The sequence below is a fragment of the Curtobacterium sp. RIT-PI-V genome (assembly GCF_025642935.1).
In the GTDB taxonomy this organism is placed as follows: Bacteria; Actinomycetota; Actinomycetes; order Actinomycetales; family Microbacteriaceae; genus Curtobacterium.
In genome coordinates this window covers 1-57,480 of record NZ_JANZKM010000023.1, presented here as the reverse complement: position 1 = coordinate 57,480, position 57,480 = coordinate 1, and the positions used below count along the sequence as shown (strand labels likewise).

Here is a 57,480-nt window from a genome sequence, read left to right as displayed (position 1 = left end):
GGCTGTTGCTCCTCAGCGCGATCAGCCTGACGGTCTGGAAGGGCCTCGGGTACTACATGATCATCTTCCTCGCGGCGCTCGGGAACGTCGGCAAGGACCTGCACGAAGCGGCCGCCCTCGACGGCGCCGGATCGGTGCGACGGTTCTGGTCGGTCACCATGCCGGGGGTCCGCGGCACCATGACGCTCGTCGGGATCCTGGTGTGCGTCTCCGCGCTCCGGGTGTTCAGCGAGCTCTACATCCTCACCAACGGCACCGGTGGGCCCGGCGGGCAGGACAACTCGCTCGTCATGCTCATCCAGCAGTACGCCCGCGGCTTCACCGGCAACCTCGGCTACGCGTCCGCCCTGAGCCTCCTGCTCTTCGTCGTGACGCTGATCCCGATGCTCGCCCTCGCGCGGATGAACAGCAAGGCGGACAAGTGACGAACACGACGACCACCGAACCTGCCCTGGGCGGGGCGCGCGGTGCAGCCAGCCCGACGCCGGACGTGACCGGCCAGGCGGACGGGGGACGGGCCTCCCGGCCTCCCCGCAAGCGCCGTCGCGCGGTCTGGGGCGTGATGTCGACCCGCGAGAAGGTCGTGCGCTACGTCCTGCTCATCGTGGTGCTCTTCATCACGATCGGCCCGTTCCTGTGGCAGCTGTCCACCTCGCTCAAGGGTGCCGGCGAGGACATCTACACCGCGAACCCGTCGTTCATCCCGACCGAGCCGACCATCGAGAACTACCTGAAGGTGGCCGCCGCGATCCCGGTGTGGCGCTACATCGGCAACTCGCTGCTCGTCGCCGCGATCGACGTGTTCGGCAACATCGTCTTCGCGACCCTCGCCGGCTTCGCCCTGGCTCGGCTGCAGTGGCGGCACCGCAAGCTCGTGCTCGGGCTGTTCCTCGCGACCCTCGTCCTGCCCGGCGAGGCGACGATCATCTCGCAGTTCGTCACCGTCAAGGACCTCGGCCTCGCCGACAACCTGGTCGGCGTCGCCCTGCCCGGCATGATCGCCGCACTCAACGTCCTGCTCATGTTCAACGCGTTCCGGCAGATCCCCGAGGAGATCGACCAGGCCGCGGTGATGGACGGTGCGAACGCGATGCAGCGGCTGCGGTACATCTCGCTGCCCGCCGTGCAGGGGACGATCGCCGTCATCGCGATCTTCTCGTTCATCGGGGCGTGGGACGACTTCCTGTGGCCGCTCATCGTGCTGCAGTCGCCGGAGAACCTCACCCTGACCGTCGGGTTGCAGTACCTGCAGGGTACGTTCGCAACCGACCAGCGCATGATCGCCGCCGGCACCATGATCGCGTTCATCCCGATCGCCGTGATCTTCGCCGTCCTGCAACGCTTCTTCTTCAAGGGCGTCGAAGAGGGCGGTGTGAAGGGCTGATGCGCTTCGGGGTCAACTACACGCCCTCGGTCGGCTGGTTCCACTCGTGGCTCGACTTCTCACCGTCCGACACCGCCAGGGACCTCGAGGCGATCGCCTCGCTCGGCGCCGACCACGTGCGGATCTTCCCGCTCTGGCCGGTGGTGCAGCCCAACCGCACCCTCATCCGGGCGTCGGCACTGCAGGACGTCGCGACGGTCGTGGACATCGCCGGCTCGTTCGGGCTCGACGTCAACGTCGACGCCCTGCAGGGGCACCTGTCGAGCTTCGACTTCGTGCCGTCGTGGCTGGACAGCTGGCACCGTCGGAACATGTTCACCGACCCGGACGTCGTCGCGTCGACCGCGGCGTACGTCCGGGCGCTCGCCGCGGCGGTCGCGGACAAGCCCAACCTGCTCGGCATCACCATCGGCAACGAGGTGAACCAGTTCGCACACGCGCCGCACCCCGCTCCGCACGACATCACGGCGGAGCAGGGGCACGCGTGGGCGGCGGCGATGGTCGCCGCGGCACGTTCCGGGCTCGCGTCCGGTTCGGCCGGTTCGTCCGGTTCGTCCGGCCGGGAGGCCCGGGTCGACTCCTCCGCGTCGGCCCCGTCCGGCGGCCGGGCGCGTCCACGGCCGCTGGTCACCGTCGCGCAGTACGACGCGGCCTGGTACGACGACGCGCAGCCGTTCGGACCGGAGCACGCGGCGGACCACGGTGACGCCACCGTCACGCACTCGTGGGTGTTCAACGGCTCGGCGGCGCTGCACGGCGCACTCGGGTCCGGCTCGGTGCGGCACGGGGAGTACCTGCTCCAGCTCGCCGCAGCCTGGAACCGCGACCCCGCACGGCCGAACTGGCTGCAAGAAGTGGGAGCGCCCACCAACGTCGTCGCCCCGGAGGACGCCGCCTCGTTCACCGAGCAGACCATCCGGCACGTGCTCGGGGCGCAGCAGGTGCTCGGCGTCACCTGGTGGTGCTCGCACGACGTCGCCAGGTCGCTCGCCGACTTCCCGGAGCTCGAGTACGACCTCGGGCTCTTCACCAACGACGGCCGGGTCAAGCCGGCGGGGGAGGCCTTCGCCGCCGTCGCACGGTCCGGTGCCACCGGCACCGCCGCTGCACCGCCGGCCACGGCGCTCGTGCTCGACGACGTGCTGCCCGACGGCGCGGACCGGCACGGGATGCGTGCCGACTGTGCCCCCGGCGGGCGCTTCGCCGCCGCCTGGCTCGCGGTCGCGTCGGCGGAACCCGACGGTCGCGGTCCACAGGTGGTCCTGCGTTCCCGGCTCGACGACACCGAGATGCTCGCCGCCCGTGGCATCGACCGATGCGTCGACGTGCCCGCCGAGCTCGGCTCCACCTCCATCCGCGTCGCACACCCCGCGACCACGCACTGACCGGCGACCACGCCCCGACCCTGGAAGGCTCCATGCACGACGACATCCCCCTCACGACCGGACGGGCCCGCCGGGTCCTCGACGAGCGCATCACGCCGGCGGTGCACGCCACCGCCGTGCCGCTGGAGACCGCGTGGCACGAGCTGCCGGGGGAGCCGATCCCGCCGGCGCAGGGACTCGCGCTCGAGTTCACGCCGTACGAGGTCGGCACACCTTGGGGCGCCGCGTGGGGGACGACGTGGTTCCGGCTGACCGGGACGGTCCCGAGCGCATGGGCCGGACGTCGGGTCGAGGCCGTGGTCGACCTCGGGTTCGACAAGAACATGCCGGGGTTCCAGTGCGAGGGCCTCGTGTACCTGGCCGACGGCACGCCGGTGAAGTCGATCAACCCGCGCAACCAGTGGGTGCTGCTGACGGAACGGGCCGAGGGCGGCGAGACCATCGATCTCTTCGTCGAGGCGGCGTCGAACCCCGTCCTGCTCGACTACCACCCCTTCCTCGTCACGCACGAGGGCGACATCCAGACCTCGTCGTCGAAGCGGCTGTACACCTCGCGCCGGATGGACCTCGCCGTGTTCGAGTCCGAGGTGCACGAGCTCGCGCTCGACATCGACGTCCTGCTCGAACTGCAGGCCGAGCTGCCCGAGGGACCGCGACGGATGCGGATCCTGCAGGCCCTCGACGACGCGCTGGACCGGCTCGACCTGCAGCACATCGCAGCGACAGCGGGTGACGCCCGAGCGGCGCTCGCCGACGTGCTCGCCGCCCCTGCCGAATCGTCCGCACACACGATCTCGGCGATCGGCCACGCCCACATCGACTCCGCGTGGCTCTGGCCCGTCCGCGAGACGATCCGCAAGGTCGCACGCACCACCTCGACGATGACCGAGCTCATCGACCAGACCGACGACTTCCTGTACGGCATGTCGAGCGCCCAGCAGTACGCCTGGATCAAGGAGCACCGACCCGAGGTGTACGCCCGGGTCACGGCCGCCGTGCAGGCCGGCCGGTTCCTGCCGATCGGCGGCATGTGGGTCGAGTCCGACACCGTGATGCCCACCGGCGAGAGCATCGTCCGCCAGTTCTCGCAGGGGCAGCGGTTCTTCGAGCGCGAGTTCGGCATCCGGCCCAGGGGCGTCTGGCTGCCGGACAGCTTCGGGTACTCGCCGGCGCTGCCGCAGCTCATGCGCCGTGCTGGCTTCGAGTGGTTCTTCACGCAGAAGATCTCGTGGAACCAGGTCAACAAGTTCCCGCACCACACGTTCCTGTGGGAAGGCATCGACGGCTCACGGGTGTTCTCGCACTTCCCGTCGATGGACACCTACAACTCGCGGCTGTCCGGCAGCGAGGTCGCGAAGGCCTCCCGCCAGTTCCGTGAGAACCGGCTCGCCACCGGGTCGATCGCCCCGGTCGGCTGGGGCGACGGCGGCGGTGGCACCACCCGCGAGATGACCGGCACGGCTGCGCGGCTCGCCGACCTCGAGGGCAGCGCGAAGGTGCGCTGGGAGCACCCCGACACGTTCTTCGACCGTGCAAAGTCTGAGCTGCCCGACCCGCCGGTGTGGGTGGGGGAGCTGTACCTCGAGCTGCACCGCGCCACCCTGACCAGCCAGCACGGCACGAAGCAGGGCAACCGCCGGTGCGAACAGCTCCTCATCGAGGCCGAGCTCTGGGCCGCGACCGCCGCCGCACGCAGCGACTTCGCCTACCCGTACGACGAGCTCGACGCCCTGTGGCAGCAGGTGCTGCTCCAGCAGTTCCACGACATCCTGCCGGGCACCTCGATCGCCTGGGTGCACCGCGAGGCTGAGGCGAGGTACGCCGAGACGGCCGCGGCGCTGACCGCGATCATCGAGCAGGCGCTCTCGGCGCTCGCCGGTGCCGGAGACGCGGCCGTCGTCGTGAACCCGGCCCCGTTCCTCCAGGCCGGCGCACCCGCCCAGGGCGCCGTCCTGGCGACCGACGTGGCGGAACCGACCGCTGTAACGCTGACGGAGCAGGACGGCGGGTACGTACTGGCGAACGAGCTGGTACGCGTGACCGTCACCGACCAGGGACTCGTCACGAGCGCCGTCGACCTGGCCAGTGGGCGCGAGGCGATCGCCGCCGGGCAGGCCGCGAACCTGCTGCAACTGCACCAGGACTTCCCGAACATGTGGGACGCGTGGGACGTCGACCGGTACTACCGGAACCGGGTCGAGGACCTGGTGGACGTCTCGTCGCTCGAGGCCTCGGTCGACGACGCCGGTGTCGCCCGGGTCGTCGTGTCGCGGGCCTTCGGCGACTCGACCGTGCGGCAGGAGATCGTCCTCGCACCGGACTCCCGCATGCTGGAGTTCGACCAGACGACCGACTGGCACGAGACCGAGAAGTTCCTCAAGGTCGCGTTCCCGCTCGACGTCCGCGCTGAGCACACCGTCGCCGAGACGCAGTTCGGGGCGCAGAAGCGGGTGACGCACACGAACACTTCGTGGGAGGCCGCGAAGTTCGAGACCTCGATGCACCGCTACGTGCTCGTGTCCGAGCCGGGGTTCGGCGTCGCGCTGGTGAACGACTCGATCCACGGCTTCGACACCACCCGCGACGCCGTCGACGGGCACGTCACCACCACCGTGCGGCTGTCCCTGCTGCGGGCACCGCGGTTCCCCGACCCCGAGACCGACCAGGGCGTGCAGACGCACCGGTACGGCATCGTCATCGGGACGGACCAGCTCGGGGCCACCGCGGCGGGCGTCCGGATGAACGCCGGCGCGCGGACCGTCACCGGGGCGCACGGGTTCGCGCCGCTCGTGCGGGTGTCCGGCGGGGTCGTGCTGTCGAGCGTCAAGCTCGCCGACGACCGCTCCGGCGACCTGGTCGTCCGGGTGTACGAGCCGGTGGGTCGGCGGGGGACCGGTCGGATCTCGGTCGAGGGGCCGTTCGGTCCTGCTGCCGAAGTCACCTTGCTCGAGGAGCCGTTGTCCGCCACGGATGCCTCAGCTTTCGCCGTCGACGCGTACGAGGTGCGGACCTTCCGGTACCCACGGAACTGACCAACCTGTTCACGACCAACCCATTCAAGGAGGAATGACATGAAGAAGTCCACGAAGTTCGGGATCGTGGCGGCCATCGCCGCGTTGGTGGCGGCGCCACTGGTGCCGTCAGCCGCGACCGCAGCCCCGACCACTGCTGCAGCCGCCGGCACTGCCGCCGCCACCAAGTCCGGGCCGACGAGCATCGCCTACGTCGAGGTCAACAACGACCAGCTCGCGAACGTCGGCCGCTACACGCTGTCCGGCGGTGCGAACGCCTTCGACGTCGCGATCATCTTCGCGGCGAACATCAACTGGAACGGCTCCAAGGCTGTTCTGGTCAACAACGACAAGGTGCAGGCGACCCTCGACAACGCCGCCACGCAGATCAAGCCGCTGCAGGCGAAGGGCATCAAGGTGTCGCTGTCGGTCCTCGGCAACCACCAGGGTGCGGGCATCGCCAACTTCCCGACCCAGGCGGCCGCGTCGGACTTCGCGTCCCAGATCGCTGCCACCGTGTCGAAGTACGGACTCGACGGCGTCGACCTCGACGACGAGTACTCCGACTACGGCGTGAACGGCACCCCGCAGCCGAACCAGCAGTCGATCGGTTGGCTCATCACCGCGCTGCGTGCCCAGATGCCCGGCAAGCTCATCTCGTTCTACGACATCGGCCCGGCCTCGTCCTCGCTGTCGTCGTCGAGCAGCACCATCGGTTCGAAGCTCGACTACGCCTGGAACCCCTACTACGGCACGTACTCGGCGCCGTCGATCCCGGGGCTCGGCAAGGACCGGCTGTCCGCTGCCGCGGTCGACATCCAGAACACCGCGCAGTCGACGGCGGTGTCGCTCGCGCAGCGCACGAAAGCGGACGGGTACGGCGTCTTCATGACGTACAACCTGCCGGGAGGCGACAAGTCCGCCTACGTGTCCGCCCTGACGCAGCAGCTCTACGGGCAGGCTGCGACGTACCGCTGACGCTTCCGCCCTGACGGCGGCGGCTGGGGGCTCGGCCTGGTGCGAGGTTCCGCACTCGGTGCGAGCCCCCGGCCGTCGCACCGAGTGTGGAACCTCGCACGGTGTTCGGCCGACCTCGCACCGTGCGAGGGGTGCGGCCGTACGATCGCCGCATGGAGCTCGAGTTCCGCGGCGAGGTCATCGAGTGGCGCGGCCCCTCGCCGTTCTTCTTCGCCGCTGTGCCGCCGGACGCCGCCGAGGTCATCGCCGACCTCGCGCCGATGCTCACGTACGGGTGGGGTGTGATCCCGGCCCGGGTGACGATCGACGCCGTGACCTGGACGACCTCGTTGTTCCCGAAGGACGGCGGGTACCTCGTGCCGCTCCGGGCGGCCGAGCGTCGCCGTGCTCAGGTCGAGGTTGGCGACGACCCGCGGATCACGCTCGAACTCGGCGGCCCCTGACACTCCTCCACAGCGCTGTCGATCGCGGAGCGTCTCCACACCGCTCGCTGTCGGCCCCGCTGTCGCTCCTGCCTTCCTTACCGTCGACGGTGTGGAGGGGAGGTGGCGATGGTCGAACGACCACGGCATCCCAAGAAGGACATCGAACAGGTCATGCGTGCGGCCGAAGCGCGTGGATGGCGTTTCACGAAGGGGAGAAAGTACTACAAGGCGTACTGCCCGTGCGGGGAGCACCTTCACACGGTCCACCTGACGCCGTCCGACCCCTGGTACGTTGTGCATCTGAAGTATCGGCTCGCGAGAACGGGCTGCTGGGACAGGAGGACCCCATGACGAACTACCTCGTGCGCGTCGAGTGCGCAGCGCAGCTCGAGGCAGCGGACGACCTCCGCGCCGACCTCACGGCGGACTTCGACGTCATCGCGGACGCGCTCTTCGATCTCGACGACCTCCACGATCAGGACCTGAACGCCGACCTCGCGACCGGCATCCTCACGTTCTCGATCGGGGTCGTCTCGGACGACGAGTTCGGTGCGCTCGACCGCGCGCTCGGGGCAGTCCGGACTGCATTGCACGCCGCGGGGCGCGGCACCCCTGGTTGGGAGCGGCAGTACCGGATGCTGCGACAGGAAGTCGAAGAAGAGCCGATCGGAGCGTCCTGACAACGGTGCGGTGGGGTGCCTGCTCCTCGCCGCCGAGGGTCAGAGCCAGACGGCGACACCACCGTGTGAGGAGCACGTGCCTCGCCGGGACTGGCTGAAGCTGTACGTGCCGTCACCGCACTTCGCCGTGGCTCCAGCTGGCGCGCTCGACGCAACCTCTGGACGGCACACGGTGGCACCCGCGGTGTTGACGTGGGTGCCGTTCGTGCACGACGGAGCAGCGGGCGCAACGGGCGCGACGTACGTTCCGACGGTGGTGACCTGTGTCACCGGTGGCGTCGTCACACGCTCGCTCTGCAGGACTCGTCGAGTCTCGACGCCGTCCGTGTAGGTGACCGAGTACGTCTTCGTGGTGACGCCGTCCGTGCCCGAGGTGGTCACGGACGAGGTGCCCTGCGCGGCGGTGGGGCTCTGCACCGTCGTCACACCGAACGGGATCCGAGCGGTCTCGACGACTTCCTCGGAGGTGATCACCGGGGTCGGGGTCGGCGTCGGCGTCGCGTTGCGCGTCGGCCGCGGGGTGCGAGTCGGCGTCGGGGTCGGTCTCGCACTCGATGTCGTCACCGCGGCGTCCGCGACGGGGACGGGTCGCTCGGGCAACGGGTGTGTTGCTCCGTAGGCGGAGCTCGAGCCGATCACTACCGCCAACGCGATTCCGGCACCGATCGCAGCAGTGCCACGCTTCCGGGGGATGCGGAGCCAGGTCGACCGACGGAACGCGACGCCGTAGAGCATCGTGGGCAGGAGGATGAGCGCGATCATCAGCAGCATCCCCCAGAGCCCCGTCGATGCAAGGCCGGTAAGTGCGAGGGCGGCGGTTCCAACGATGCCGACCCACGTGGTGATCGGTACCCGGCGACGGGGACGTGGGGTGCGCGGGCTTGCGGACTTGCGGGTGTTCGGCACGGAGCTCCTTGGTATGGCGAGAACCGCTCAAGTGTCCTGGAAGCAGCTCCGCCGCCCCATCCCCAGTTCTGGGCGGCGCCGAGCGCACGGTGCGCGCGTGTTCGCTCCGTGCGAGGTTGCTTGCTCGGTGTGCCGGAACAACCTTGCACCGAGCGTGCAACCCCGCACTAGTCCATGAAGCGCCGGGTATCGCTCGCAAACAAGAGACTGAACCGGGTGGCCAGAAGCTCGCCGGGCTCTCGCAGTGGCAGCGAACCGCTCCTATTTGCAGAGCTTCAGGCCCGCGTCAATCACGGGGGCGATGTCGATCTTCAACCCGTCGACGTCGGGGTTAGGTGCCCAGATGGGATCGATTTCTGGGTAGGCGGTGTGCGCTTGTGCGGTGCCGTTGACCGCGTAGCGGGTGCCATCAGGGGCCTTGAGTGTTACGACGTTGAGGTCCATCCCACCCACGGTGATGTTCTTGCAGCGCACGACCACGTAAGGCACTGTCAGAGGCCACTCGTCCCCGAACTTGGTGCTGACCAGGAGGCCCTTTTTCTTCTTCAGTTTCTTCGGTACGTGCACCTTCGGGGTCGAGGTTGCAGCTGGAGGCGCGTAGTCGGCACACACGCCGTCCTGCGGGTCGCCGAGCTCGATCCTGCCGCTCTTCTTCTTCGGAAACTTCACGACGACGTACCCGGCGCGGCCGCCCTTGTCGTCGGGCCCGCCGCCGGGAGCCCAATTACGGTCCACGCAGATCACGCGCTTGCTGACCTTGACGCCGTTGACCGTCAGCCCTTCCCAGATCGGTGCATCGGGTAGTTCGGCAAGAACGAGCCTCTCTGCTTTCTTGATCCGCTTCGACTTCTTCGCGGTCGCCGTGGGCGTCGACTCACCGGCCGCGGTGGTCTGGGTGGGGGCAGCGGATGCCGTGCCCGACGGCAGCGCTGCCGTGCTCGCGACGATGCTGACTGCCGCGAGCGCCGTAACGATGAAGGAGAGGTGCTTGTTCACACGGAGCAGAGTATGACTCAGAGCCGGCTCTCGATAGCCTTCGTCGTGCCGCTGGCTGCGTGGTCTGTTCTAGCTCGGGTGCTTGTCCGGCTTCGCGTTGCTGCTTGACAGGCTGTCGCTGCGCGTGGGCCGCTTGATCAGACGACGGATGCGGTCGCGGGTGCTCCTCGAGCTGGTCTGCCCGTCCGCTCGAACGCCGAAGGCGCGATCCGCGGCTTCCTTCTGCGCACACGTAGACCACCAGTTGGACTGCACCCCTGTCGACCTGAAGCTGGCCGCCGAGCAGTACTCGAAGCTGCCGACCTTCGGCAAACGGCGCATGTCGACCATCACTTTGGAAGAGGTGGAGGCCTGGCCGTTTTCCTGACCGCTGTACAGGTGGAGCAGGTCGCCACGGAGCTAGACGAGTACGAGCCGCACGGGATTCTGATCCGCTTCGCCGCGGGCACAAGGCTGCGCGACGCCGAGCTGCAAGGGCTACGCATCCGCGACCTCAACCTCGCGGCCGGGCACGTGGAAGTTCGGCAGTCCATCCGGCGCGTGAACGGCGAGTGGCAGGTCGCTACCCCGAAGAGCGCCCGCTCCACCCGAAACGTGCCACTGCTATCGCGCCCGCTCATCGCTGACCTGCGCGAGTACCTGCTGGCGCACCTGCACAGCGGCGACCCCGACGCCCTGTCCTAGCCTGCGCGCAGCAACGGCTCTCGCCGGCTCGACTGGTCCCGGAACATCGATTGCGGGGGAGTGCGCGCGTACAACCTCGTTCCCGCTGCCCTGCGCGCAGGCGTTGTGCAGCACATGCGCCTCCACGACCTGCGCCACACGTACGCTTCGCTCATGCTCGCCGCGGGCTTCAAGCCGTACGAGGTCAGCCGCTGGATGGGGCACGCGTCCGTCTCCACGACCGACACCATCTACGGCCACCTCTACCCGACCGACTACCACGACCAGATCGCGCGGTTCGAGGCGTTCGTCGCCGAGGGCTAGCCAAACCAGCGACGACGACGGTCTCGAAGGGCCACGTGTCTTGGTCGAGTACGGTCAAAAGTTTGTGTGGCGTAACCGCCTAGCATTGCGCTAGATTCGAACCAGCCAACACGGTTGGTTAGGCTAGGTGTCGAGCTTTAACGCATCAAGCGGTTGAGACTGATTCTGCCAAAGAATCGGTTGTGGGAACGTACTTTCACCTCGGCCCAGCCGCCCTCCGACTCTAGGATGCGCATGAAGATCAGTGCTGCCGACCTGATTGCCGAGAGCGACAAACTCATTCGGAAGCATCAGCGGTATATGCGTCAGATGCGTATCGATGACGAACGTCGACGTCGGCGGGGCTCCGTTCCCGCTAGGGCGAATTTATTGAGACCGACCTATTGGTCCGTCGATCGAGGCTTCGACCCCTACCACGTCCGGAGGAACGCTCGCGCGATTGCAAGGGCGATCAATATCGCTCTCAAGGCTGGTTCGTATTCGCCGAAGTCTCCCGTGGCGCACTCAATCGCAAAGCCGAGCGGTGGTGAGCGCGAGCTCTCAATCTTCCAAATTGCCGACTCAGTCGTCTCGCGTACAGTCTACCGATCGCTATTGGTGAAGAACGGAGCGTTGCTCAGCGCGCGGTCGTATGCGTATCGAGATGACTTGTCCACCCACGATGCCATCCAATACATCGCAAGCGAGTTCGCGACGGATGAGCGCATTTTCATCGCTGAGTACGACTTCAGTGCTTACTTCGATTCCATTGACCAGTCCTACGTGCTTTCCACGCTCGAGGACAACGGTTTCTTAGTCACGGCCGCAGAGCTCCGCGTTCTCAAAGCGTTCATGGGGCTGGGCGCGAAGGCCGAGGGGTCTTACAACGATCCAGCAATCTCGGGAAAGCGCACGGTAGGGATCCCGCAAGGGACTTCTGTATCCCTATTCCTTGCAAACGTTGCCGCATGGCGTACTGACCGAGAGCTCGAGCGAATTGGAGTCGGCTTCGCTCGGTACGCAGACGACACACTGATCTGGTCGAAAGATTACCAGCAAATTACCAGGGGGGTGAATCTCGTGAAGGCTGAGGCCGCCTCGATCGGCGCGCAGTTGAACAAGAAGAAATCCCAAGGCATTCGGCTCTTCGTCGAACAGGGCGAGAAGACTGAGATCAGTAGCACCAGTGAAGTGGAATTTGTCGGGTATAGGTTCAAGCGAGGAGCTATCGGGCTAAAGCAGTCAGTCATTGAGCGCATGAAAGGTCGCGTTCAATACTTGATTTGGTCGAACCTGCTAGAACCTCTGCAGTCCGGAACCGGGAGCCCCGGAAGAGTGCTACCGCCCGTCGACCGAGATTACGTCGTCACGCTTCTGCAAATTCGAAGGTACCTGTATGGCAATTTCTCCGAAGCAAAGTTGCGTGAGCTGGAACGGGGCGCCGCTCGTCGCATTCGTTTCCCTGGGGTATTGGCTTACTTTCCTTTAGCGTCTGACCTCGACCAGTTGAAAGCTTTCGATGGTTGGTTGCTCTCGACACTAGAACAGGCTTTGCGCAAGCGGGCCGTGCTTCTCCACCGAAGCACGTCGGCGCTACCAGTGCCTTTCGGGTTGCAAGGTCAGGCGCTTGCGTCGGCATGGGGGAAAACAAGTGCTGGCGATCGTATCGACCTGAGAGTGCCATCGGTGGCGCGTTTCATGTCCGTTCTCCGGCGTGCAGCAACAGTTTACGGTGCAAATTTTGTTAGTCGCGGCACAGGCGCAGAAGAGTACCAGTACAGCTTCTCTTCGTCTGAGGAGCCCTGACAAGACCGGAGGAGAAGGTTGAGGTTCCTTCAAATGCGAGGCAATCCACTACGCTAAGGCGTCGTTGAACAACTGATCAATCAGACCAATCGATTCCGGCTTCTGGATGAAAAGAGGTCGCCCTGGTTGGCGCTCAATCTTTCCCCGCGCGATCACTGCGCGATGGTCCCGCGCCCATTCGTAGGCCTTGTGAATGGTCTTCTCGTCCACCGTGACGGAAATGTCCACAACCCGATTCCTGCGCTCGGTGCGGATCGCAACCTCTCCGTACGGGTCGCCCTGGACGTAGTGGATACGAACGATCTGGCCAGTGACGGAGGCGTCGGGCTCTGCGCGCAGCTGATCCAGCTGGCGAACGACCTGCCCCAGTACGGGAGCCGCCTCGTCCTGAATCACGACGCGCTTCGGGGCATTCGTTGGCTCACCTAAGCCAGGTGACCAGGTGAAGGTTGCATCGAAGGCTTGCACTCCGGCGCTAACGGCGATACTCCGCACCGCGGCCACTAGCTCCTTGCTCACGCCGCTCTGAACAAGGTCTCGTATGTCATCGGGGCGCGGCGAGCGCTCGGGCCGAACAGCCACTGTGTCGAGAGCAGCAAGCGCCGTGGCGAGAGTGCGGGTCACTCCACGCTCGCCGGGCTCGATCTTGATGGAAGTCATGCCCGGTTCTTCTTCCGCAGGCGGGACTGGCATCACCACAGGGAGGATGAACGAACCCTGCCGTGTGTGCGAGAGCCGAGCACGGCGGGCGAGTTCGTCGCCGGGATTGCTGAAACCAGTCCCGATTCGAGCACGCGGCTTGCGAGCCGTCGTCGCTGCGGCGCGCACCAAGCGTCGCGCCGAGTCAAGCACCGTGGCCGCGCCGTCGAGCATCGCTGTCTCTTCGACGAGGTACCGGTCTGCGATGCGGTAGTCCTGTCCATCCAAGAACTCTCGCTCGAGAGCGGCCGTCAGCTCTTTGATCGGTACGCGCTCCTGCCTGGCTATCCGTGTCGCGACCGACTCGTACTCAAACGAATCAGCTTCGATGTGCCAGGGCACGGCAAGCGTGAGCGGTTCCTGCCTGTTCGCAACCGAGAGCGCCTGTGGATCGTGCAATCCCCAAAGCTCTCCGGCGGGCCCGTCCTGCTCCGCCTGCCACCCGTGCCGCACGAGGTAGCTCGCGACGTTGGCGCGCATATCGTTCTCGTTCGACATCATGCTCCGAATGCGGTCAGTAGGTCGGCCTCCCACTGGGGGAAGGTTGCTGCCGAGAGCCGTTGTGCCCTCGGGACCTGGATCTTGTTCACCGCGCGAATCGCGCCAACGTCGATGCGCGTCCAGTAGGCGGCTGTCGCCACCATCTTGGTGCCGCTCGGATCGTGATCCAACCAGATGCCACTGTCACTGGGAACGACCACGACCACGAAGTATGCGGGCATCCCAAGCTTCGCCCACTTCGAGAGCCACTTCGCATCCGGGTAGTAAGTGATGTCCGGAGACCCAGCCATCGCGTGGTTCTTGGTCGTCTTGACTTGCACGAAGACGTCGCCCGAGACGAAGCCGAGCTTGGCGTCGATTGACTGAACGTCCTCGCCCGGCTCGGCTTCGCTCAGAGTGCATCCGGCCTGACCGGCGAGAGCACGGAGATAGACGACCCCGTACCTCGCCTTGCGCTGCGTGAGGTCTAGCGGGGGATCGGACAGGAAGTCCACGCCGGAGGGCGCAGTGGAGGGCATGAGAACGACCCTAGATGAAAGAACCTCGGAAGAGAGGTAGCCAGAACTATGGGATCTGGAGGGGTTTGGCCTGAGCGTCCGTTGCCCGGACGGGCCTACTTCCCAGTAGCCACAAGGGAGGGGATGACGGGAATCGAACCCGCGTGGCCAGTTTGGAAGACTGGGGCTCTACCATTGAGCTACATCCCCGCGCTGCGCACGTGTCGCAGCCCGACCATCGTAGCGGACGAACGAGTACCGACATGCCACCCCGTGTGATGCTCCCGCCGACCGACGCCGATGCCCGGCGGATCAAGCGGTCGCGGGTGGTCTCGTACACGCTGGTGGTCCTCGCCGCGATCGTGTTCTCGATGCGCCCGGAGTTGTTCGGCGATCCGCAGTCGCAGCCCGCGCACGCCCTGCTGCACGTGTGGCGGATCGTCGTCGGGATCGTGCTCGGGGTGATGGCGCTCGGGGTCCAGGTGGTGGTCGGAGTGCAGTGGCGGAAGGGCCTGCGACGCGCCGCTGAACCCGATGACGTCCCTCCCGGGAACCGCGCACCGGGGGACCGCTAGACTCATCGGCGTCGCGTGCGCCCTTCGGCGTGCGCGAACACCCTGGCCCAGTCAAACGGGGCGTAGCTCAGCTTGGTAGAGCGCCCGCTTTGGGAGCGGGAGGTCGCAGGTTCAACTCCTGTCGCCCCGACCAGGTCCTCGAGAACCATCGACCACACGAACGTCAACCAACAGGAGAACATCCCGTGGCCACCAGCACCGTCGACAAGGTGAGCGACACCCGCGTCAAGCTCACCGTGAACGTGACGCCGGAAGATCTCAAGCCGAGCATCGACCACGCGTACAAGCACATCGCCGAGCAGATCAACATCCCCGGTTTCCGCAAGGGCAAGGTCCCGCCGGCGATCGTCGACCAGCGCGTCGGCCGTGGCGAGGTCCTGAACCACGCCGTCGGTGACGCCATCGACAACTTCTACCGCCAGGCGGTCGAAGAGCAGGAGCTGCGCATCCTCGGCCGTGCCGAGGCCGACGTCGCCGAGCTGCCGAACCTCGCCGACTTCGCGGGCGACCTCGTCCTCACCTTCGAGGTGGACGTGCGTCCCGAGTTCGACCTGCCGGACTACTCCGCGTACGAGCTCACCGTCGACGCCGTCGAGGTGTCGGACGACGAGATCGAAGAGGAGCTGCAGAACCTGCGCACCCGCTTCGGCACGCTCGTGACCGTCGACCGTCCGGCGAAGACCGGCGACTTCGCGCAGATCGACCTGACCGCCAGCATCGGCGACGACGAGGTCGACTCGGCCACGGGCGTCTCCTACGAGATCGGCTCCGGCGACCTGCTCGAGGGCATCGACGAGGCGCTCGAGTCCCTGACCGCCGGTGAGTCGACGAACTTCGAGTCGAAGCTCGTCGGTGGCGACCGCGAGGGCGAGACCGCCCAGATCGCCGTCACCGTCACCGCCGTCAAGGAGCGCGAGCTTCCCGAGGCCGACGACGAGTTCGCCCAGATCGCCAGCCAGTTCGACACGATCGACGAGCTCAAGGCGGACCTGAAGGAGCAGATCGCGAAGTCCAAGACCTTCGGTCAGGGCGCCGCGGCTCGCGACAAGCTCGTCGAGAAGCTCATCGAGGACGTCAACATCCCGATCTCGGAGCAGCTCATCGAGGACGAGGTGCACCGTCACCTCGAGCAGGAGAACCGCCTCGAGGACGACGAGCACCGCAAGGAGGTCTCCGAGTCCAGCGAGAAGGCCTTCCGCTCGCAGATCCTCCTCGACTCCATCGCCGAGAAGGAGGAGATCCAGGTCTCCCAGGAGGAACTGACCCAGTACCTCATCCAGGCTGCTGCGCAGTACGGCATGGAGCCGGCGGAGTTCATCAAGGTCATCGACCAGAACGGCCAGATCCCCGGCATGGTCGGCGAGGTCGCCCGCTCGAAGGCGGTCGCGACGGTCCTGTCGAAGGTGACCGTAAAGGACACCAACGGCGATGCAGTCGACCTGTCCGCCTTCACGGCGGGCGTCGCGCAGGCCCCTGCTGAGGACGCCGAGTAACGAACTCGACGCCACCAGCAAGACGCAACGGGAGGCACGGTGCCAGCTGGCACCGTGCCTCCCGTCTCGTGTTTTCCGCACCACCGCATTGCTGTCGGCGAACACACGCGAAGTGGTGCGTTGCAACCGATAAGTTCGACAACAAGCGACAACTGAACGGGAGCTTTTCCATGGCCGAAGCAACACTGAACCCCAGTGTTTTTGACCGCCTTCTGAGAGACCGGATCGTGTGGCTCGGCTCCGAGGTCCGCGACGACAACTCGAACGAGATCGCAGCCAAGCTGCTGCTGCTCGCCGCCGAGGACCCTGAGAAGGACATCTACCTCTACATCAACTCGCCCGGTGGCTCGATCACCGCCGGCATGGCGATCTACGACACGATGCAGTTCGTCCCGAACGACATCGTCACCGTCGGCATCGGCCTGGCCGCGTCGATGGGACAGTTCCTGCTGTCCTCCGGCACGCCGGGCAAGCGCTACATCACGCCGAACGCCCGCGTCCTGCTGCACCAGCCGTCCGGCGGGTTCGGCGGCACCGCTGCCGACATCCAGACGCAGGCCAAGGTCATCCTCGACATGAAGCAGCGCATGGCGGAGCTCACGGCCGAGCAGACCGGCAAGTCGATCGAGCAGGTCCTCAAGGACAACGACCGCGACAACTGGTTCAGCGCACAGGAGGCCCTCGAGTACGGCTTCGTCGACCACCTGCGTGCCTCGTCGGCCGAGGTCGTCGGCGGTGGTGGCACCGTCGGTGACGGCGCGACGCCGACCGCGGCTGCCGACCCCGACGCCCAGTCCTGACCCCCACCGAAGAAAAGGAAACGAGAATGCATCTCCCAATGCTCGGTGGCGCGCAGAACGTCCCGGCTCCCTCCGATCGGTACATCCTGCCGAGCTTCGAGGAGCGCACGGCCTACGGCTACAAGCGCCAGGACCCGTACGCGAAGCTCTTCGAGGACCGCATCGTGTTCCTCGGCGTCCAGGTCGACGACGCGTCGGCTGACGACGTCATGGCCCAGCTGCTCGTGCTCGAGTCGATGGACCCCGACCGCGACATCGTCATGTACATCAACTCGCCCGGTGGCTCGTTCACCGCGATGACGGCGATCTACGACACGATGCAGTACATCCGTCCGCAGATCCAGACGGTCTGCCTCGGTCAGGCCGCCTCGGCCGCGTCGGTGCTCCTCGCCGGTGGCACGCCGGGCAAACGTCTGGCCCTGCCGAACGCCCGCGTGCTCATCCACCAGCCCGCTGTCCAGCAGGGTGGCGGCCAGGCGTCGGACATCGAGATCCAGGCGGCGGAGATCCTCCGCATGCGCACCTGGCTCGAGGAGACGCTGTCGAAGCACTCCAACAAGACGCCGGAGGAGATCAACCACGACATCGAGCGCGACAAGATCATGTCCGCGCAGGAAGCCGTGGAGTACGGCCTGATCGACCAGGTCCTCACCAGCCGCAAGAACCTGCCGGCGCTCGTCAAGTAGCACCAGCAGGAACGACGAAGGCCCCGCACCGATCGGTGTGGGGCCTTCGTCGTGCAGCGGTGTCAGTCGTCGGTGTCGTCCGTCTCGGGCGCGGGGCGGCGTCGCAGGAGCAGCAGGACGGTGGCGACCGCGGCGACGAGGACGACGCCTCCGGCGCCGATCCAGAGCGCGTCGGTCGCGGCGGAGTCGGTGTCGCCCGAGGCGGTGCCGGTGGTGGCGGCCTCGGTGGAGTCGTCTCCCGCGGTGGCGCAGGTGGGCGGCGTGGCCGATCCGGAGGCTGCGGAGAAGCCGGACGGGGCCTTCCACGTGAAGGCGTACTCGTCGGAGACGGTGTGGCCGTCGGCGGAGACGATCTGCCACTCGACGGTGTACTTCCCCGAGTCGCCGAGTGCGGCGGGCGTGGTCATCGAGGGGCCGTCGATGTCCACGCAGCCGTCCTCGTAGTACTTCCCGTCCGGACCCACGACCCGGAAGGCGAAGCCCGAACCGGAGTCGCCGATGTCGAGCAGCTTGTCGTTCGTGGTGATCTCGAACGCCTTCGGCAGGCTCGTGAGCGTGCCGTCGACCTCCGGGGTGGACGCGATCAGGTAGTTGTGCGCGCTGGCGGGACCCGCGAGCCCGAGGACCGCACCGCCTGCGATCGCGACGGCCGCGGCGGACCCGGCCACGAGCCTCCAGGCAGAGGACCGCAGCCGAGCCCGACGCGAGCCGCGCTGCGTCACTTGGCGGAGCTCTGACGACGCGTGCCGGCGACGGCGACGACCAGGGCGACGGCGCCGAGCACCAGACCGCCCAGGCCGAGGAAGCGGCCGACCAGGTCGGGGTCCGCAGGGGTCGTCGAGCCGGCTGCGGCCTCGGCGGTCGGGGTGGTGGCGACCGGGTCACCGTCGTCGTCCGTGGCCTCGGCCGCGGTCAGCGTGATCGAGGGGGCCGGGTGCTCGGGCTCGGCCTCGCCGGCCTGCTGCTCCTGGTTCCACTCGACCGAGCCCTTCTCGCAGGTCTGGATCGCGGGGAACTCGACGAGGTCGCCGGCCTTGCCGTCCGGCAGCGAGAAGGAGAGGGCGAAGGTGTCGCGCTCGTCGGCGGGGAGCGGGGTCTTCGCGGTGTAGGTGATGCTCGTGACGCGCTCGGCTGCGTCCTCGGCGTGCTCACCGTCGGCCGCGGCGGAGGGGCTCGTGTACGGCTCGGTCGTCTTCGAGATCTTCCAGTTCGGGTTGACCGTCGGCGTGACCTCGATGACGGACTCGGGCACCTGGAACTCGATCTTCGTGGTGGGGGAGCCGTCGCAGCCGTGCGGGACCGAGAAGGTCGCCGTGGTGTACGAGTTCGCGGCGGTCGAGGTGGCCGTGGCGGACACGTGCGCGCTGGCTGCGCCGGCGGTGCCGAGGACGATGACGGCCACGGCGCCGAGGGTGACGGCGCCGCCGGCGGCGAGACGCTTCTGCATGGGGATCCTTCGATGGTCGGGACGGTGTTTCTACAACTTGTAGAGAAGACTGGATCACGGTAGCAGCCCCGAACGCCCTGGGCGAACGCGCGCGCGAAATCCCGCGGCGCCGCACGGTCGGTGTCACCGGTTGCGGTTAGGCTCGTGTCCACGACGAGGTGCCCACCAGCAGCGGTGCACCAGCGGCCGGTGCGAGTGCGCGGGCCGGCATGTCCAACCAGGGAGGCACGGCAATGGCACGCATCGGAGAGAGCGGGGACCTCCTCAAGTGCTCCTTCTGCGGCAAGAGCCAGAAGCAGGTCCAGCAGTTGATCGCCGGTCCGGGTGTCTACATCTGCGACGAGTGCGTCGAGCTGTGCAACGAGATCATCGAGGAGCGTCTGGCCGAAGCGGGCGAGGACACCTCGAGCGGTGACTTCGAACTGCCGAAGCCCCGCGAGATCTTCGACTTCCTGCAGGAGTACGTCATCGGGCAGGACCCGGCGAAGCGCGCTCTCGCCGTGGCCGTCTACAACCACTACAAGCGCATCCGCGCGCAGGGGCAGATCACCGCTGCCGAAGACCGCGACGACATCGAGATCGCGAAGTCGAACATCCTGCTCATCGGCCCGACCGGCTGCGGCAAGACCTACCTGGCGCAGACCCTGGCGAAGCGCCTCAACGTGCCGTTCGCCGTCGCCGACGCCACCGCCCTGACCGAGGCCGGCTACGTCGGTGAAGACGTCGAGAACATCCTGCTCAAGCTGATCCAGGCCGCCGACTACGACGTCAAGCGCGCCGAGACCGGCATCATCTACATCGACGAGGTCGACAAGATCGCCCGCAAAGCCGAGAACCCCTCGATCACGCGGGACGTCTCCGGCGAAGGCGTGCAGCAGGCACTGCTCAAGATCCTCGAGGGCACGGTCGCCTCCGTCCCGCCGCAGGGCGGTCGCAAGCACCCGCACCAGGAGTTCATCCAGATCGACACGACGAACGTCCTGTTCATCGTGGCCGGTGCGTTCGCCGGGCTCGAGGACATCGTGTCCTCGCGCGTCGGCAAGCGGGGGATCGGCTTCGGCGCGCCGCTGCACAGTGCGACCGACCACCAGGACCTCTACTCCGAGGTCCTGCCGGAGGACCTGCACAAGTTCGGCCTGATCCCCGAGTTCATCGGCCGTCTGCCGGTCGTCACCACGGTGTCGCAGCTCGACCAGGCCGCCCTCATGCAGATCCTGACCGAGCCGAAGAACGCGCTGATCAAGCAGTACCAGCGGATGTTCCAGATCGACGGCGTCGAGCTCGAGTTCGACCAGGGTGCGCTCGAGGCGATCGCCGACCTGGCCGTGCTGCGCCAGACCGGTGCCCGTGGCCTGCGCGCCATCCTCGAAGAGGTCCTCGGCCCGGTGATGTTCGACGTCCCGTCCGACGACGACGTCGCCCGCGTGGTGATCACCCGCGAGTCCGTGCTCGAGAACGCGGCGCCGACCATCGTGCCCCGGCCGCGGGCGAAGCGCGTCGAGAAGTCGGCGTAGCGTTCCGCTCACGACGAAGCCCCGCACCGGATCGGTGCGGGGCTTCGTCGTGGTGGGGCGGTCGCACGGCCTGCGAGGCGGCGTCTGGTTCTTCCCATGACGGCTGCGATGGAAGGTGAGATCGGGCGTACCTGGTCGAAAGTTCCGACCAGGTACGCCCGAATCGACGCGGTACGCCCGAAAGCGCCCGGTCCGCGCCGCGCGCCTACTCGAGCCCGCGGCGACGCAGCAGCGGGCCGACCTCGGCGTCACGGCCGCGGAAGTCGCGGTAGGCCTCGAGCGGGTCCTTCGAGCCACCGACGCCCAGCAGCCGTTCTGCGAAGCGTCGACCGGCTGCACGGTCCAGCCCACCGTTGTCACGGAACCACTCGACCGTGTCGGCGTCGAGCACCTCGGACCAGATGTAGCCGTAGTACCCGGCGTCGTACCCGCCCGAGAACGTGTGCGCGAAGTACGTCGACGAGTACCGCGGCGGCACGGCCTCGACCGCGATGCCGGCGGCTTCCAACGCCGAGCGCTCGAAGTCCTCGACGGACGTCACCGCGGCGGCCTCTGCCGCGGAGAGCCGGTGCCAGGCCTGGTCGAGCAGCGCCGCGGCCAGGTACTCGGTCGTGCCGAAGCCCTCGTTGAAGCCCTCGGACTCGCTCAGGCCCAGGACGAGCTCGGGCGGCAGCGGAGCACCGGTCTCGTGGTGCTTCGCGTAGTTCGCCAGGACCGACGGCCACGACACCCACATCTCGTTCACCTGGCTCGGGAACTCGACGAAGTCGCGCTCGACGTTCGTGCCGGAGAACCGGGGGTAGGTCGTGCGGGCGATGAGGCCGTGCAGCGCGTGGCCGAATTCGTGGAAGAGCGTCTCGACCTCGTCCTGGATGAGCAGCGTCGGTGACCCGGGCGCCGGCTTCGCGACGTTGAGGTTGTTCACCACGACGGGCAGCGTGCCGAGCAGCTCGGACTGCTCGACGACGGGGTTCATCCACGCGCCGCCGCGCTTGCCGTCGCGCGTGTACAGGTCGAGCAGGTACAGCCCGACGGGTTCGTCGTCGTCGCCGGTGACCTCGAAGACACGGACCTCGTCGTTGTAGCCGTGCAGGTCCGGTCGCTCGGTGAAGGTCAGGCCGTAGAGGGCACCCGCGGCGTGGAAGACGCCGTCGTGCAGGACCCGGTCGGCCTCGAAGTACGGTCGGAGCGCCGAGCTGTCCGCGGCGAACTGCTCCCCGCGCAGGATCTCGGTGGCGTACGCCCAGTCCCACGACTCGATGTCGAACCCGACCGTGCGGGACCGGACGGCCCGCTCGTCGTCGGCGTTCCGTGCGGCAGCGCCGACGAGCGACGACAGCAGCCCTTCGACGGCCTCGGGGGTCTTCGCCGTCTCGTCGGCAGTGACGACCGCGGCGTGGTTCGGGAACCCGAGCAGTTCGGCGCGCTCGGCACGGAGCCGGACGATGCGCAGCAGGACCTCGCGGTTGTCGTACCGGTTGCCGCGGCGGCCGCGGGCGAGCGAGGCGCGCATGATCCGCTCGCGCAGGTCGCGGTTTGCGAGCGACGGCAGCCACGGGTGGCCGGTGTAGAGCGGCAGGGTGATGAGCCAGCCCTCGAGGCCGCGGTCCGCTGCGGAGCCGGCAGCGGCGGACTTCGCGCCGTCGTCGAGCCCCTCGAGCTCGGCTTCCTCGGTCACGTGCACAGCGGAGTCGTTGGTGTCCTCGAGCAGGTTGCGCTCGAAGGTGGTGGTGAGCGTGGACAGCTCCTGGTTGATCGCGGTGAGACGCTCCTTGCCGGCGTCGTCGAGCCCGGCGCCCGCCAGGGTCATCTCGGCGTGCGTGCGCTCGACCAGGCGGAGCGCCTCGCCCTCGAGCCCGGCGGCTGCGGCGCCGTCGAGCACGGACTGCACGCGGGCGTAGAGCCGGGAGTCCAGCGTGATCGCGTCGCGGTGGGCCGCGAGCAACGGCGAGACCTCGGCCTCGAGGTCGTGCAGCTCCGGCGTCGAGTCCGCCGACGACAGCGTGAAGAACACGTGGCTGACACGGGTCAGCAGCTGCCCGGAGCGCTCGAGAGCGATGAGGGTGTTCTCGACCGTCGATGCGTGTGGATCGGTGGCGATGGCCTCGACCTCGGCGCGCTGCTCGGCCATGCCGGCCTCGAAGGCCGGTCGGTAGTGCTCGAGTCGCACGTCGCCGAAGGGCGGCAGGGCGTAGGGGAGGGTGCTCGGGACGTCGAACGGGGTTGCCATGGCAACCACCCTACGGACGTCGCGCCGTGACGGGGCGGACGGGAGGCCCGTGGCGGCCTGGCTCCGCGCCTCCCGTCCGCCTTGTGGGTGCGTTCCTTCCCATCGCAACCGGCTTGGAAAGCGGAAACGGGCGTACCTGGTCAGAAGAACCGACCAGGTACTCCCGAACTGACCAGGTACGCCCGGACTGACCAGGTCAGCGGGACGGCCCCGTCGCGGCGTCGATCAGCGTCGACGCGGCACGGCGGGCGTGCGCCGCTGGCGCCGTGGTGCCGGCGATGGCCGCAGTGGTCTGCGCACCCTCGGCGAGCAGGGCGAGCTGTGCGGCGAGTTCCTCGGCACGGCCCGGATCGGCGACGACCTCGGCGGTGAGCTCCTGCACGAACCGCTGGAACGAGTCCTTGTGGTCGCGGGCGATCTCGGCGACCGCGGGCGAGGTCGCGCCGAGCTCCCCGAAGGCGTTGATGAACCCGCAACCGCGGAACGTGTCGTCGCCGAACCACGACTCGAGGAAGTCGTACACGGCGAGCAGCTTGTCGCGCGGGGTGGTGGCCGCCTCGACCGCGCCGTGCACGCCGCGTTCCCACAGGTCGTGCCGCCCGGACAGGACGGCCGCGATGAGCTGCTCCTTGCCGGGGAACGCCGCGTAGAGCTTCTTCAGCGAGACGCCTGCGCCGGTGCGGATCTCGTCCATGCCGACGGACTGGATGCCGCGCGCGTAGAACAGCTGGTCGGCGACGTCCACGATGTGAGCGCGGACGCCGGCGTCGACCGTGCTGATGGTGCTGGTTGCCATGACGTACCCCGTTCGCTGCGTGTTCACCGTTCCCGAGTTGCGCCGGGAACGATCGTTCTCTAGTGTAAGCCACATCGACGGAGAACGGACGTTCTCCGCGAGGCTCAGGGAAGGAAACGATCATGGGTGCCATCACCGTCGGAACCGAGAACAGCGTCGACATCGAACTCCACTACGAGGACAAGGGGACCGGTCAGCCGATCGTGCTGATCCACGGCTTCCCCCTCGACGGCAACTCGTGGGAGGGCCAGACCCCGGCCCTGCTCGACGCCGGCTACCGCGTCATCACCTACGACCGCCGCGGCTTCGGGCAGTCCTCGCAGCCGTCCACCGGGTACGACTACGACACCTTCGCCGACGACCTGCACACCGTCCTGACGACCCTCGACCTGCGCGACGTGATCCTCGTCGGCTTCTCGATGGGCACCGGCGAGATCGCCCGCTACATCGGCCGCCACGGCGAGGACCGGATCGCCAAGGTCGCGTTCCTCGCCTCGCTCGAGCCGTTCCTGGCCATCACCGACGACAACCCCGACGGCGCCGGCCCGATGTCGTTCTTCGAGGGCATCGCAGCCGACGTCAAGAAGGACCGGTACGCGTACTTCACGAACTTCTACCAGGACTTCTTCAACCTGTCGGAGAACCTCGGCTCGCGCATCTCGGAAGAGGCCGTCCGCAACGCCTGGAACGTCGCCGCCGGCTCGGGAGCGATCGCGTCCGCCGCGGCACCGCTGACCTGGCCGACCGACTTCCGCCAGGACATCCCGAAGGTCACCGTCCCGGCGCTGATCGTGCACGGCACGGCGGACAACATCCTGCCGATCGACGCCACCGGCCGACGCTTCACCAAGGCCCTGCCGGCAGCGAAGTACGTCGAGATCGAGGGCGCCCCGCACGGCCTCCTCACCACGCACACCGCCGAGGTGAACGAGGTGCTGCTCACCTGGCTCGCCGAGTAGTCGCGAGCGGCGCGCGTCTCGCGGCGCCCGCATCGTGAGCACAAATGGTCGGGTTCCCACCGGGGACCCGACCATTTCTGCTCACCGAGCAACTGCACCGGCGCGTCAGTCCTCTTCCGCCGCGTCGTCGGGGTTCGTGACCTGCGCGTGCCCGGCATCGTCGAGATGGATCGAGGTGCCGTCGTCAAGCTCGACGATCGGCTTGCCCTCCAGGAACGTCAGGGTCCAGCCCAACGTCCCCGTGTCGACCGACTCGGCCACCAGCTCGTCCTCGACCCCGCGCACGGCGACGACCATCGCCTCGGGCAGTCGCGCAGGCGGCTCCCCACCCACGCTCCATCGTGTGCCCAACTGCATCCGTGCCTCCTGTCAAGTGGTGGACCGGCCGGGTCGCCGACGCGACCCGGCCCGGACGACCGACGTTACGCCTGCTGTTCCGCCAGCTCGATCTCGGTGACGGCGAGCTCGTCGCCGTCGACGAACGACAGGTTGTCGATGCGGCCGACGGCCGCCAGGTCGACCGCCGCGCGCTCGATGAGCGCCCGCGTCTCGGCCGGTGCCGCGACGACGGCACGCGTGACGGGCGTCTTCTGGGACGCCTTCGCCGACGTCTTCGCGCCGCGGATCCCGATGAGCGCCTGTCCGACGGCCGCGAGCAGCCCGGTGGGGGCCGCGTCGGTGGGCAGGTCGGCAGCGGTCGGCCAGGAGGCCCGGTGCACGCTGGTCTCGTGGGTCCAGGCCCACACCTCTTCCGTCGCGTACGGGAGGAACGGTGCCAGCAGTCGGAGCAGCACGTCGATCGCGCCGCGCAGCGCCAGGACCGCGCTCGCCTGTGTCTCGTGCGTCGCGTCGGTCGCCGTGCCGTAGGCACGTTCCTTCACGAGCTCGAGGTAGTCGTCGCAGAAGGTCCAGAAGAACCGCTCCGTGATCTCGAGCGCGCGGGCGTGGTCGAACCCGTCGAACGCGGCGGTGGCCTGCTCGACGACCGCACCGAGCTCGGCGAGCATGTCGACGTCGAGTGCCTCGGTCACGCTCGTGGCGCCCTCGGGCAGGGGGAAGCCGTAGACGAACTTGGCGGCGTTCAGGACCTTGATCGCCAGACGACGACCGACCTTGATCTGCTTCGGGTTCTGCGGGTCGAAGGCCGCATCGGTGCCGAGCTTCGACGAGGCCGCCCAGTAGCGGACCGCGTCGGCGCCGTGCTGCTCGAGGATCGACAGCGGCGTGACGACGTTGCCCTTGGACTTCGACATCTTCTTGCGGTCGGGGTCGACGATGAAGCCGGAGATGCTGGCGTGCTTCCACGGCACGGTGTCCGCTTCGAGCTGGCTGCGGAGCACCGTCGTGAAGAGCCACGTGCGGATGATGTCCTGCGCCTGCGGGCGGACGTCGTACGGGTACACCAGGTCGTAGAGCGCCGGGTCGGTCTCCCACTTGCCCGCGAGCTGCGGGGTGAGCGACGACGTGGCCCAGGTGTCCATGACGTCGAGCTCGCCCTGGAACCCGCCGGCGACGCCGCGCTGGTCCTCGGAGTAGCCCGGAGCCGGGTCGGACGACGGGTCGACGGGCAGCTGCGCCTCGGTCGGGACGATCGGCTGGTCGAACACCGGGTTGCCGTCGGCGTCGAGCGGGTACCAGACCGGGATCGGCACACCGAAGAACCGCTGGCGCGAGATGAGCCAGTCGCCGGACAGGCCACCGACCCAGTTGTCGTACCGGACGCGCATGAAGTCGGGGTGGAACGCGATCTCCTCGCCGCGGGCGCGGAGCGTCGTCTTGAGCGCTTCGTCGCGGGCACCGTTGACGATGTACCACTGGCGGGTCGAGACGATCTCGAGGGGCTTGTCGCCCTTCTCGAAGAACTTCACCGGGTGGTTGATCGTCTTGACGTCGCCGACGAGCTCGCCGGACTCGGTCAGGGCGTCCACGACGACCTTCTTCGCCGAGAACACGGTCTTGCCGGCCATCTCGGCGTAGAGCGCCTTGCCGGTCGCCGACTCGATCCACTCGGGCTCGTCGGAACGGACACGGCCGTCGAAGCCGAGGATCGCGCGGTTCGGCAGCTGCAGCTCGCGCCACCAGACCACGTCGGTGGTGTCGCCGAAGGTGCAGACCATCGCGATGCCGGCGCCCTTGTCCTTCTGGGCCAGGTGGTGCGCGAGCACCGGGACCTCGACGTCGAACAGGGGGGAGCGGACCGTGGTGCCGAACAGGTCCTGGAACCGCTCGTCGTCCGGGTGTGCGACGAGGGCGACGCACGCCGGCAGCAGCTCGGGACGGGTCGTCTGGATCACGACGTCGTCGCCGCCGTCCGCACGGTGGAACGCGATGCCGTGGTACGCGCCGGGCATCTCCTTGTCCTCGAGCTCGGCCTGTGCGACCGCGGTGCGGAACGTGACGTCCCACAGGGTCGGGGCGTCGGCCTGGTAGGCCTCGCCGCGCTCGAGGTTGCGGAGGAAGGCACGCTGCGCGCTCGCCCGCGAGGTCTCGTCGATGGTGCGGTACGACTGCGTCCAGTCCACCGACAGCCCGAGGGTGCGGAAAAGCTCCTCGAACTGCTGCTCGTCCTGCACGGTCAGCTGGTCGCACAGCTCGATGAAGTTGCGGCGCGAGATCGGCAGCTGGTCGGCGGCCTTCGACGACTTGCCGTCGCCGCCCTCGAACGGCGGCGTGAAGTCGGGGTCGTAGGGGAGCGTCGGGTCGCAGCGGACGCCGTAGTAGTTCTGCACGCGGCGCTCGGTCGGCAGGCCGTTGTCGTCCCAGCCCATCGGGTAGAAGACGTGCTTGCCCCGCATGCGCTCGAACCGCGCCTTGAGGTCGGTGTGCGTGTACGAGAAGACGTGCCCGATGTGCAGCGATCCGGAGGCGGTCGGCGGCGGGGTGTCGATCGAGTAGACGGCGTCGCGGTGTCCGGCGGCGTCACGGTCGAAGCGGTAGGTGCCGTCCTGCTCCCAGACCGGCCCCCAGACCTGCTCGAGTCCGTCGACGCTGGGCTTCTCGGGCATGGGCTTGGTCATGGCTGCGCCTTCCGTGCGTGTGTGCGGCACCGAGTCCGTGATGAGGTGCCTGAGTGTCCCCGCTCGATGCGGGGTGTCCCAATCGTAGCGGGCAGGACCGACGCGGCTCACGAGCGCTCGGAGCGGCGATTACCACACCGACCTGTCGGACACGCCGGGGACCTGGTAGTCTGTCGGAGTTTGTCCGGCGAGCGCGGGTTCGCAGGAACTGCACCGTTGCTGTCCGCCGGACGCCCGAAGGACGCACCGCACACCGGAGGAACTCTCTTGGCACCGAACGACGCACCCCACCCGCACGGCGATCGGCCGCAGCCGCACGGCGACCGACCGCTGCGCTCGAAGGGCGCTGCGAAGCGCGCTCGGCGCAAGCTGACGAAGGACGACGTCACCGTCGTCGAGGAGTCGCTGCTCAAGCGCGCCGTGGCGGCCGCCGCCCTCGGCAACGCGATGGAGTGGTTCGACTTCGGCATCTTCGCGTACCTGACCGTCACGATCTCGCAGGTCTTCCTGCCACAGGGCGACCCGGCCGCGAACATCGTCGCGACCTTCGGGTTCTTCGCCGCCGCCTTCATCGTCCGTCCGATCGGTGGCGCCGTCTTCGGCCCGATCGGCGACAAGATCGGCCGGCAGAAGGTCCTCGCGCTGACGATGATCCTGATGGCCGCCGGCACGCTGATGATCGGCCTGATCCCGTCGTACGACTCGATAGGCTTCTGGGCTCCGGTCCTGCTGCTCGTTGCCCGCTTCGTGCAGGGCTTCTCGACCGGCGGTGAGTACGGCGGCGCCGCGACCTTCATCGCCGAGTACTCGCCGGACAAGCGCCGCGGGTTCATGGGCTCGTGGCTCGAGTTCGGCACCCTGGCCGGCTACGTGCTCGGCGCGTCGATCGTCACCGGCCTGCAGTTCGGCCTGTCCGAGGACGCCCTGCTCAGCTGGGGCTGGCGCATCCCGTTCATCATCGCGGGCCCGCTCGGCCTGATCGGCCTGTACCTGCGCCTCAAGCTCGAGGAGACCCCGGCCTTCCAGAAGCAGCAGGAGCAGGCCGCCGAGCGCGAGGGGCAGAAGACCCCGTTCCTCAAGCTCTTCGCCGAGAACTGGCGCGCACTCATCATCTGCATCGGCCTGGTCCTGGTCTTCAACGTGACCGACTACATGCTGCTGTCGTACATGCCGACCTACCTCGAGCAGAACCTCGGCCAGAACGCCACGTTCGGCCTCATCCTGATCGTCGTCGTGATGCTGCTCATGATGGTCGTCATCACGTTCGGTGGCCGGCTGTCCGACAAGTTCGGTCGCCGCCCGGTCCTCGCCGCCGGCTGCATCGGCTTCATCCTGCTGTCCTGGCCGGCCCTCAAGCTCGTCCAGACCGGCACGGGCGTCGGGGTGTTCTCCGGCCTGCTCATCCTCGGTGTCGTGCTCGTCACGTTCACCTCGACCATGCCGTCGACGTTGCCCGCGCTGTTCCCGACGATCATCCGCTACGGCGCCCTGGCGATCGCGTTCAACGTCTCGGTGTCGCTGTTCGGTGGCACCACCCCGCTCGCGACCTCGGCGCTCATCAACGCCGCGAAGGACGCCGGCTACGGCTGGGCCGAGGACATCCCGGCGTTCTACCTGATGCTGGCCGCCGTCATCGGGCTCGTCGCGGTGTACTTCACCAAGGAGACCGCCGCCACCCCGCTCATGGGCTCCGGCCCGACGGTCGGTTCCGAGGACGAGGTCGCCGGCGTCATCGAGGACTACAACGACCCGACGTCGGAGTTCGCGCAGTCGGACTGGGCGAAGGACTTCGCGACGAGCGAGATCCCGATCGTCTCGGCCGACGCGGCGAAGAAGGAGTCCGCCGACTCCTGACCCCGGTCAGAGCCGCCCTGGAGGCCCGGTGCACGTCCGCCACGGACGCGCACCGGGCCTCCGGTCACGTCCAGGGCCGTGGTGCGGCCCCGAGACTCGGAGTCAGCGACCCGACTCGGGGCCTGCGGCCCGAGTCGGGTCGCCCTGCGCGAGACTCGGGCCGGCGGCGAGCCGCTCGGCCGCCTGCAGCAGGTGCGCGGTCACCGGGTGCGCCGGGCGTGCGAACACCGTTGCGGCGGAGCCGTGCTCGACGACCGAGCCCCGGTGCACGACCAGCACGTCGTCGGCCATCCGGCGCACGGCCCGGAGGTCGTGCGACACGAACACCATCGCCGCGCCGGTGGCGTCGCGGAGTCGCTCGAGCAGGGTCAGCACGGCGTCCTGCACGGTGGCATCGAGGGCGGTGACCGGCTCGTCGAGGACGATCACCTCGGGGTCGGTGGCCAACGCCCGGGCGATCGCGAGTCGCTGCCGTTGCCCACCGGACAGGGTCAGCGGCGACCGCGGCCGGAGCGCCGGGTCGAGGTCGACCTGTCGCAGGGCTGCGTCCACCCGGGCGGCGAGGGAGCCACGGGCGCGGCGGTCGTCGCCCCGCGAGAACGCGTCGGCGAGGACCCGCTCGACCGACCACCGCTCGTCGAACGTGGCGCCGGGGTCCTGCACGACGGCCGCGACCCGGTGGCGTCGGGGTCGTCGGTCGTGTTCGGGGAGCGGTACCCACGGCGCTCCGTCGAGTGCGACCGTGCCGGCGTCGGGCGTCTCGAGCCCGAGCAGCATCCGCGCCAGGGTGGTCTTGCCCGACCCCGAGGCGCCGATCACCCCGAGTACCCGCCCGCGGTCGAGCCCGAACGACACGTCGTCGACGGCGCGGACGCCCTCGTAGTCGCGCGCGAGCCCGTCGGCGACGAGCACCCCCCTCGCACCGTGCGAGGTTGCGCGCTGGGTACCGCGGTCGCCGATCGGCGCACGGTGCGTGGACGTGCGCTCGGTGCGAGGTTGCCCGCTCGGTGCGTCGTCAGAGGCCGGCACGGAGCCATCAACCTCGTACCGGTCGACCAGATCGGCACCGTGCGCCGCGCGCACCAGGGCCTGCGTCGCGGCGTGCTGCGGATCCTGCAACACCGAAGCGACCGGACCGTGCTCGACGATCCGGCCCTCGTGCATGACGGCCACCCGGTCCGCCCACCCCGCGACGAGCCCGAGGTCGTGCGTGATGACGAGCAACCCGGCCCCGCGCTGCTGCGCCGCCCGCAGCTGCTCCATCACGGTGACCGCGACCCCGGCGTCCAGTGCGGTCGTGGGCTCGTCGGCGACCACGAGCGCTGGTGCCCCGATGGTGGCCGCCGCGATGAGGGCCCGCTGCCGCATCCCGCCCGACAGCGTGCCGGCGAGTCGGCCGTCGGTCGCGATGTCCGGGTCGAGGCCCACCGCCAGCAGGGCATCGCGCACGGCGTCCACGCGTTCGGCCGCACCCATCTCGGTGTGCAGGCGAAGGCTGTCGGCGACCTCGCGACCGACCGGGCGCAGCGGGTCCAACGCGCCGAGGGCCTCCTGGCCGACGTAGCCGACCCGCGACCCGCGCACCTGGCGCCACCGGCGATCGGAGAACGCCCGGACGTCGAGGCCGGCGACGGTGAAGGCGTCGGCGCGGACGGCGGAGCCGGGCGCGGACAGGCCGAGCGCGGCGCGGGCGGTGACGGTCTTGCCGGAGCCGGACGCGCCGACCAGGGCGACGCACTCGCGGGCGTCGACCCGCAGGGCGACGTCGTGCACGATCGGCGTGCCCGCGATGGCGACGTGCAGCCCCTGGACCTCGAGGACGGTGGTCATCGGACGACTCCTGTTCGGCGGATCGCGCGACCGAGCACGGTGACGGCGGTCGCGAGCACCACGATGGCGAGCCCGGGGAAGGTGCTCATCCACGGTGCGGTCTGCAGGTAGGTCCGGCCGTCGGCGAGCATCGCGCCCCACTCCGGCGCCGGGGGCGGCGTGCCGACGCCGAGGTAGCTCAGCGCCGAGGCCCAGACGATCGCCTGGCCGACGCCGAGCGTGGCGACCGCGACCACGGGCCAGAGCGCGGTCGGCAGGACGTGCCGGACCACGATGCGGACGGGGGAGCGGCCGAGCAGCACGGCGGTCTCGACGACCTGCGACGACCTGGCGGCTCGGACCAGACCCCGGACGATGCGGGCGTAGCCGGGGGCGGTGGCGAAGCCGACGGCGAGCACGGCGGGGACCGGACCGGGGCCGGTGACGGCGATGACCACGAGGGCGACGAGCAGCAGTGGCAGGGCGAACGCGACCTCGGTGATGCGGCCGATCACGGCGTCGAGCAGTCGGCCGACGCGTCCGGCGCCGGCGCCCAGGCCGGCGACGACGCCGAGGACGACACCGGTCCCGCCGCTGATCAGGGTCGCGGCGACACCGACCACGAGCGAGGCCCGCGTGCCGGCGACGACCCGGGACAGGACGTCGCGTCCGGATTCATCGGTGCCGAACGGGTGCGCGCCGCTCGGGGCGGTCAGCGCCTCGGACGGGTGCACCGCGAGCGGGTCCGCGCCGCCGAGCAGCGCCGGCCACGCGGCCGCCACGACGGCGAGCAGGACCACGGCACCCGCGACGGCTCCGGGGACGCCGAGGCCCCGTCGCCGGCGACGGGCTGCTGCCGGTCGTCCGTCGACCGGTTCGCCAGCCAGGAGGCTCGGCTCGGCGATGCCGCTCACCGCGCCGCCGCCTCGGGGCCGGGGCCACGGCGTCGCGTGGCTCGCGGGGTGCCGGTGCGCGGGGTGCCGGTGCGCGGCGTGCCGGTGCGCGGCGCGCCGGTGCGCCGGCCTCCGGTGCGCGGGCCTCCGGTGCGCGGGTCGACGACACGTTCGACGAGGTCCGCGACCGCGAGCACCACGACGTAGGCGGCGGCGGACACCAGCGCGATGCCGGCGACGAGCGGCATGTCCCGCTGCGTCACCGCGGTCACCAGGGCGCGACCGATGCCGGGCAGCGCGAACACGGACTCGACGACGACGGCGCCGGACACCAGGGACCCGAAGGCCCAGGCGGACAGGGCGATCCCGGGCAGCGCCGCGTGGCGGAGCAGGTGCCGGGCGAAGAGCCCGAGGCGGGTCTCACCACGGCCCCGGGCGGCGAGTGCGAAGGCGGACCGTTGCGCGTCGACGACCCCGTCGCGCACGGTCTCGGCCAGGTACCCGGCGACCGGGACGGCCACCGTCAGCACCGGCAGCACCCAGCCGCGCACCGTGCCGTCGCTGACCGCGGGCACCCAACCGAGGGCGCTCGCGAACACCACGATGAGCACGCTGCCGAGCCAGAAGTGCGGCATCACGCTCGCCGTGACGCTCAGCGCGCTCGTCAGTCCGGCTGCGAACCGACCGCGCTGCGTCGACCACCACGCCGCGACGATCGCCAGGACCCAGGCGACGACGAGGCCGGCCACCGCCAGGGTGAGCGTGACGGGCAGCTGCTGGCCGAGCAGCGTCGCGACCGGGGTGCGGAAGGCGTACGAGTCACCGAGCTGCAGGGTGGCGAGGCGGCCGAGGAACACGGCGTACTGCACGAGCACCGGCTGGTCGAGGCCGTACTCGTGCCGGACCTGGGCGACGGCCTCGGCGGAGGCCTGCGAGCCCGGGCCCCCGAGGATCGCGAGTGCGGGGTCGCCGGGGATGAGCCGGATCGCGACGAACACGATCGTCGCGACGGCCCAGAGCACACCGGTACCGCCCGCGAGCCGTCGGACGGCCCACCACACCCAGGGCATCCGCGTCAGCGGTCGATCCAGGCCGTGCCGAACCAGGGCGTGGCCACCGAGGTCGTCTGGACGCCGTGCACGGCCGAGCGCACCAGGAAGTGGTTCTGCTGGTCGTAGAGGGGCAGCACGGTGTCGCTCGCCAGGATCGTCTCCTGCGCCTGCTCGTACAGGTCGGCGCGCTCGTCGGCGTCCGAGGTGCGGGCCGCCTGCTCGAGCAGGGTGTCGAGCGCGGGGTCGTCGAGCTGCGCGAGGTTCGCGAAGTACCCGGACGGCGCCGGCTCGATGCTCGCGCTGTCGTACAGGATGCGCAGGACGTCGGGGCCGACCTTCGTGTACGGGGCGCTGACCACGTCGTACTCGTTCGCCGCGAGCGCTGCGTACCAGCTGGACAGGTCGAGCTCGTCGAGCACGACCTTGAACCCGACGGCCTTCTCCGACGCCTGGATCTGCTGGAACAGGCTGCGCTCGGCCGGCACCGACTGGTTCGTCGACACCGGGAACGTCACGGTGAGCTGCTTGCCGTCCTTGACGCGGATGCCGTCCGATCCGACCTTCCAGCCGGCGTCGTCGAGCAGTTGCTTCGCCTTCGACGGCGAGTACTCGAACCGGCTCTTCTCGGAGTACGCCAGCGGTTCGGCACTCGAGAGCACGGAGTACGAGCGCTTCGCGGTGCCGAGGAACAGCGACTGCAGGCCGGGGTCGATCTCGGCGCCCGCGATGAACGCCTGGCGCACTGCGTCGTCACGGAACACGCCGTGGCCGGAGTTCAGTTCGAGGCGGTTCGAGGCACCGGGGCGCGGGGCGTCGAGGTCGCGGATCGAGCCCTTCGACGACGCCGCCTTGAGCTGGTCGGGCTGGGCGTTGTCGATGACGTCGACCTGCCCGGACTGCAGCGCCGCGTAGCGCGACGTCGAGTCGGGCAGGAAGCGCCACGTGATGCCGGACAGGCGCGGCTTCGTCGTGCCCCAGTAGTCGCTGTTCTTCGTCAGGGTGACGCGGTCGCCGTGCTTCCATCCGGTGACCTCGAACGGGCCGGTGCCGACGGGAGCCTCGCAGTTGGTCGCCTGCTCGCGCTCGAGTGCCTTGGGAGACTCCATGCCGACCCACGGCTGCGAGAAGGACTCGAGCAGCGCGCTGTCCGGACGGCTCAGCGAGAGCGTCACGGTGTGGTCGTCGGTGGCCGTCGCCTTCGTGATGGACTGCAGCGCGAGGTAGCCGGTGCTCGACGCGGTGGCCGGGTCCTGCACGTGCTCGATGTTCGCCACGACGGCGGCGGCGTCGAACGGGGTGCCGTCGGTGAAGGTGACGTCGTCACGCAGCGTGAAGGTGAGGGTCTTGCCGTCGTCGCTCGTGGTCCACTTCGTCGCGAGCTCGGGCGTCGGCTCGCCGTCCTCGAGCCCGACGAGCTCCTCGATGTACTGCGTCGCCAGGAGCGCCTGCGGGTAGTTGCCGCCGACGTGCGGGTCGAGGCAGGTGGGCTCGGCGTCGCCGGAGGCGTACGTCAGGGTCCCACCGCTCACCGGCTTGCTGCTCGTGGTGCTCGTCCCGGGGCCGCTGCACCCCGCGAGGACGAGGACGAGGACGACGGCGGTGGCGGTCGCGACGGCGGCGACGGTTTTCTGTACTGAGTCCAAGATCATGGCTGGACGAGTCTAGCGGTTTACTGGGGCCCATGGACGAACCGATCCGCCGCGGTGGCCGCCCTCGACGCTCGAGCGCCGAGGTCCTCGCGGACGCCGCTGCCGAGCTGTTCCTCGAGCAGGGGTACGGACGCACCACGGTCGACCAGATCGCCGTGCGTGCGGGGGTCAGTCGTGCGACGTTCTTCAACTACTTCACGGCGAAGTCGGACGTGATGTGGCTCGAGCTCGACGCCGCGGTCGCGGGGTTGCCCGGGTACCTGGCGGCCTCGACCGAGCCCAGTGCGGTGCGTGCGGTGGAGCAGGCCCTGCTCGCCGCGGCCCGGGCCCACGACCCCGAGCGGGTGCCGTGGGCGGTCGCGCAGGCCGAGGTGATGGGCATCGGCTCCGAGCTCGTCGCCGGCGTCGCCGTCCGGGTGATGGCGCAGCACGGGGCCGTCGCCGCCTTCGTGGCCGGGCGCACGGGGGAGCAGCCGGGGTCGCTCTGGCCGCAGACCGTGTCCGGGGCGATGCTCGGTGCCGCGGGGGCGGCGTTCGGGGTCTGGGTGGCGGACGGGGTCGGTCGTCGGGCGCTCGTCGAGTACGTCGGTGCCGCGCTCACGCCGGTCACGTCGGGCCTCGACGCGCACTGAGCCGCCGCACCACCCGGACGGTCCGCCGCACTGTGGGAGGATCGTCGCCGTGCAGTCGTGGGTACGTGTGGGGCGCTGGCCCGTGTTCGTCGTCATCGCCCTGGCCGGGGTCTTCGTCTGCTTCTGGCACATCGGTCAGCAGACGATCAACGTCGACGAGATCCTCTACGCGCAGGCCGGTTGGCAGTACGTCCACGGCATCGTCACGCTGAACCTCGAGCACCCGCCGACCGCGAAGTACCTCTACGGCCTCGCCCAGTTGGTCGTCGGCGAGGGCATCCTCGGTCCCCGGCTGGTCGCCGGCGCGGCGGTCTTCGGGACCGGCGCCGTCCTCTTCGCCTGGCTGCGCGGTCCGCTCGGCCACTGGGGTGCGCTGCTCGCCGCGGGCCTCTGGTGGCTGACGCCCCGCGGCGCCGGACTCGACCCGTTCGACCCCGGATCGGGCACCCCGGTGCGCATCGACCGCATCGCGCTCCTCGAGCCGGTCATGGTGTTCTTCGTCGTGGTGGCGCTCGCCGCCGCATGGGTGTGGATCACCTCGAGCAGCCGGTGGCGCTGGGCGTGGGCAGCGCTCGCCGGGGTGGCACTCGGACTCGCGGTCACCTCGAAGGTCACCGCAGCGCCGTACGTGATCGCGATCGTCGTGCTGCCGGTCTTGTTCCGGCGCTGGTGGGAACTCCTGATCGGCGGCGTGATCGCGGCGGCGGCCTTCGCCGTGACCTTCGTGGCCTGCTACCACCCGATCGGGATGGTGCACGCGATCCGGTACATGCTCGAGTTCCAGTCCGAGCACGACGCGAAGGGGCACCTGGCCGAGATCGCCGGGCACACCTACCGCTTCGCTCCCTGGTGGGCCGAGTTCTGGTACATGGCACGTGGGGTGACGCCGCTCCTCGCGGTGGTGCTCGCGGTCGGGATCCTCGCAGCCCTGGTGGTCCGCCCCGGACGGCTCGTCCTCTACATGGTCACCGCGGCCGTTCCCCTGATGGTGTTCCTCGGGACGTCGAAGGTGGCGCTCGCGCACTACTACGACGCCTGGATGCCGATCGTGATCGCGCTGGCCGCCGTCGGGTACACCCGTCTCGCACAGAGCGTGCGGGTCGGTCGTCGTGCTCGGCGGACGACCCCACCGGTCGCGAGCGCAGTGATCACCGCCGTGGTCGTGCTCTGCGTCGGGGCAGCCGTCGTTCCCGCGGTGCAGCAGACCGTCGCCGTCGCCAGGGTCCGCCCGTCCGGTGTCGGGCTCCTCGACCAGGCACTCCGGGCACACGGGATGGACGGCGGCCGGATCCTCTTCACCGCCTACGGGGCGCCCGGCTGGCGGCCGTACTTCGCCGACCGGGGTGTCGACGCGCCGGTCAACGGGCGGTACGGGGCGGTCGTGCAGGGGGTCGACGGACGGTTCCCGGTACCGCCACAGGTGTCCGGCTTCCTCGAGGCGGAGCGGTCACGGCTGACCTCCTTCCGCGTCGACGAGCTGCGGGTGTGGGTGCCCACCGACGGCTCCGAGATCGTGGTCGACGGCGAGTCGTTGACGCTCGGGCGCTGACCGTCACCTGCTGACCGTCATCTGCCGACCGTCACCTGCTGACCGTCACCCGCTGCCCGTCTGCCGCGCGTCAGTCCGTCCGCAGCGTCCCCGCGCCGCCGGCGGCCACGTCCGAGGCCGTCCCGTCGCGCACCACCTCGGGCACCTCGTCGCTCGTCGGCCGCAGCGAGGCGTCGCCCGGGTAGCTCAGCGTGAGCACGGCTTCCTCGATGTACTGGCTGTCCTCGAGCGACTTCTCGACGTCGCGCAACCGCACCGCGACGTGCTCCTCGTTCTCGTTGCCCGTCAGGTCGACGGCCGCGACGAGGTACACCCGCGACGGTCCGACGAACTCCAGGTGCAGGTAGGTGACACGTTCGATCTGCGAGCGGCCGAGCAGCTCGACGAGCACGGCGTTCTCGAGCTCGGGCGACGTGCTCTCGCCGAGCAGGAAACGGCGGTTCCGGTCGATGAGGATGATCGCCACGACCCCGAGCAGCACGCCGATCGCGATGGAACCGATCGCGTCGAAGATCGCCAGGCCGGTGACCTGGTGCAGGAACACCCCGAGGAACGCGACGACGAGGCCGATGAGCGCAGCGGCGTCCTCGGCGAAGACGGCCCGCAGCGTCGGGTTCGAGGACTGCAGCACGTGGCGCAGCACCGGCACCTTGCGCTTCGTCGCCGCTCCGTGGGCCTGGCGGTAGGCCTGCAGGAAGCTCGTGCCCTCGAGGCAGAACGACAGCGCGAGCACGATGTAGTTGAGCAGGACGTCCTCGGCCGGACCCGTCTCGCCGAGCTCGGAGATGCCGTGGTAGATCGACACGATCGCGCCGGCGGTGAACAGCCCGAACGCGGCGAACATCGACCAGATGTAGGTCTCGCGGCCGTACCCGAGCGGGTGTGCGGTGTCGCGCTTCCGCGCGCCCCGTCGTTCGGCGACGAGCAGGAAGACCTCGTTGCCGGTGTCCGCCCACGAGTGCGCCGCCTCGGCCACCATCGAGGCGGACCCGGAGATGAGCGACGCGATGGTCTTCGCGATCGCGACGAGCAGGTTCGCGCCGAAGGCGATGATGACGGTGAGGGAGGACTCCGGGCGTTCGCCGGAGGCAGAGTCGTCGGGCATCCCTCCAGCATGCTCCCGTCCGCTAAACTCCTGTCACACGAGCGTCGATCCGGCCATCACCGGGGAGCTCCCGGAAGAACGCGGTCCGCGCGAGCGGCTCGTCAGTAGAACCGGGCGGACCGGGCCGCACCGAACCCGAACACGAGCGGTCGTGACGTGCGGACAGCACGGCGTGGCAAGCGAGGTGGTACCGCGGAGCCTGCTCCGTCCTCGTGGAGATCGAGCGAACCCACAAGGAGTCCCGGTGCCGTACCCGTTGAACGCCGATGCCGATGGCGTCGTCCCCTCGCCGTCCTTCCCCGCCGTCGAGCGGGGGATCCTCGCCTTCTGGAAGGGCGACGACACGTTCCAGGCGTCCATCGACCAGCGCCAGGGCTGCGACGAGTGGACCTTCTACGACGGCCCGCCGTTCGCGAACGGCCTGCCGCACTACGGTCACCTGCTGACCGGGTACGCGAAGGACGTCTTCCCGCGCTACCAGACCATGCGCGGCAAGCAGGTGCACCGCCGCTTCGGCTGGGACACCCACGGGCTGCCCGCCGAGCTCGAGGCGATGCGCCAGCTCGGCATCACCGAGAAGCACGAGATCGACGAGATGGGCGTCGACGTGTTCAACGCCGCCGCCAAGAAGTCCGTGCTGCAGTACACCGACGAGTGGCAGCAGTACGTCACCCGCCAGGCGCGCTGGGTCGACTTCGAGGACGACTACAAGACGCTCGACACCACGTTCATGGAGAGCGTGCTGTGGGCGTGGAAGCAGCTCTGGGACAAGGGCTTGGCGTACGAGGGCTTCCGGGTCCTGCCGTACTGCTGGAACGACCAGACGCCGCTGTCGAACCACGAGCTGCGCATGGACGACGACGTCTACAAGATGCGTCAGGACCAGTCCGTCACGGTGTCCTTCACGCTGCAGGGTGCGCGCGCCGAGTCGCTCGGGCTGGCCGGCGTGCGTGCGCTCGCCTGGACGACGACCCCCTGGACCCTGCCCACGAACGCCGCCCTGGCGGTCGGGCCTGCGGTCTCGTACGTGGTGCTCCCTGCGGGGCCGGGAGGCGCGGCTGACGGTGCCGACGCCGGTTCCGTCTCCTACCTGCTGGCTTCGGACACCGTGGCCGCCTACGCGAAGGACCTCGGCTACGAGAGCGCGGAGGACGCCGCTGCTGCGGTCGTCCGCACCCTGGCGGGCGCGGAGCTCGACGGCGTCGAGTACGAGCGCCTGTTCGACCACCTCGCCGACACCGAGGGCATGGAGCACGCCTGGCGCATCCTGGTCGCCGACTACGTCGAGACCGGCGAGGGCACCGGCATCGTGCACCAGGCCCCGGCCTACGGCGCCGACGACCAGGTGGTCTGCGCCGCTGCCGGCATCCCCGTGGTGCTCTCGCTCGACGAGGGCGGGGTCTTCACCTCGCAGTTCGGCGAGGTCGCCGGCATGCTCTGGTCCGACGCGAACAAGCCGCTGACCAAGGCCGTCCGCGACGCCGGCCGACTGCTCCGCCAGGCGTCCTACGAGCACAGCTACCCGCACTGCTGGCGCTGCCGGAAGCCCCTCATCTACAAGGCCGTCTCGAGCTGGTTCGTCCGCGTGACCGAGTTCCGCGACCGCATGGGCGAGCTCAACCAGGACATCAACTGGGTGCCCGACAACGTCAAGGACGGCCAGTTCGGCAAGTGGGTCGGGAACGCCATCGACTGGTCGGTGTCCCGGAACCGGTACTTCGGCACGCCGATCCCGGTGTGGCAGTCCGACGACCCGTCGTACCCGCGTCAGGACGTCTACGGCTCGCTCGAGGAGATCGAGCGCGACTTCGGGCGGCTGCCCCGGAACGCCGACGGCGAGGTCGACCTGCACCGTCCGTTCATCGACGACCTCACCCGCCCGAACCCCGACGACCCCACCGGGAACTCGACGATGCGCCGCATCACCGACGTGTTCGACGTCTGGTTCGACTCCGGGTCGATGCCGTACGCCCAGGTGCACTACCCGTTCGAGAACCGGGAGTGGTTCGAGTCGCACAACCCGGCCGACTTCATCGTCGAGTACATCGGGCAGACCCGCGGCTGGTTCTACGTCATGCACGTGCTGTCCACCGCGCTGTTCGACCGACCGGCCTTCGAGAACGTCATCAGCCACGGCATCGTGCTCGGCTCGGACGGTCAGAAGATGTCGAAGTCGCTGCGGAACTACCCGGACGTCTCCGAGGTGTTCGACCGCGACGGCGCTGACGCCATGCGCTGGTTCCTGATGTCCTCGTCGGTGATCCGCGGTGGCAACCTCGTCGTCACCGAAGAGGGCATCCGCCAGGGCGTCCGCGAGTTCATGCTCCCGCTGTGGTCGACGTACTACTTCTTCACCCTGTACGCGAACGCCTCCGGGCCGGACGGCTACCAGGCGTCCCGCCGGACGGACAGCACCGACGTCCTCGACCGGTACCTGCTCGCGAAGACCCGGGTGCTCGTGTCCGACGTGCAGCAGCACCTCGACGCGCTCGACACCCCGCTCGCGGCCCAGGCCGTCCGCGACTTCGCCGACGTGCTGACGAACTGGTACGTCCGCCGGTCGCGCGACAAGTTCTGGACCGGGGCCGACGGCGCGGCAGGGGACGACGCCCGTGCGGCGTTCGACACGCTGTACACGGTGCTCGAGACCCTGACCCGCGTGGCGGCCCCGCTCGCCCCGCTCGTCACCGAGGAGATATGGAAGGGCCTGACCGGTGGCCGGAGTGTGCACCTGACGGACTTCCCCGACGCGGCCGAGTTCCCCGCCGACGACGCCCTCGTCGCGGCCATGGACCGCGTGCGCGACGTCGCCTCGAAGGGCCTCGCGCTCCGCAAGGCGACCGGCAAGCGCGTCCGGCTGCCGCTCGCCACGCTCACCCTCGTGGTGCCGGACCCGGCGGCGGTCGAACCGTTCGCCGACATCCTGCGCGACGAGCTGAACGTCAAGCGGGTCGTGCTCGAGGCGCAGGCCGAGGAATCACTGGCGCAGTACGGCATCGAGCGGAAGCTCACCGTCAACGCCCGCGTCGCCGGTCCGCGCATCGGCAAGGCCGTGCAGCAGGTGATCCCGGCCGCCAAGAAGGGCGACTGGACCGCGACCGAGTCCGGCGTGACCGTCGGCGGTGTCGACCTGGTCGAGGGCGAGTACACGCTCGACCTCACCGTCGCCGATCCGTCGGTCGCCGTGGCGTTCCTCGACGAGGGCGGCTTCGTGGTGCTCGACACCGTGACCACGCCCGAGCTCGAGGCCGAGGGACTCGCCCGCGACGTCGTACGTGCCGTCCAGCAGGCCCGACGCGACGCCGACCTGGACGTCAGCGACCGCATCGTCCTGACCCTCGGGGTCGACGAGGCCGCCGACGCGTCGGTGCGCACCCACCAGCAGCTCATCGCGGCGGAGACCCTGGCGACGAGCGTCGAGATCGTGCCCCTCGGGGCAGGCGCCACCACCGATGTCGGTGACGGCGCGAAGGTGACCGTGGAGGTGTCACGCGCATGAGCGACGACGACCAGTACGACGAGCACGACCAGCACGACGAGGACGGCATCCGGATCCCGGTGGGGCCGTCCGGTGACGCTCCGGTCGAGGCCGTGCCGTACGGCGGTGACGACGACGATGTCAAGCGCGTCGAGGCCGCCCTGTACGCCCGGATCGGCGAGCAGTCGCCCGAGCACCGCCTGACCGCGACCCGTCGCGCCGTCGAGCTGCTCGGGGACCCGCACCTGGCGTACCCGGTGATCCACATCACCGGCACGAACGGCAAGACGTCCACCGCGCGCACGACCGAGAGCATCGTCCGTGCCCACGGGCTGCGCACCGGCCAGATGACGAGCCCGCACCTGGTGTCGATCAGGGAACGCATCGTCATCGACGGGCAGCCGATCGAGCCGAGCCGGTTCGTCGAGAACTGGGACGACATCGCCCCCGTCCTCGAGCTCACCGACAAGGAGCTCACGGACAAGGGCGAGCTCCCGCTCACCTTCTTCGAGGCACTGACCGTCCTGGCCCTGGCGTGCTTCGCCGAGGCACCGGTCGACGTCGCCGTGATCGAGGTCGGCATGGGCGGCGAGTGGGACTCCACCAACGTCGTGCAGAGCCAGGTCGCGGTGTTCACGCCGATCGCCATCGACCACGCGAAGCAGCTCGGCAGCACCGTGGCGGAGATCGCGCGGACCAAATCCGGGATCATCAAGCCGTCGTCCGCCGTGGTGTCGAGCGAGCAGGTCCCGGAGGCACTCGTCGAGCTCGAGCGCGCCGCCGAGCTCACTGAGTCGACCCTCGCGGTCGAGGGCACCGGGTTTTCGCTCGTCGACGTCACGCCGGCGGTGGGCGGTCAGCTCATCACCGTGCAGGGCATCGCCGGCCGCTACGACGACCTGTTCCTGCCGCTGTTCGGCCGGCACCAGGCGCACAACGCGGCCGTCGCGATCGCCGCGGTCGAGTCGTTCCTCGGTCGGGGCACCCAGGCGCTCGACGAGGACGTCCTGTCCGAGGGCCTCGCCGGTGCCACCAGCCCCGGCCGCCTCCAGCCGATCGCCACCGACCCGACCGTCGTGGTCGACGCGGCGCACAACCCGCACGGCGCCGCGGCCCTGGCCGAGGCCCTGCCCGTGGCGTTCCCGTCCGAGCACGTCGTCGGCGTCGTCGGGATACTCGGCGACAAGGACGCCCGTGGGTTCGTGCGCGCGCTGAAGGGCACCGTCGAGACCTTCGTCGTCACGCAGCCACCGGGGGAGCGTGCCCTCGACGCGGACGCCTTCGCGAAGGTCGTCGTGGACGAGGTCGGCGCGGACCGCGTCGTCGTCGAGCCGTCACTCGCCGCCGCCCTCCAGCAGGCACGCGACCTGGCGGACGAGGCGGACGCCGAGGACGCCCTCGTGCTCGTCGCGGGCTCCATCGTGATGGTGGGTGCGGTCATGGACCTGGTCCACCGGGAAGGCGAGACGAAGTGACGAACGCACCACGTCCCCACGAGCACGGCCAGCCGACCTCTCCGCAAGCTCCGCGGTCGTCTGGAACCGGCTCGCGTGGGCCCACCTCCCGGCCGGGGCGTGCACCGCGCACCCGCAAGCCGCGACGCGACCGCGGGGCGCAGGAGAGCCTGCTGTCGATCGCGCTCGTGCTCGAGGCGATCATGTTCTTCTTCCCGATGCTCGTCGTGTTCGGCAAGGGGACCCTGCCGCCGGCCCTGGCGTTCGGCGGCGGCATCGGCGCGATGATCGTGCTGGCGCTGGCCTCACGTCTGACCGGCAACCCCGCCGGTGTAGGGTTCGGGTGGCTGCTGCAGGCGGCCATCCTCGCCACCGGGTTCATCGAACCGTTCATGTTCGCGGTCGCCGTGGTGTTCCTGGCGCTGTGGGTCTTCTGCTTCGTCAAGGGCGGTCAACTCGACCGTCAGAACGCCGCGCGCCGGGCCGCCATGGGCGAGGACTGACCACCCCTCCGATCCCGCGAACACACTAGGAGTACTGCGTGTCCGACCTCGAAGAGACCCTCGTCCTCGTCAAGCCCGACGGCGTCGCCCGCCAGCTCACCGGTGAGATCCTCCGCCGCATCGAGTCGAAGGGCTACGAGATCGTCGACCTGAAGATGCTCACCGCGCCGCGCGACCTGTTGGACGCGCACTACGAGGAGCACCAGGGCAAGCCGTTCTTCGAGCCGCTCGTCGAGTTCATGCAGTCCGGTCCGGTCGTCGCCGTGCGCGTCGCCGGCAACGGCGTGATCGCCGGCTTCCGGTCGCTCGCCGGCACCACCGACCCGACCAGCGCCGCACCCGGCACCATCCGTGGCGACCTCGGTCGCGACTGGGGCCTCAAGGTGCAGCAGAACCTGGTGCACGGGTCGGACAGCACCGAGTCGTCGGCGCGCGAGCTCGCGCTCTGGTTCGCCTGAGACGCCGGGGGCACGACTCGTGACGAACAACGACCGACCCACCAAGAACGAGCGTCGCCAGCACGCGCGTGAGGTCTCGCGCCAGCGCGCCGACGCCGAGAAGCGTCGCAAGCGCCGCAACAAGTGGTTCCTGCAGGGCGGCATCGGCCTGGGCATCATCGCGATCGCCGCGATCATCACGCTCGTCGTGGTGAACGTGAACAACGCACCCGCCGTGTCCGCTGCCGGGCCGAAGAACATGGCCACCGGCGCGATCCAGTTCACCGGCGAGGGCGGCGAGGTCACCCCGGTGACCACGAAGGCCGTCACCGCGAAGGGCACCCCGTCGGCGGTCCCGACGTCGAACACCGACGGTGCGGTCGCGGTCACCGAGTACGTCGACTGGGCCTGCCCGGTCTGCAAGCAGTTCGAGGCCGCCTACGCCGACCAGATCCTGGACAAGGTGAAGTCGGGCGACGCGACGCTGGCCATCCAGCCGGTGTCGATCCTCGACCGCAGCTACCAGAGCTCGCGCTACGCCAGCCGGGCCGCGAACGCCGCGATGTGCGTCGCGAACTACGCGCCGGACAAGTTCCTGGACGTCCAGACGCAGTTCTTCGACAATCAGCCCACCGAGGGCACCTCGGGCTTGACGAACGCCGAGATCGCGAAGCTCGTGAAAGCGGGCGGTGCGACCGGGTCGAACGTCTCCGAGTGCCTGTCGACCGAGCAGTTCAAGGGCTGGGTGACCAAGTCCACCAAGCTCGTCACCGCGGACGAGGCACTGCAGGGCACGCAGGGCTTCGGCACGCCGACCGTGGTCGTGAACGGCAAGCGCCTCGACGACCTCAGCACGGTCATCACCGCGATCGACGCCGCGGCGAAGTAGCACCACGCACGAGCGAAGGCCCCCGCTTCCATCCGGAAGCGGGGGCCTTCGTCGTCGCGTTGCCTCGTGCCTAGGCGGCGCCACCGTTCTGCTCGACGAAGGACGCGAAGGCGTCGGTGTCGGTCAGGGAGCCGGTGAACTGCTTGCCGTTCACGATGATCGTCGGGGTGCTCGTCACCTTGTCGAGTGACGAGTTCGGGATCGGGTCGTTCATCACCCGGTTCGTGGCGTCGGCGACCCACCCGGCGAAGTGCTGCCCGGTGATGCACGAGGCGACCTTGCTGTTCGTCGCGCCGGCGTCCTTCGCCAGGGACGCCAACTCGTCGTTCGTCAGCCCCTTGGTGCTCTCGGACGGCTGGTTCTCGTAGAGCGACGTGTTGTACGCCAGGAACGCATCCGGGTCGTAGTTCGCCACACAGGCGGCCGCGGCGGCGGAGCGGGTGGAGTACTTCGATCCGAGGGATACCCGGTCGAGCAGGTTGAACGGGTGCAGTTCGAGCGTTGCGGAGCCGGCCTTCACCCACTGCTCGATCTGGTCCATCTGCGCCGTCTCGAACTGGTTGCAGTACGGGCACATGTAGTCCGAGTACACGGTGATGTTCGCCACCGAGTCGTCCTGCTTCGTCGCCGTCGGGGTCCCACCGTCGGGCGTGGCCTTCGTCTCGACGGGTACGATCTCGCCGCTCTGGCCGGTGAACAAGATGCCGTCACTCGCCATGTTGCGCGGCCCGGGCCCCGCGGGTTGCACCGAGTTCGCGATCACCAGGACGACCACGGCGACGACCGCCAGGCTGCCGACGATGATGCCGCTGATGCCGAGCGTCCTGTTGCGGCGACGTCGCGCCTGTTCCTTCGCCCGGGCTTCGCGAGCGCGCTCTCGGGCGGCGTCGCGACGGACCTTCTTGCTCTCGTTCTCGCTCATCGGAATCGAGCGTAGGTGCTGCCCGGACGGCGATCGGGCGTCCTGCCTGGGAAGCCCCCAGGAATTCGGTGACGTGTCATCGATGTGTCATCGGTGCCGCATCGGGAACGCCCAGCAGCGGATCAGAAGACCGTCAGGATGGTCGGGAACTTGATGATGATCGTCACGATGATGAACAGGTAGTTCGCCAGCGGGAACGCCCAGCAGAAGGGGAGCAGCACCTGGCCGAACCGCTGGGTCTTCGAACCGAAGCGGCCCTGCGCGGCGTTCCAGATCGTGAACACCCAGAACATCGGGATCGTCATCGACCACACGAGCATGCACCACGGGCAGAGCGCGCCGATGAACCAGACGGTCTGGGTGAAGAGCCACGTCACGAAGACCCACGCCAGGAACACGCCGGTGTTGAACGCGATCCAGAACCACCGCGAACCGTTGCGGAAGCCCGCGAGCATCATCACCGCGACGGCGATCGGCGCGACGAAGCCCATCACGCCCAGCAGCGGGTTCGGGAACCCGAACAGGTGGCCCTGCCAGCTCGCCATCACGTCAGAGCAGCTGATGAACGGGTTCACGTCGCACGAGAGCACCGTGTCGGGGTCGGCGTACTTCTTGAACTCGTCGAGCACCAGGGAGAAGGACCCGTACAGGCCGACGAACCCGGTGATCAAGAGGAAGACGGCCATCGCGATCGGACGACGGGGGGCAGGCGCTGACGTGCTCACGCCGTCATCATCGCACGCGGCTTCCGGTCCTTTCCGGGAGCGGCGTGCGATACTGGCCGGAGGTCGTGCGGGCAACCGCAGACCGAAGAGAGCTTTCCGGGCAGTGCCCCACGGGGCAGTGTCCGGACGATCAGGTGCGGTGAGAGCGCACCGTGGTCGGGACAGCGTCACTCCGACGCCGAGCCGACCCGGGCCGGGTGCCCGGACCGGAACGGCAGCGGACGCAACGAGAAGTTGACGCAGACCGATCACGAAGACAGCGAGCGCGGGGCGTCGACGCCACCGCCACAACCAAAGAATTCCCGCCGCCTGACAAGGGTGCGAGTGGGGCCGAGGAGTGCGCCAGTCCATGGTGGAGCAGAACAACGACAACACGACCAACGACGAGAACGCCCCGAAGCGTCGGACCCGCCTGTTCGGCGGACGCCGCGCCCGGTCGTCCGGCCAGCAGGGCCAGGGGGGCGCCGTGCAGTCGCCCGCCGTCGACGAGCCCCTCGCGCTGACGGACGGGGCACCGGCAGAAGCCGTGTCCGTCGCGGTCGAGGCCGTCTCCGCGCAGAGCGCCGAGCCGGACGACGTGAGCACGCTGACCGGCGACCTGCCGGTGGTCACGGCCGAGCCGACCGAGCCCGCAGCCGACGTGGCGGAGCCGAGTGGTGCCTCCCGTCCGACCGAGACCGAGCCGACGGCCGAGGCGAGCGAACCCGCCGCCCCCGCCGAGCCGTTCGTCCCGAAGGCGACGAGCACGCTCAGCCTGATCTTCCACGCCCCCGTCCTGCCGGAGCTCCCGCGCCGTGCTGCGCGGTACGAGCGCGACGAGGACGACCGTGACGACCGCTACGACCGCTCCGAGCGCTCCGAGCGCTCCGAGCGCGAGGACCGGTTCGACCGCGATGACCGGTACGACACCGACGAGCGTGAGGAGCAGGGCGGATCCCGCCGGCGCTCGCGTCGTCGGGGGAGCAGCGCCGACCGCGAGGCACGTGCGCCGCGCGAGCCGCGCGACCACCAGGAGCCCCGCCGCCGCGAGCCCGAGCTCATCACCGAGCCGCAGCGCATCAAGGGCTCGACCCGACTCGAGGCGAAGAAGCAGCGCCGCCGCGACGGCCGTGACGCCGGACGCCGGCGTCAGGTCGTGAGCGAGGACGAGTTCCTCGCCCGCCGTGAGAGCGTCGACCGGCAGATGATCGTCCGCTCCAGTTCGTCGACCATCGAGATCGGCGTGCTCGAGGACGGCATCCTCGCCGAGCACTACATCACCAAGTCCGAGAACGTGTCGCTGATCGGCAACGTGTACCTCGGCAAGGTGCAGAACGTCCTGCCCTCGATGGAAGCCGCCTTCGTCGACATCGGCCGCGGCCGCAACGCCGTGCTGTACGCCGGCGAGGTCGACTGGAACTCGGTCGACACCAGCCACGGCCGTCGCATCGAGGCCGCGCTCAAGCCGGGCGACAAGGTCCTGGTGCAGGTCACGAAGGACCCCGTCGGCCACAAGGGCGCCCGTCTGACCAGCCAGGTCTCGCTGCCCGGTCGGTACCTGGTCTACGTGCCGAACGGCTCGATGAACGGGATCTCCCGCAAGCTGCCCGACACCGAGCGTGCGCGTCTGAAGAAGATCCTGAAGGAGGTCCTGCCGGAGCACGCGGGCGTCATCGTGCGCACCGCAGCCGAGGGCGCGACCGAGGAGCAGCTCACCCGCGACGTGCAGCGTCTGACCAGCCAGTGGGAGGCCATCCAGAAGAAGGTCGCCGGTGGCCAGGCCCCGGTGATGCTGCACTCGGAGCCGGACCTGCTCGTCAAGATCGTGCGTGACGTCTTCAACGAGGACTTCACGAAGCTCATCATCGACGGCGAGGCCGCGGGCGGCACCATCGACGAGTACCTGTCGGCCGTCGCGCCCGACCTGAAGGACCGCGTCGTCCGCTACGAGGGCCCGGACTCCTTCGAGGAGTACCGCCTGAACGAGCAGATCGACAAGGCGCTCGACCGCAAGGTCTGGCTGCCCTCCGGCGGTTCGCTCGTCATCGACCGCACCGAGGCCATGACGGTCGTCGACGTCAACACCGGCAAGTTCGTCGGCTCCGGGGGCAACCTCGAGGAGACCGTCACGAAGAACAACCTCGAGGCCGCCGAGGAACTCGTCCGCCAGCTCCGCCTGCGCGACATCGGCGGCATCATCGTCGTCGACTTCATCGACATGGTGCTCGAGGAGAACCGCGACCTCGTGCTCCGTCGCCTGATCGAGTGCCTGAGCCGCGACCGCACGAAGCACCAGGTCGCCGAGGTCACCTCGCTCGGCCTCGTGCAGATGACCCGCAAGAAGATCGGCGTCGGCCTGCGCGAGTCGCTCGACGAGGTCAACGCCAAGGTCAACGACAACAACGCCGACCCGGGCCCGAGCAAGGGACGTCGCAAGGGGCGCAGCGGTGCCGGCAGCAACGGCGCCGGTGGCAACGGGAACGGCGGCAACGGCGGCAACGGGCACGGCAACGGCGGGGGCAACTCCGGCGGTGGCTCCGGTTCCGGTTCGTCGAACGGGCAGTCCAGCCAGGCGCACCAGATCACCGACGACGTGAAGAACGCGCTGTCGCGGATCGCTGCCTCGACGATCCCGCACGACGACTCGCCGGCATCGCCGACCTCGGCGGAGGCACCGACCTCGGCGGACGTCCCCGCAGCGACGTCCGCGTCCGACGACTCCGGTGCTGGCGAGCAGCCCACCGGGTCGAAGCGTCGGCGCCGTGGCGGCCGTGGTGGACGCAGCGGTGAGCAGTCGAACGCTCCCGCGACCGAGACCACTGAGTCCGCTCCCGTCGCAGTCGAGCCCGAGGTCGCCGTCGAACCGAAGCAGGCCGAGCCGAAGCAGACGGTCGCCGAGGCTGCTGCAGTTCCTGCTGCCGAGCCGAAGGCCAAGGCCCCGGCCCGCCGTCGGGTCAGCTCCAGCGCGACGGTGACCCCGACCGACAACACGGTCGCGATCCTGGACATCCCGCTCGGCGCCGCCCCGAAGCGCGAGCCGCGCCAGGTCGCCCCGGACGCCGAGTCGCTGTTGGACTCCGTGCTCCAGGCGCTGCCCGAGCCGAAGCAGCCTGGTCAGGGCCGTTCGCGGTCCCGCCGGGTGTCGTCGCCGAGCATCAGCGCCCCGGCCACGACCGAGGGTGCCTCCGGCGAGGACACCGACGGCGCCGTCATCCTGGGGAACTGAGCGTGACGAACCCCGGTGACCCGCAGCAGGATCGTGGGTACTACGGTGCGGGCTGGCAGCAGCCCGCACCGCCCGGACCCGGGGGAGCCGGTGGTTCCGCGCCGCTGTCCGGTGGGCAGCCGGTGGGTGGCGGGCAACCTGGTGGGCAGCCGCCGTACGGCGTCCAGCCCGCAGCCGGGGTGCCCTACGCCGCGCCGCGACCGCCGCGTGCACCGGCCGACCCACGTCGGGCCTTCGCGCCCGGCGCCTCGGTGAACAACACCGCGGGGGCGCTCATCGCCGTCGTGTCCCTCGTGCTGGTCGAGTTCGTGTCCGGCATCGTCGGCCTCATCGGGACGTCGCTCGTCGTCAGCCCGTTCGCGCACTACGGCGCGGGTGCCAGCTTGGTCGGCAGCTTCATCGCCTCGGTGTTCCTGGCGCCGTTCCCGTTCTACGCGGGGGCGTTCCTGGCGTTGGCGTTCCTGACGCCGATCGCCCGCCGCAGCCCGCTGCCGACCGTGCTGCTCCGCGCCGTGCTCGCCGGAGCCGCCGGGACGATCGCCCTCGCGCTCGTCGGCGTCTTCACGGGCGCGTTCGGTGCGATCACCTCGGGCGGGTCCCGCCTGGTCATCGACGTCGTCACGAACCCGCTCCGGAACGGGGTGCCGTTCACGGTGATGCTCCTGGCGAGCGCGACCGCGGCGTGGCTGTGGCTCGGGCGCCCGCGACGGAACCGTGGCACCGCGCCGACGACCGGCCTACCGGGCACGGTGCGGCCCGCCGACGCCGTCCCGCCCGCGACCGTGCAGCCGGGGCCGCAGCAGCCGCAACAGGGCCCGTACGGACAGGGTCTGGTCCAGCCGGACCCCCACGGGCAGTACGGCGGCCAGTACGGCGCACAGCCCCGTCCGGACCAGCAGCAGCCGCCGGCCGCTCCCTGGGGCGGTCCAGCGCCCCGCTGACCTCGGGTCGTCGCGCGTGCTGTCGTGGGGGCGCCCTCAGCCGTGTGGGCGGTCGCTGCACGGTGCGAGGTTGACCACATCGTGCGGCCTTCGTACCTCGCACTGTGTGGCCAACCTCGCACCGTGCGCGCATGCCCGTGACTCGACCGCGGTCATGCGAGGTCATGCGCGGTGCGGCGCACGCCTGTCGCCGCACCGTGCGAGGTTCTCCGGGCGGTGCAGCGGCCGCGGCACGGTGCGAGCCTCTGGCGACGCACCGTGCTGCCGACCTCGCACGCTGTGAGCAACCTCGCACCGTGCGCACGTGCCCGAGACGCGGCCGCGCACCGTGCGAGGGGACGGACGTGGCGGGGGTGCGCCGGGCCTCCTGTCCGCACCGTGCGAGGTTCCGGACGCCGTGCGAGCCGGCGTGCCCCGCACCGAGTCCGGAACCCCGCACCGAACGTGCCGGACGTGCGCGACCGACGCGTCAGTGCGCGCGCTTGTCGCGCTGCGCCACGCGCAGGCCGCTGCGGATCAGCCGCAGCACGAGCTCCCGGCCGGACACCGCAGAAGCCCCCGCGGCGACCAGTTCGTCGTACTTCGCGAGCGGCACGTCGTAGTGGTCGTGGTCGAACGCACGACGCGGCACACCGGCGCGTGCAGCGAACGCGTGGAGTTCCGCGTAGGATTCATCACTGACGAGGTGCGACCACAGAGTGTCGTGAGCGGGCCACGTCGGTGGGTCGATCAACACGGTCACCGTGCAATCGTACGTGTGTCGCCGTTTGACCGGACCCATGGGGATCGAGTATTCTCGATCCCTGGTGTCAGCGGGCCGTTCTGCCTGCGTCGCCGATCGGGCCCGGCCTTCCGGGAGCCGCTCGTGCAGAAGTGGGCACCCGAGACTTCCCTCAAGCAGAGTTACGTAAGGATTTCCACGTGGTTTACGCAGTAGTGCGCGCCGGCGGCCGTCAGGAAAAGGTCGAGGTCGGCACCATCCTGACCGTCGACCGTGTCAAGGCGGACGACAAGGGCAACATCGACCTCGCCCCCGTGCTCCTCGTGGACGGTGACAAGATCACGTCGGCGGCTTCCGAGCTCGTCAACGTGACCGTCACCGCCGAGGTGCTCGACGACCTGCGCGGTCCGAAGGTCATCATCCAGAAGTTCAAGAACAAGACCGGGTACAAGAAGCGCCAGGGTTTCCGCGCTGAACTGACCCGCGTCAAGATCACCAAGATCGCGTAAGGGAGTCAGCTCATGGCACACAAGAAGGGTGCGAGTTCCACTCGCAACGGTCGTGACTCGAACGCTCAGCGCCTCGGCGTGAAGCGCTTCGGTGGCGAGGTCGTCAACGCCGGCGAGATCATCATCCGCCAGCGTGGCACCCACTTCCACCCGGGCGCCAACGTCGGCCGCGGTGGCGACGACACGCTGTTCGCCCTCTCGGCCGGTTCGGTCGAGTTCGGCACCAAGGGTGGCCGCAAGGTCATCAACATCGTCAACGCGTAGTCGCGACGATCAGCTTCAGCGGGAGGGGCGGGCCGAGTGCCCGCCCCTCCTTCGCTTTTCCCGCCGACGGATCACGTCGGCACAACGCGCTGACGGATGCCGTCGGCACAACGCGCTGACGGATCACGCCGGCGCAACGACCTTCCAGGAGTGGAACCATGGCGACCTTCGTCGACCGCGTGACCCTGCACCTCAGCGCGGGGAAGGGCGGCAACGGTTGCGTCTCGGTCCGCCGTGAGAAGTTCAAGCCCCTCGCTGGGCCCGACGGTGGCAACGGCGGTGACGGCGGCGACATCGTGCTCGTGGCCGACCCGCAGGTCACCACGCTGCTCGGCTACCACCGCTCGCCGCACCGTTCGTCCAAGAACGGGCAGCCGGGCATGGGCGACCACCGCAGCGGCGTCAGCGGCGAGGTCCAGGAGCTCCCGCTCCCGATCGGCACCGTCGTGTACGACGAGGCCGGCGAGGTCATCGCCGACCTGACCGAACCCGGCATGCGCGTCGTCGTGGCCCCCGGTGGCCAGGGCGGCCTCGGCAACGCGGCGCTCTCGACCACCAAGCGCAAGGCCCCCGGCTTCGCGCTCCTCGGCACCGAGGGCTGGGCGGGCGACATCAGCCTCGAGCTGAAGACCATCGCCGACGTCGCCCTCGTCGGCTTCCCGAGCGCCGGCAAGTCCTCGCTCATCGCAGCGATCTCGGCCGCGAAGCCGAAGATCGCCGACTACCCCTTCACCACGCTCACCCCGAACCTCGGCGTCGTCGAGTCGGGCGAGAGCCGCTTCACCGTCGCCGACGTCCCCGGGCTGATCGAGGGTGCGTCGGAGGGCAAGGGCCTCGGCCTCGAGTTCCTGCGGCACGTCGAGCGCTGCGAAGCCCTGCTGCACGTCATCGACTGCGCGACCATGGACCCGGGCCGCGACCCGATCAGCGACCTCGACGTCATCCTCGGCGAGCTCGAACGCTACCCGGTCCCCGAGGGCCAGGTGCCGCTGCTCGAGCGTCCGCAGCTGATCGCGCTCAACAAGATCGACGTGCCGGACGCCGCGGAGCTCGCCGAGTTCGTCACCGCCGAGCTCGAGGGCCGCGGCTACCGCGTGTTCCCGATCTCCACGGCGTCGCACAAGGGGCTGCGTGAGCTGACGTTCGCGCTGGCCGAGGTCGTCGAGCAGGGTCGCGCCAAGCGCGCGGCCGAGCCCGTCGTCGAGCGCATCGTCATCCGCCCCCGTGCGGTCAACGACCAGGGCTTCACGGTCCGTGCCGAGGGCGGCGAGGAGCACCGCTTCTTCCGCGTCCGCGGCGCGAAGCCGGAGCGCTGGATCCAGCAGACCGACTTCACCAACGAAGAGGCGATCGGCTTCCTGGCCGACCGGCTCGCGAAGCTCGGTGTCGAGGACGGCCTGTTCAAGGCCGGCGCGGTCGCCGGTTCGACCGTCGTGATCGGTGGCGACGGCGGCATGGTCTTCGACTGGGAGCCGACGCTCACGTCCACCGCGGAGCTCATCACGAGCGCGCGCGGCACCGACGCCCGCATCGGTGCGACCTCGCGTCCGACCCGCAACGAACGTCGCGAGGAGTACTTCGAGCGCATGGACGCCAAGGCGGCCGCCCGTGCCGAGCTCGAGCAGGAGCGAGTGTCCGGCCTCTGGGTGAACGACGACGTCGTCACCAGCGACGACCTCGAGACCGGCGACGTCGAGACCAGCGACCAGAAGGACTGACCGCGGCATGACCGACACGACCGCCCGCACCGACCTCGGACCCGTCACCCGGCGCGAGGACATCCCGCGTGCGCGGCGGATCGTGGTCAAGGTCGGCTCGTCCTCGGTCAGCGGTGATGCCGCCGGCCAGATCGGTCCGCTGGTGGACGCCCTTGCCGACGCCTACGGGCGGGGCACCGAGGTCGTGCTCGTGTCGTCCGGTGCGATCGCGACCGGGTTCCCGTTCCTCGGGCTCGAGGGCCGTCCCGACGACCTCGCCACGCAGCAGGCCGCCGCGGCCACCGGTCAGAACGTCCTGATGTTCCGCTACCAGAAGGAACTCGACCGGCACCGGGTCGTCGCGGCACAGATCCTGCTGACCGCCGGCGACCTGCAGAACCCCACGCACCGGGTCAACGCGCAGCGCGCCATCGACCGGCTGCTCGCCCTGCGCGTGCTGCCGATCGTGAACGAGAACGACACGGTCGCCACGCACGAGATCCGTTTCGGCGACAACGACCGGCTCGCCGCCCTGGTTGCGCGGCTGCTCGGTGCCGACGCCCTGGTGCTGCTCTCCGACGTCGAGGCCCTGTACACGAAGCCGCCCGAGCAGCCCGGCGCCGAGCGCATCGACGAGGTACGGTTCGGCGACGAGCTCGCCGGCGTCACCTTCGGCTCCGTCGGCAAGTCCGGTGTGGGGACCGGGGGCGCGGGCACCAAGGTCGCGGCCGCACGGCTCGCGGCCGACGCGGGCACCTCGGTGCTGGTGACCGCAACGGCCCTCGTCGACCGCGCCCTGTCGGGCGAGCACGTCGGCACCTGGTTCCACGCCGCGCCGCGTCCCTGACACGGGTGGGTCCGTGCCCGGAGCGGTCACGACTCGTGGTCGGGACGGCGCCGACCGGTCAGAGACCGTCGGCGCGGGCGTCGCGGAGCGACGGTCTGCGACCGCCCGCGTGGCGCAGGACGACGTGTCGTGACCGGTCGGCGTGGTGAACGCGACCGCCTGGAGGCCCGGCGCGGGTCCCGGGGACCGGTGCCGGGCCTCCAGGCGGTCACGACTCACCGACGGACTGCGTCGAACGGTCTGGACCAGTCGACGGGGTCGGCACGGAGCGACGCGGCGCGACCGCTCGGCGTTGGTCGTACGACGTGTCGTGACCGGTCGGCCGGCGAGACGCCGTCACGCCCGTCACGGGCCGACGAGCGGACCTAGAATCGGACCATGTCGTCGATCGCGCCCGCCCCGACCCTGACCGACACGCTCGTGGCGGCCCGGACCGCCTCGTCGGCCCTGGCGACCGCGACGACAGCGGTCAAGGACGCAGCCCTGGTGGCGATCGCCGCCGGGGTCCGTGCCGCCACCGACGAGATCGTCGCCGCGAACCACGGCGACCTGGTCGCGGGCGAGGAGAGCGGCCTGTCCTCCGGCCTCGTCGACCGCCTCCGGCTCGACCCCGCACGCATCGAGGCGCTGGCCACCGCGGTCGAGGACGTCGTCGGCCTGCAGGACCCGGTGGGGGAGCACCTGCGGGGCTCGCTGCTGCAGAACGGCCTGCAGCTCACCCAGGTGCGGGTGCCGTTCGGGGTCGTCGGCGCCATCTACGAGGCACGACCGAACGTCACGGTCGACATCGCCTCGCTCGCGCTGAAGTCCGGCAACGCGGTCGTGCTCCGCGGGGGTTCGGCGGCCCAGCGGACGAACGCCGTGCTCGTGGCCCGCATCCAGGACGCCGTCGAGTCCGTCGGCCTGCCGCGCGAGCTCGTGCAGACCATCGACGAGTTCGGCCGTGCCGGCGCCACCGAGCTCATGCGCGCACGCGGCCTGGTCGACGTGCTCATCCCGCGCGGCAGCGCCTCGCTCATCCAGACCGTCGTCACCGAGTCGCAGGTCCCCGTGATCGAGACCGGCGCCGGTGTGGTGCACGTGTTCCTCGACGCGTCGGCCCCCGAGCAGCGAGCCGTCGACATCGTCCTGAACAGCAAGGTGCAGCGGCCGAGCGTCTGCAACGCCCTCGAGACGCTGCTGGTGCACGAACAGGCGGCCGAGCGGCTGCTGCCCGTGCTCGCGGACCGGCTCCGCGCCTCCGGCGTCACGCTGCGCGGCGACGACGCCACGCGGGCGATCGTGCCGGGCGTGCTGCGCGCCACCGACGAGGACTGGGCGACCGAGTCGATGGACCTCGACCTGTCGATCCGCGTCGTGCCGGACGTCGACGCCGCGATGGCGCACATCGCGCGCTGGTCCACCCACCACACCGAGTCGATCGTCACGAACGACGTCGACACGGCCGAGCGGTTCCTGGCGACGGTCGACTCCGCGGTCGTGATGGTGAACGCCTCGACGCGTTTCACCGACGGCGGGGAGTTCGGGTTCGGCGCCGAGGTGGGCATCTCGACGCAGAAGCTGCACGCGCGTGGCCCGATGGGGCTGCCGGAGCTCACGAGCACCAAGTGGATCGTGCGCGGGAACGGCCAGATCCGCGGCTAGACTGAACGGCGTCTTTCCCCGACCGAACGGAGCACCGAACGATGACCTTCCTCGCAGAAGCTGCTGAGCACGCCTCCGGGGCCCCGGCGTTCGTGTTCCCGCTCGTCGGTGCGCTGTTCTTCGTCTTCCTGGGCTTCGTCACCTGGAGCTTCCGCGACGTGGCGTACCGCCACTCGCAGAAGTTCGAGGCGACCCGCCACCACGAGACCGGTGTCGACGAGTTCGGCCACACCAAGATCTGATCTGCACGCGATGCTCGAGAGCACCGGACGACCGCGCATCGGGGTGATGGGCGGCACGTTCGACCCCATCCACCACGGTCACCTCGTCGCGGCGTCCGAGGTCGCTCGGGCGTTCGACCTGGACGAGGTCGTGTTCGTCCCCACCGGTCAGCCCTACATGAAGTCGGGCGTGACGGATGCCGAGCACCGCTACCTGATGACGGTCATCGCGACCGCGTCCAACCCGATGTTCACGGTGAGCCGCGTCGACATCGACCGCCCCGGCCCGACGTACACGGTCGACACGCTCCGCGACCTGCACGAACAGCGGCCGGACGCGCAGCTCGTCTTCATCTCGGGCGCAGACGCCGTTCAGCAGATTGTCGACTGGAAAGACCATGATGGTCTCTGGGACCTCGCGCACTTCGTCGCCGTGACGCGTCCGGGACACGACCTGAGCATCAGCGGACTCCCCGAGCGAGACGTAAGCTTGCTCGAAGTCCCCGCACTGGCCATCTCGTCGACCGACTGCCGCGACCGGGTGAGACGTGGTTCCCCCGTCTGGTACCTGGTCCCCGACGGGGTCGTCCAGTACATCTCCAAGCACCACCTGTATCGGAGCGTTGCATGAGTTCGTCCGACGCGCAGCCGCCCCTGTCGCGGCGCCAGGCGCGCGAGCGGGAGCGTGCCGCAGCAGCCGGTTCGCAGCCCGCGACGCCGCCGCCGACC

52 protein-coding genes and 2 tRNA genes (1 of these 54 only partly in view) are annotated in these 57,480 nt (G+C 69.5%); 35 read left to right on the top strand and 19 right to left on the bottom strand.

The window, feature by feature from the left end:
• The 7 genes from OGL88_RS13795 to OGL88_RS13765 form a co-directional block, all read left to right on the top strand.
• Positions 1–425 carry the end of a carbohydrate ABC transporter permease gene (locus tag OGL88_RS13795; protein ID WP_123673340.1) on the top strand. It extends 454 nt beyond the left edge of the window, so the window shows 425 of its 879 coding nt (coding positions 455–879); the start codon falls outside the window, past its left edge; the stop codon is at positions 423–425.
• Positions 422–1,384, top strand: a complete 963-nt coding sequence (locus OGL88_RS13790; protein ID WP_263091761.1) for a carbohydrate ABC transporter permease — start codon at positions 422–424, stop codon at positions 1,382–1,384. The genes OGL88_RS13795 and OGL88_RS13790 overlap by 4 nt, the downstream gene beginning before the upstream one ends.
• On the top strand, positions 1,384–2,769 hold the full coding sequence (locus OGL88_RS13785; RefSeq protein WP_263091760.1) for a glycoside hydrolase 5 family protein: 1,386 nt from the start codon (positions 1,384–1,386) through the stop codon (positions 2,767–2,769). The genes OGL88_RS13790 and OGL88_RS13785 overlap by 1 nt, the downstream gene beginning before the upstream one ends.
• A 32-nt stretch (positions 2,770–2,801) precedes the next feature.
• Positions 2,802–5,801 carry an alpha-mannosidase gene (locus OGL88_RS13780; RefSeq protein WP_263091759.1) on the top strand — a complete coding sequence of 1,000 codons (3,000 nt, stop codon included), beginning with the start codon at positions 2,802–2,804 and terminating at the stop codon, positions 5,799–5,801.
• Positions 5,802–5,840: 39 nt separating this feature from the next.
• A complete protein-coding gene (locus OGL88_RS13775) occupies positions 5,841–6,758 on the top strand; it encodes an endo-beta-N-acetylglucosaminidase H (RefSeq protein ID WP_263091758.1) in 918 nt (305 codons plus the stop codon).
• Positions 6,759–6,910: 152 nt separating this feature from the next.
• Positions 6,911–7,201, top strand: a complete 291-nt coding sequence (locus tag OGL88_RS13770; protein ID WP_263091757.1) for a DUF1905 domain-containing protein — start codon at positions 6,911–6,913, stop codon at positions 7,199–7,201.
• A gap of 329 nt (positions 7,202–7,530) precedes the next feature.
• Positions 7,531–7,863, top strand: coding sequence for a hypothetical protein (locus OGL88_RS13765; RefSeq protein ID WP_263091756.1), 333 nt, complete (start codon positions 7,531–7,533; stop codon positions 7,861–7,863).
• A gap of 39 nt (positions 7,864–7,902) precedes the next feature.
• Here OGL88_RS13765 and OGL88_RS13760 read toward each other — a convergent pair whose 3' ends face one another.
• Both OGL88_RS13760 and OGL88_RS18090 read right to left on the bottom strand, forming a co-directional pair.
• Positions 7,903–8,625, bottom strand: a complete 723-nt coding sequence (locus tag OGL88_RS13760; protein WP_263091755.1) for a DUF3761 domain-containing protein — start codon at positions 8,623–8,625, stop codon at positions 7,903–7,905.
• A 405-nt stretch (positions 8,626–9,030) separates the two neighbouring features.
• On the bottom strand, positions 9,031–9,765 hold the full coding sequence (locus tag OGL88_RS18090) for a YebY family protein (RefSeq protein WP_263091754.1): 735 nt from the start codon (positions 9,763–9,765) through the stop codon (positions 9,031–9,033).
• Positions 9,766–9,847: 82 nt separating this feature from the next.
• Here OGL88_RS18090 and OGL88_RS13750 point away from each other — a divergent pair, with 82 nt between their 5' ends.
• The 4 genes from OGL88_RS13750 (at position 9,848) to OGL88_RS13735 (ending at position 12,537) form a co-directional block, all read left to right on the top strand.
• Positions 9,848–10,132: a hypothetical protein gene (locus OGL88_RS13750; protein WP_263091753.1), complete on the top strand. Its 285-nt coding sequence runs from the start codon at positions 9,848–9,850 to the stop codon at positions 10,130–10,132.
• 11 nt (positions 10,133–10,143) lie between these two features.
• Positions 10,144–10,449, top strand: coding sequence for a hypothetical protein (locus OGL88_RS13745; RefSeq protein ID WP_263091752.1), 306 nt, complete (start codon positions 10,144–10,146; stop codon positions 10,447–10,449).
• A 60-nt stretch (positions 10,450–10,509) separates the two neighbouring features.
• Positions 10,510–10,752, top strand: a complete 243-nt coding sequence (locus tag OGL88_RS13740; protein WP_263091751.1) for a tyrosine-type recombinase/integrase — start codon at positions 10,510–10,512, stop codon at positions 10,750–10,752.
• 234 nt (positions 10,753–10,986) lie between these two features.
• Positions 10,987–12,537, top strand: coding sequence for a reverse transcriptase domain-containing protein (locus OGL88_RS13735; protein ID WP_263091750.1), 1,551 nt, complete (start codon positions 10,987–10,989; stop codon positions 12,535–12,537).
• 48 nt (positions 12,538–12,585) lie between these two features.
• Here OGL88_RS13735 and OGL88_RS13730 read toward each other — a convergent pair whose 3' ends face one another.
• From OGL88_RS13730 to OGL88_RS13720, 3 genes are all read right to left on the bottom strand, one after another.
• A complete protein-coding gene (locus OGL88_RS13730) occupies positions 12,586–13,737 on the bottom strand; it encodes a hypothetical protein (protein WP_263091749.1) in 1,152 nt (383 codons plus the stop codon).
• Positions 13,734–14,255: a DUF4365 domain-containing protein gene (locus tag OGL88_RS13725; RefSeq protein ID WP_263091748.1), complete on the bottom strand. Its 522-nt coding sequence runs from the start codon at positions 14,253–14,255 to the stop codon at positions 13,734–13,736. The genes OGL88_RS13730 and OGL88_RS13725 overlap by 4 nt, the downstream gene beginning before the upstream one ends.
• A 118-nt stretch (positions 14,256–14,373) precedes the next feature.
• Positions 14,374–14,444, bottom strand: a tRNA-Gly gene (locus OGL88_RS13720).
• Between the two features lie 53 nt (positions 14,445–14,497).
• On the opposite strand from OGL88_RS13720, the gene OGL88_RS13715 reads away from it, so the two are divergent.
• The 5 genes from OGL88_RS13715 to OGL88_RS13695 all read left to right on the top strand — a co-directional run bounded on the left by OGL88_RS13715 (position 14,498) and on the right by OGL88_RS13695 (position 17,788).
• On the top strand, positions 14,498–14,809 hold the full coding sequence (locus tag OGL88_RS13715) for a hypothetical protein (protein ID WP_263091747.1): 312 nt from the start codon (positions 14,498–14,500) through the stop codon (positions 14,807–14,809).
• Between the two features lie 56 nt (positions 14,810–14,865).
• Positions 14,866–14,942: transfer RNA gene (locus OGL88_RS13710), tRNA-Pro, on the top strand.
• A gap of 52 nt (positions 14,943–14,994) precedes the next feature.
• Entirely contained in the window at positions 14,995–16,302 is a 1,308-nt protein-coding gene (gene tig, locus OGL88_RS13705) for a trigger factor (RefSeq protein ID WP_159572754.1), read from the top strand.
• 170 nt (positions 16,303–16,472) lie between these two features.
• The gene (locus tag OGL88_RS13700) at positions 16,473–17,102 is read left to right on the top strand and encodes an ATP-dependent Clp protease proteolytic subunit (RefSeq protein ID WP_111084515.1); all 630 of its coding nucleotides are present in this window, start codon (positions 16,473–16,475) and stop codon (positions 17,100–17,102) included.
• Positions 17,103–17,128: 26 nt separating this feature from the next.
• On the top strand, positions 17,129–17,788 hold the full coding sequence (locus tag OGL88_RS13695; protein WP_111084516.1) for an ATP-dependent Clp protease proteolytic subunit: 660 nt from the start codon (positions 17,129–17,131) through the stop codon (positions 17,786–17,788).
• A gap of 62 nt (positions 17,789–17,850) precedes the next feature.
• Here OGL88_RS13695 and OGL88_RS13690 read toward each other — a convergent pair whose 3' ends face one another.
• Positions 17,851–18,456, bottom strand: coding sequence for a copper resistance CopC family protein (locus OGL88_RS13690; RefSeq protein ID WP_263091746.1), 606 nt, complete (start codon positions 18,454–18,456; stop codon positions 17,851–17,853).
• 50 nt (positions 18,457–18,506) lie between these two features.
• Entirely contained in the window at positions 18,507–19,235 is a 729-nt protein-coding gene (locus tag OGL88_RS13685) for a YcnI family copper-binding membrane protein (protein ID WP_263091745.1), read from the bottom strand.
• Between the two features lie 233 nt (positions 19,236–19,468).
• Between OGL88_RS13685 and clpX the strand changes: the two genes are divergently transcribed.
• Entirely contained in the window at positions 19,469–20,749 is a 1,281-nt protein-coding gene (clpX, locus tag OGL88_RS13680; protein WP_111084519.1) for an ATP-dependent Clp protease ATP-binding subunit ClpX, read from the top strand.
• A 205-nt stretch (positions 20,750–20,954) separates the two neighbouring features.
• Here the strand turns inward: clpX and OGL88_RS13675 are convergent, their stop codons facing one another.
• Positions 20,955–22,979 carry a M3 family metallopeptidase gene (locus OGL88_RS13675; protein ID WP_263091744.1) on the bottom strand — a complete coding sequence of 675 codons (2,025 nt, stop codon included), beginning with the start codon at positions 22,977–22,979 and terminating at the stop codon, positions 20,955–20,957.
• Between the two features lie 196 nt (positions 22,980–23,175).
• Positions 23,176–23,775, bottom strand: coding sequence for a TetR/AcrR family transcriptional regulator (locus OGL88_RS13670; protein WP_263091743.1), 600 nt, complete (start codon positions 23,773–23,775; stop codon positions 23,176–23,178).
• Between the two features lie 122 nt (positions 23,776–23,897).
• On the opposite strand from OGL88_RS13670, the gene OGL88_RS13665 reads away from it, so the two are divergent.
• Entirely contained in the window at positions 23,898–24,734 is an 837-nt protein-coding gene (locus tag OGL88_RS13665; RefSeq protein WP_263091742.1) for an alpha/beta fold hydrolase, read from the top strand.
• 105 nt (positions 24,735–24,839) lie between these two features.
• Here OGL88_RS13665 and OGL88_RS13660 read toward each other — a convergent pair whose 3' ends face one another.
• Positions 24,840–25,091 carry a hypothetical protein gene (locus OGL88_RS13660; RefSeq protein ID WP_263091741.1) on the bottom strand — a complete coding sequence of 84 codons (252 nt, stop codon included), beginning with the start codon at positions 25,089–25,091 and terminating at the stop codon, positions 24,840–24,842.
• 65 nt (positions 25,092–25,156) lie between these two features.
• Positions 25,157–27,751, bottom strand: a complete 2,595-nt coding sequence (valS, locus tag OGL88_RS13655; protein ID WP_263091740.1) for a valine--tRNA ligase — start codon at positions 27,749–27,751, stop codon at positions 25,157–25,159.
• A 267-nt stretch (positions 27,752–28,018) separates the two neighbouring features.
• Between valS and proP the strand changes: the two genes are divergently transcribed.
• Complete coding sequence (proP, locus tag OGL88_RS13650) at positions 28,019–29,605, top strand: glycine betaine/L-proline transporter ProP (RefSeq protein WP_263091739.1); 1,587 nt, start codon at positions 28,019–28,021, stop codon at positions 29,603–29,605.
• 102 nt (positions 29,606–29,707) lie between these two features.
• Here the strand turns inward: proP and OGL88_RS13645 are convergent, their stop codons facing one another.
• The 4 genes from OGL88_RS13645 to OGL88_RS13630 are packed head-to-tail and all read right to left on the bottom strand — an operon-like array spanning position 29,708 to position 35,008.
• A complete protein-coding gene (locus OGL88_RS13645; protein WP_263091738.1) occupies positions 29,708–31,435 on the bottom strand; it encodes an ATP-binding cassette domain-containing protein in 1,728 nt (575 codons plus the stop codon).
• Positions 31,432–32,328, bottom strand: a complete 897-nt coding sequence (locus OGL88_RS13640; RefSeq protein ID WP_263091737.1) for an ABC transporter permease — start codon at positions 32,326–32,328, stop codon at positions 31,432–31,434. Before OGL88_RS13640 ends, OGL88_RS13645 begins: the two co-directional genes overlap by 4 nt.
• Positions 32,325–33,377 carry an ABC transporter permease gene (locus OGL88_RS13635; RefSeq protein WP_263091736.1) on the bottom strand — a complete coding sequence of 351 codons (1,053 nt, stop codon included), beginning with the start codon at positions 33,375–33,377 and terminating at the stop codon, positions 32,325–32,327. Before OGL88_RS13635 ends, OGL88_RS13640 begins: the two co-directional genes overlap by 4 nt.
• A gap of 5 nt (positions 33,378–33,382) precedes the next feature.
• On the bottom strand, positions 33,383–35,008 hold the full coding sequence (locus OGL88_RS13630) for an ABC transporter substrate-binding protein (protein ID WP_263091735.1): 1,626 nt from the start codon (positions 35,006–35,008) through the stop codon (positions 33,383–33,385).
• A gap of 32 nt (positions 35,009–35,040) precedes the next feature.
• Between OGL88_RS13630 and OGL88_RS13625 the strand changes: the two genes are divergently transcribed.
• Positions 35,041–35,640, top strand: coding sequence for a TetR/AcrR family transcriptional regulator (locus OGL88_RS13625; protein ID WP_263091734.1), 600 nt, complete (start codon positions 35,041–35,043; stop codon positions 35,638–35,640).
• 49 nt (positions 35,641–35,689) lie between these two features.
• Entirely contained in the window at positions 35,690–37,189 is a 1,500-nt protein-coding gene (locus OGL88_RS13620) for an ArnT family glycosyltransferase (protein ID WP_263091733.1), read from the top strand.
• Positions 37,190–37,259: 70 nt separating this feature from the next.
• Here OGL88_RS13620 and OGL88_RS13615 read toward each other — a convergent pair whose 3' ends face one another.
• Positions 37,260–38,294 (bottom strand): cation diffusion facilitator family transporter, encoded by a 1,035-nt coding sequence (locus tag OGL88_RS13615; RefSeq protein ID WP_263091732.1) that lies wholly within the window; start codon positions 38,292–38,294, stop codon positions 37,260–37,262.
• A gap of 244 nt (positions 38,295–38,538) precedes the next feature.
• On the opposite strand from OGL88_RS13615, the gene ileS reads away from it, so the two are divergent.
• Genes ileS through OGL88_RS13590 form a run of 5 tightly spaced genes read left to right on the top strand, consistent with a single transcriptional unit; the run spans position 38,539 to position 45,055 of the window.
• Positions 38,539–41,793 carry an isoleucine--tRNA ligase gene (ileS, locus tag OGL88_RS13610; RefSeq protein WP_263091731.1) on the top strand — a complete coding sequence of 1,085 codons (3,255 nt, stop codon included), beginning with the start codon at positions 38,539–38,541 and terminating at the stop codon, positions 41,791–41,793.
• Complete coding sequence (locus OGL88_RS13605) at positions 41,790–43,247, top strand: bifunctional folylpolyglutamate synthase/dihydrofolate synthase (protein ID WP_263091730.1); 1,458 nt, start codon at positions 41,790–41,792, stop codon at positions 43,245–43,247. The genes ileS and OGL88_RS13605 overlap by 4 nt, the downstream gene beginning before the upstream one ends.
• Positions 43,244–43,729: a DUF4233 domain-containing protein gene (locus OGL88_RS13600; protein ID WP_263091729.1), complete on the top strand. Its 486-nt coding sequence runs from the start codon at positions 43,244–43,246 to the stop codon at positions 43,727–43,729. The genes OGL88_RS13605 and OGL88_RS13600 overlap by 4 nt, the downstream gene beginning before the upstream one ends.
• A gap of 38 nt (positions 43,730–43,767) precedes the next feature.
• The gene (ndk, locus tag OGL88_RS13595; RefSeq protein WP_111084529.1) at positions 43,768–44,187 is read left to right on the top strand and encodes a nucleoside-diphosphate kinase; all 420 of its coding nucleotides are present in this window, start codon (positions 43,768–43,770) and stop codon (positions 44,185–44,187) included.
• 19 nt (positions 44,188–44,206) lie between these two features.
• Complete coding sequence (locus tag OGL88_RS13590) at positions 44,207–45,055, top strand: DsbA family protein (RefSeq protein ID WP_123673367.1); 849 nt, start codon at positions 44,207–44,209, stop codon at positions 45,053–45,055.
• Positions 45,056–45,125: 70 nt separating this feature from the next.
• On the opposite strand, the gene OGL88_RS13585 is transcribed toward OGL88_RS13590, so the two are convergent.
• Positions 45,126–45,977 carry a DsbA family protein gene (locus OGL88_RS13585; RefSeq protein ID WP_263091728.1) on the bottom strand — a complete coding sequence of 284 codons (852 nt, stop codon included), beginning with the start codon at positions 45,975–45,977 and terminating at the stop codon, positions 45,126–45,128.
• A gap of 122 nt (positions 45,978–46,099) precedes the next feature.
• Positions 46,100–46,702 carry a vitamin K epoxide reductase family protein gene (locus tag OGL88_RS13580; protein WP_263091727.1) on the bottom strand — a complete coding sequence of 201 codons (603 nt, stop codon included), beginning with the start codon at positions 46,700–46,702 and terminating at the stop codon, positions 46,100–46,102.
• A 349-nt stretch (positions 46,703–47,051) separates the two neighbouring features.
• On the opposite strand from OGL88_RS13580, the gene OGL88_RS13575 reads away from it, so the two are divergent.
• Entirely contained in the window at positions 47,052–49,907 is a 2,856-nt protein-coding gene (locus OGL88_RS13575) for an Rne/Rng family ribonuclease (protein ID WP_263091726.1), read from the top strand.
• A gap of 2 nt (positions 49,908–49,909) precedes the next feature.
• A complete protein-coding gene (locus tag OGL88_RS13570) occupies positions 49,910–50,848 on the top strand; it encodes a hypothetical protein (RefSeq protein ID WP_263091725.1) in 939 nt (312 codons plus the stop codon).
• A 469-nt stretch (positions 50,849–51,317) separates the two neighbouring features.
• Here OGL88_RS13570 and OGL88_RS13565 read toward each other — a convergent pair whose 3' ends face one another.
• Positions 51,318–51,590 carry a DUF4031 domain-containing protein gene (locus tag OGL88_RS13565; RefSeq protein WP_123313478.1) on the bottom strand — a complete coding sequence of 91 codons (273 nt, stop codon included), beginning with the start codon at positions 51,588–51,590 and terminating at the stop codon, positions 51,318–51,320.
• 179 nt (positions 51,591–51,769) lie between these two features.
• Between OGL88_RS13565 and rplU the strand changes: the two genes are divergently transcribed.
• From rplU to nadD, 7 genes are all read left to right on the top strand, one after another.
• Entirely contained in the window at positions 51,770–52,078 is a 309-nt protein-coding gene (rplU, locus tag OGL88_RS13560) for a 50S ribosomal protein L21 (protein WP_111084536.1), read from the top strand.
• A gap of 12 nt (positions 52,079–52,090) precedes the next feature.
• Entirely contained in the window at positions 52,091–52,342 is a 252-nt protein-coding gene (gene rpmA, locus OGL88_RS13555) for a 50S ribosomal protein L27 (protein WP_071257351.1), read from the top strand.
• Between the two features lie 158 nt (positions 52,343–52,500).
• Complete coding sequence (gene obgE, locus OGL88_RS13550; RefSeq protein WP_263091724.1) at positions 52,501–54,060, top strand: GTPase ObgE; 1,560 nt, start codon at positions 52,501–52,503, stop codon at positions 54,058–54,060.
• Between the two features lie 7 nt (positions 54,061–54,067).
• Positions 54,068–54,886 (top strand): glutamate 5-kinase, encoded by an 819-nt coding sequence (proB, locus tag OGL88_RS13545; RefSeq protein ID WP_263091723.1) that lies wholly within the window; start codon positions 54,068–54,070, stop codon positions 54,884–54,886.
• A gap of 378 nt (positions 54,887–55,264) precedes the next feature.
• Positions 55,265–56,530, top strand: coding sequence for a glutamate-5-semialdehyde dehydrogenase (locus OGL88_RS13540; RefSeq protein WP_263091722.1), 1,266 nt, complete (start codon positions 55,265–55,267; stop codon positions 56,528–56,530).
• Between the two features lie 41 nt (positions 56,531–56,571).
• On the top strand, positions 56,572–56,772 hold the full coding sequence (locus OGL88_RS13535; RefSeq protein WP_111084539.1) for a hypothetical protein: 201 nt from the start codon (positions 56,572–56,574) through the stop codon (positions 56,770–56,772).
• Positions 56,773–56,782: 10 nt separating this feature from the next.
• Positions 56,783–57,382: a nicotinate-nucleotide adenylyltransferase gene (gene nadD / locus OGL88_RS13530; protein ID WP_111084540.1), complete on the top strand. Its 600-nt coding sequence runs from the start codon at positions 56,783–56,785 to the stop codon at positions 57,380–57,382.
• Positions 57,383–57,480 lie beyond the last annotated feature (98 nt).

Bases quoted from the DNA above. Each gene is read 5' to 3' on its own strand.
- OGL88_RS13785 (WP_263091760.1), top strand. From the start codon at position 1,384: ATGCGCTTCGGGGTCAACTACACGCCCTCGGTCGGCTGGTTCCACTCG.
- OGL88_RS13780 (WP_263091759.1), top strand. From the start codon at position 2,802: ATGCACGACGACATCCCCCTCACGACCGGACGGGCCCGCCGGGTCCTC.
- OGL88_RS13775 (WP_263091758.1), top strand. From the start codon at position 5,841: ATGAAGAAGTCCACGAAGTTCGGGATCGTGGCGGCCATCGCCGCGTTG.
- OGL88_RS13770 (WP_263091757.1), top strand. From the start codon at position 6,911: ATGGAGCTCGAGTTCCGCGGCGAGGTCATCGAGTGGCGCGGCCCCTCG.
- OGL88_RS13765 (WP_263091756.1), top strand. From the start codon at position 7,531: ATGACGAACTACCTCGTGCGCGTCGAGTGCGCAGCGCAGCTCGAGGCA.
- OGL88_RS13760 (WP_263091755.1), bottom strand. From the start codon at position 8,625: ATGATCGCGCTCATCCTCCTGCCCACGATGCTCTACGGCGTCGCGTTC.
- OGL88_RS13735 (WP_263091750.1), top strand. From the start codon at position 10,987: ATGAAGATCAGTGCTGCCGACCTGATTGCCGAGAGCGACAAACTCATT.
- OGL88_RS13730 (WP_263091749.1), bottom strand. From the start codon at position 13,737: ATGATGTCGAACGAGAACGATATGCGCGCCAACGTCGCGAGCTACCTC.
- OGL88_RS13725 (WP_263091748.1), bottom strand. From the start codon at position 14,255: ATGCCCTCCACTGCGCCCTCCGGCGTGGACTTCCTGTCCGATCCCCCG.
- OGL88_RS13715 (WP_263091747.1), top strand. From the start codon at position 14,498: ATGCCACCCCGTGTGATGCTCCCGCCGACCGACGCCGATGCCCGGCGG.
- OGL88_RS13700 (WP_111084515.1), top strand. From the start codon at position 16,473: ATGGCCGAAGCAACACTGAACCCCAGTGTTTTTGACCGCCTTCTGAGA.
- OGL88_RS13695 (WP_111084516.1), top strand. From the start codon at position 17,129: ATGCATCTCCCAATGCTCGGTGGCGCGCAGAACGTCCCGGCTCCCTCC.
- OGL88_RS13685 (WP_263091745.1), bottom strand. From the start codon at position 19,235: ATGCAGAAGCGTCTCGCCGCCGGCGGCGCCGTCACCCTCGGCGCCGTG.
- clpX (WP_111084519.1), top strand. From the start codon at position 19,469: ATGGCACGCATCGGAGAGAGCGGGGACCTCCTCAAGTGCTCCTTCTGC.
- OGL88_RS13675 (WP_263091744.1), bottom strand. From the start codon at position 22,979: ATGGCAACCCCGTTCGACGTCCCGAGCACCCTCCCCTACGCCCTGCCG.
- OGL88_RS13670 (WP_263091743.1), bottom strand. From the start codon at position 23,775: ATGGCAACCAGCACCATCAGCACGGTCGACGCCGGCGTCCGCGCTCAC.
- OGL88_RS13665 (WP_263091742.1), top strand. From the start codon at position 23,898: ATGGGTGCCATCACCGTCGGAACCGAGAACAGCGTCGACATCGAACTC.
- OGL88_RS13660 (WP_263091741.1), bottom strand. From the start codon at position 25,091: ATGCAGTTGGGCACACGATGGAGCGTGGGTGGGGAGCCGCCTGCGCGA.
- valS (WP_263091740.1), bottom strand. From the start codon at position 27,751: ATGACCAAGCCCATGCCCGAGAAGCCCAGCGTCGACGGACTCGAGCAG.
- OGL88_RS13645 (WP_263091738.1), bottom strand. From the start codon at position 31,435: ATGACCACCGTCCTCGAGGTCCAGGGGCTGCACGTCGCCATCGCGGGC.
- OGL88_RS13635 (WP_263091736.1), bottom strand. From the start codon at position 33,377: ATGCCCTGGGTGTGGTGGGCCGTCCGACGGCTCGCGGGCGGTACCGGT.
- OGL88_RS13630 (WP_263091735.1), bottom strand. From the start codon at position 35,008: ATGATCTTGGACTCAGTACAGAAAACCGTCGCCGCCGTCGCGACCGCC.
- OGL88_RS13625 (WP_263091734.1), top strand. From the start codon at position 35,041: ATGGACGAACCGATCCGCCGCGGTGGCCGCCCTCGACGCTCGAGCGCC.
- OGL88_RS13615 (WP_263091732.1), bottom strand. From the start codon at position 38,294: ATGCCCGACGACTCTGCCTCCGGCGAACGCCCGGAGTCCTCCCTCACC.
- OGL88_RS13605 (WP_263091730.1), top strand. From the start codon at position 41,790: ATGAGCGACGACGACCAGTACGACGAGCACGACCAGCACGACGAGGAC.
- OGL88_RS13585 (WP_263091728.1), bottom strand. From the start codon at position 45,977: ATGAGCGAGAACGAGAGCAAGAAGGTCCGTCGCGACGCCGCCCGAGAG.
- OGL88_RS13575 (WP_263091726.1), top strand. From the start codon at position 47,052: ATGGTGGAGCAGAACAACGACAACACGACCAACGACGAGAACGCCCCG.
- rpmA (WP_071257351.1), top strand. From the start codon at position 52,091: ATGGCACACAAGAAGGGTGCGAGTTCCACTCGCAACGGTCGTGACTCG.
- obgE (WP_263091724.1), top strand. From the start codon at position 52,501: ATGGCGACCTTCGTCGACCGCGTGACCCTGCACCTCAGCGCGGGGAAG.
- proB (WP_263091723.1), top strand. From the start codon at position 54,068: ATGACCGACACGACCGCCCGCACCGACCTCGGACCCGTCACCCGGCGC.
- OGL88_RS13540 (WP_263091722.1), top strand. From the start codon at position 55,265: ATGTCGTCGATCGCGCCCGCCCCGACCCTGACCGACACGCTCGTGGCG.
- OGL88_RS13535 (WP_111084539.1), top strand. From the start codon at position 56,572: ATGACCTTCCTCGCAGAAGCTGCTGAGCACGCCTCCGGGGCCCCGGCG.
- nadD (WP_111084540.1), top strand. From the start codon at position 56,783: ATGCTCGAGAGCACCGGACGACCGCGCATCGGGGTGATGGGCGGCACG.